The sequence below is a fragment of the Streptomyces sp. McG3 genome (assembly GCF_018619185.1).
Lineage (GTDB): Bacteria > Actinomycetota > Actinomycetes > Streptomycetales > Streptomycetaceae > Streptomyces.
This window is the reverse complement of the sequence record NZ_JAAXYC010000004.1, coordinates 1-57,671: the sequence shown is the minus strand read 5'-3', so window position 1 is coordinate 57,671 and position 57,671 is coordinate 1. Positions and strand designations below refer to the sequence as shown.

Genomic DNA, 57,671 nt, shown 5'->3' with positions numbered 1-57,671 from the left:
AGCCCGTCGACGGCGGAGAACTGCCCCGTGACACCGATCGCGGCCCGCACGGACTGCGGATCGGTGGCCAGATCGTGTCCGGCGACGCTCAGTTCACCGGAGTCGGCGGTGATGAGGGTGGAGAGGATCTTGACGGCGGTGGTCTTGCCAGCGCCGTTCGGGCCGAGCAGGGCGAAGACCGTGCCCGCCGGGACGGTCAGGTCGATACCGTCCAGGACGGTCTTGTCACCGTAGGACTTGCGGAGCCCGACGGCGGAGAGTGCGGTCGGCGCCGGGTGACCGTCGCCCTTTCTTGATGCGGGCATGACAGATGAAGGCATGTGGTTTCCTGATCGGTCAGGGGAATCGGCTACGTCGGCGCACAGGATTGCGGCACCACGCGGTGGGCTCGGACCACGTCTGATCGCGTTGTTCCGAGGCTGAGGAATCACGTGCGGGGCAGGCCCGCCGGAGCGAGGCGGGGCCTACTTTTCAGTGGTGCCAGATGCCCTACTGGCGGACTCTTGATAGATGTCCGCGTAGGTACCAGAGTCCTTGATCAAGCCGTCACAGAAGGCGGCGACATCCGTGCCGATCAGTTGCAGGACCCCCTTGCCCGCAGCGACGCCCTCCTCGAAGAAATCGACGATCCCGGGGAGCAGAGGTCCGTCGGGCAGGTCGACCGGTCCGACTTTGAAGAAGTACTTCTGCATTTCCTGGTAGACGATCCGGTAGTCGGGCGGAAGTGTCATGACGCGAGCCGTGTGCGCGCGCCACTGCTTCTTGCCTTCGATGATGTCCTGGATGCCCACGTCAGCCTCCCAGCCGGTTCAGTTTCCTTGCGACGTTCCGGTTCAACTGCTCACGCCACCGGTCGCGGTAGGTTCGCGCGCCTTCGCCACCGACCAACGCCGCGCAGAATCCCTGGATATCGTCGCCGAGCACTTCCTTGGCGCTCTGCCCGTCCGCAGCTGTTTCTTCGAGGAGCCCCAGCGCGGAATCCAGGATCGGCATCACATTGCGGCCGGTGAAGTTGCCGTGGGGCAGGAGGTGGACCTTGATCTGCCCCCACGCCTCCCGGTGGTCGTCCGGCAGAGCCGCAGCCCTGACTTCGAACGCCTTCCACTCCCTCGTGAGATCGCTGCCGGTGATGGTCTCCCAGAAGTTCATCGCCCGCCCTCCTTGAGCTTGTCGATGCGTGTTGAGACGTACTGCCACTTCGCCCAGAACGTCGCGAGTTCCTCACGGCCGGCGTCGTTGAGCGCGTAGAACTTGCGCGGCGGACCGACCCCGGACGGCCGTTTCGTCACCTGGACGAGCTTGTTCCTCTCCAGCCGCAGCAGGATGGTGTACACCGTCCCCTCGATGACGTCACCGAAGCCGAGGTCGTTCAGTTGGCGAGTGATGGCGTACCCGTAGGTTTCCTCGCGGTCGATGATTTCGAGCACGCATCCTTCGAGCGTGCCCTTCAACATCTCCGTCAGGCCGTCCATGGCGGAGCCCTCCTCACCCGCTCGGTACTCCGTAGTACCGAGTACCACTACACAGTATCACCGAGTACCGGTGATACGAAGGACTCGTCTGCATCAGGGGTACTCCCGGGGGCCAAGCGGGCGGGGACGGTGCGCGGGCAGGACCGGGCCGACGCCGTGAAGATCGACGCCTGCTTCACCGCGGGCGTCATGGGCCTGTCGCTGCTGCCCCGCCTCGCCCGGGACTTCGAACATCGCGTCACCGATACCGAAGTGGAGAAATTGCGCGACGGTTCCTCCGTGACACCGCCAGCCGCACCATCCGGTTCGTCACCGACGAATCCGGCAGCAACGCCCAAACATCCAGTTCGAGTGGATCCGACGTGTCAAAGGCCACCGTGTACCGGTACATGAGGCTACTGGCTGACGGCAGCGCGCTGGAGGTCGAGGGCGAGCAGCGGGCGCCGGGAGGCTGTTGGGCGGCTCTATCGGCTGCGGCGCGAGCGGGCCGTGATCGGCGCCGACACAGCTGCCCCGGTTCCGGCCGAAGGGCACCGGCAGGTGTTCGCCGTGGCGATGGCGACCCTGCTGGCCGAGTTCATTGCCCACCTCGACCGACCTGGTGCCGATCCGGCCGCCGATCTGGTGGGCTGTCGCCGGCACCTGATGTGGCTCAGCCGGGACGAACTCACTTCGTTGATCGGCGAGATGCGTGACGTCTTGGTGCGCCGGATCACCAACGAGCCCTCGCCCGAGCGCAGCCGCTATCTGATCAGCCCGGCCCCTTTCCCCGCCGAGGAGTCCCCCGTCGCGAACAGCGAGGGACAAGGCAGGCCCTTCGGTTGCGAGCGGGCGGAATGAGAAGCGCTGCGACGGCAGATCCTAGAGGTCCGGGAGGTCCGCGGGCGCCTTCAGCAGCCGGTCCAGCTCCTGCCCGGCCCCGTCGTAACCGGCGTCCGAGATCCGCTGCAGTTCGCGCAGATCACCGCCGGCCACCGCTCGTCGGGTGAGCAGGAGACCGGCGCGCGGGGCCCCCTCGTCCAGGAGTTCGCTCAGCTCATCGAGGTCGTCGGCTGCGTCGGCGAGGTCGGCCAGACGGTCCAGGGCGATTTCGTTGCCCTCGTCGGCCAGCTCGCGCAGGGTGTCCCAGTCGAAGTTCGTGTTCGGCATGACGCCATGCTGCACCCCTGCCCCAAGGGAAGGGTCAAGTGGGACGATGGCCTGGTGATCACCATTGGACAGCTGGCCAGGTCCGTCGGGGTGTCGGTGAAGACCGTCCGCGTCTATCACGACAAGGGACTGCTCCCCGAGCCGGGGCGCGACGCGTCCGGCTACAGGCGGTACGGCGCGGACGACGCCATCGACCTGATCAAGATCCGTACGCTCGCCGAGGCCGGTGTCCCACTGGCCCGCATCCGGGACCTGCGAGCAGCGGACGATGCGTCCTTCCAGCAGGCTCTCGGGCAGATTGACGACGAGCTCACCGACCGCATCCGTGACCTGCGGGCCACTCGGGACCGTCTGCGCCGGCTCGCCGCCGGACGTCTGGCGCCGCTGCCGGAGGATGTCGGAAGTCATCTGGAGCAGCTGGCCCGCTGGGGGTTCACGCAGGCCTGGGTAGATCTGCAACGCGACCTGTGGATCCTCGCGTTCGCCACCCACCCGGACCATGCGTTCACGCTGTTCCGCGACCAGGCCGGGATGCTGGCGAACCCCGCGCTGCGGCAGCTCTTCCTTGCCTACGACCAGGCGCGCGGCCTCGACGCCGACGACCCTCGCGTCGACGACCTCGCCGACCGCATCGTCGGGGCGACCCTGGAGCGCTACGGGCCGGACGGACTGCCCGAGCTGGACGACGGGACCTCCGAGATCCCCGCCCTCATCCAGGGCACGGTCAACGCGTCGTCCCCGGCGTGGCGACGACTCGACACTCTCATCCGGGCACGACTGGGCCGATGACCCGGCGACGGGGCCGGGGCGAGTGAAGATGCCCGGACGGCGTCGAGACCCGGTCAGGCTTCGAGCCGGGCCGCCAGTCCGTCGAGGACCCGTTCGAGCCCGTACGTGAAGTCGTCGTCGCGGATCTGCCGCGGGTGCGCGTCCTGTCGGGCGGAGCTCGCTTCCCGCAGCGGGGGGGTAAGTCCGCGAGGCCTCGTCGAGCCGGGCGCACCTCCGCCACCCACTCCTACACGGACATCGGCCGTTTCCTACGGATCGCTGATGCTCCCGGCCCCCGGCCCCCGGCTCCTCGGACACCAACACCGAGCCCGGAAGCGACGAGCTTCTCACGGCATCGGAGCGCCGAGGCAGGGAGTGGCCGGCCTGGTCGGCTGCCGGCAGCATGCCGTCCGGCTCAGCCCCGGGAAACTGCGCGGAGTGAGCGGCAGAAGGCGGGAAGGACCGCCCAACGCCTGGCTCTCAAGGCCGGTAGACGAGCTCGGTGAGGAACGCGGCGATCATGGCCCAGACACCGACGCCGACCATCCACATGGTGCTCGACAGCGCACCGGCTGTGATGGCTGCCAGGCCGACGAGACCCGACACCCGCACGGCTACGAGCACGCCGCGATCCGGACCCCAGGTATCTCTCATGGGACCACCTTGTCGGCCGCCCACGGCAAACACCACGGAGCACGCGAATCACTGTCGGAATTCTGACGGCGGTGCCGTGCCCGCCTACCCGGAGGCACCGCGGCCCCCGCTCGGTCGAGTCTGGGGTGCGTGCTGGGGGTGCTACCGGGGCGATCGTCCCCCTGGACCGGCCAGGCTCGCCGACAGGGCGCGGCGCGTCCGCCGCTCCCTCCCTCCACCGTCAGTCTCACTCGGGAGTCCGCATGAATGATGCGTCACGCCATCGCGGCGCCGGCTCACGCCTCCGCGTCCACCTGGCGGAGCGCCGAACCCGCTACGGCGTCTACCTGGCCGGGTGCTTCTCCTTCTCCCTCGGCGCGGCGTTCTTCATCAACGCGGATCTGGGTACCGACCCTCTGGACGTGTTCGCGCTCGGGCTGCTGGAGCACGTTCCGCTGACCATCGGAATCGCCCAGGCCCTCGTGGCGGTGGTCTGCCTCGTGATCTGGGCCTGCTGGAACCGCAGACGGCCTCCGCTGTCGCCCTTCTTCACCTTCTTCCTCTGCGGCAGCATGATCGACGTGCTGCGCGCCACCGGACTCGCCGGCCACATACCCGTCACGGACGTCGCCCTCATGCTGGCCGGGGTCCTTCTGTGCACCTACGGATCGGCCCTGATCATCATGAGCGGGGTGGGCATCCGCGCGATGGACCTGGTGGCCATCAGCATGGTCCACCGGTGGGGCTGGCCCTTCTGGGTGGCCAAGGGAAGCCTGGAGCTGATTCTTCTGGGATCGGGATACCTCATGGGCGGGCCGACCGGGGTGGGCACGGTCTGCTTCCTGGTCCTCGTCGACACCCTCATCCAGCCCTGCATGTGGCTCAACGCCCGGCTGTTCTCGATGCAGAACCACGGGCTCGCCAAGTCCAGCGCGGTTTCCCCGGTCCACGCCTCCACCTAACGCAAAGGTTCCCGTCATGCTCTTCGACAACCTCTACCTCGCCGGGATGGGCGCCTACCTGCCCGAACGGGTCACCACCGCACAGGCCGTCGCGGACGGCCGGTACGACGCCGATGAGGCGGCCGCCCTGGGCTGGGCCTCCGTCGCGGTCGCCGGCGACGTCCCCGCGCCGGACATGGCCGTCAGGGCGGCCAAGGACGCCTTGGCGGTCTCCGGGCACGACACGCGGGACGTGGCCGTGCTGATGCACGCCACGTGCAACCACCAGGGCCCGGACATGTGGTCCCCGCAGCACTACATCCTCCGCAACACCGTGGGCGGCCATGTCCCGGCCGTGGAGATCCGCCAGGGCTGCAACGGGTTCCTGGCGGCCATGGAGCTCGCCGGGTGCTGGCTCGGGGCGTGCGGCGACCGCGTCGCGGCACTGGTCACGTCCGCGGACAACTGGGGCGACCCGCTGGTGGACCGCTGGCGCGCCACTCCGGGAGGGCTGTTCGGCGACGCCGCGACCGCCGTGGTCCTGTCACGGGAGCAGGGGTTCGCCCGGCTGCTGAATGTGCGCGCCACGTCTCTTCCGGACCTGGAGGAGCTGAACCGCGGCGGCGAACCGCTCTTCCCGCCCGGATGTACGACCGGCCGCCGGGTCGATCTGCGGGAGAGGGCTGCCACGTACCAGGGAGGACAGGACGTGGTCCGGGCCGGAGCCCTGATGGGCGAGACGCAGCGGACGCTGATCCTGGAGACGCTGGAGGAAGCGGGGCTGGGAGTCGGGGACATCACCCGGGTCGCCCACCAGTTCGTGGGGGATCGCGGTGTGTTGCAGCGGCTCCTGGAACCGTTCGGCGAGAACGCCGCCGACCTCGGGGTGTGGGACTTCGGGCGGTCCATGGGCCACACCGGGGCCAACGACCAGACGAGCGGGCTGTTCCACCTCCTCACCACCGGCCAGTTGGCGGGGGGAGACCGCGTGCTCCTGCTCGGCGCCGGCGCCGGAATCGCCTTCTCCTGTGCGATTGTCGAGATCATCGACATCCCCGCCTGGGCCGGTGGCCCCGAGCCCCACCACGCGGCATGAACGGTCCGGCGGACGGCCTCGCCGTCCGGCCGGACCGGTGGATCGTCCGGCCGGCGGTCCCGCGGAAGAATGACCGGGACCTCCGGACCGGCCCCCTGCTCCGCCTGGTCTGCGTGCCCTACGCGGGTGGTGGCGCGTCGGTCTACCGACGCTGGGGGCATGCCCTGCTCCCGGCGGTCGAGCCCTGGGCGCTGCGTCTGCCCGGCCACGACGCGCGGATGGCGGAACCTCTCGCCACCGACCTGGTGTCCGTGGCGGCCGACGCCGCTGCGGCACTGGTCGCACTCGGTCCGGGCCCGTACGCGCTCTTCGGCCACAGTCTCGGGGCGTTCCTCGCCTTCGAGATCGCCCGGGCGCTCCGGGACCGGTGGGACACGGAGCCCACGTTTCTCGCTGTCGGCGGACGCAACGCTCCACACCTCGGGGCATCCGGCGTGGCGATGAGTCATCTCCCGGACGACGAGTACCTGGACCTGCTGGACCAGAGGTTCGGTGCGATTCCGAAGGTCATCCGCGAGGACGCCCAGATGCGAGACCTGTATCTCCCGATCCTGCGGGCCGACGTCACCATGCTGGAGACGTACGCCCACCGCCCGGGAAGACCGTTGTGCTGCCCGATCCTCGCCCTCGGCGGGGAGGACGACCCCGAGACGTCCGTCGGCTCCCTGGCCGCCTGGGGCGCGCACACCACCGCCGGCTGCACCACCGTCATGCTGCCCGGGGGCCACTTCTTCCTGGAGACCCAGCGTGAACAGCTGCTCCAGCTGCTGTCCGCGGAGCTGCTGGCCACGCTCGTGCCCTGACGGCCCGGACAGCGCTCGTGTGCGGGGTGTCACTGCCACCCCGCACACGAGCGGAGCCTCAGCGGCGTTCCGCGGTGATCAGGACGTAGCCGAGGCCGGGTGTGTAGAAGGTGTTCACCTCGGGGTCGAGCAGCGCCTCGACCACGCTCTCCCCCGCTATACGCACCCACTCGTCCCGGTGAGCGAGCATTTGCGTGCGGAGCGCCGTCCGGACCTCCTCGGGCACATGGATGTGTTCGGTCACGTCCTGGACGTCCACCACGTCGAACCCCTCCGCCTCCAGGAGAGGCGTGTAGGCGTCGAGTTCGATCGCTGTGACCAGCGGGTGTATGCCGGACCAGTCGTTTCCCGGTTCGTGGAACATGTCGGCGACGGCCAGTCGGCCTCCGGGACGCAGCACCCTGGCGGTCTCCCTGAGCGCACGCGCCTTGTCGGGCATGTGGATCAGTGACTCGAAGAGCCAGGCGCCGTCGAAGGAGGCGTCCTTGTACGGCAGCTTCTGGGCGTCGGCTCGCTCGAACCGGACACGATCGTCCATTTTCCGTTCGCGCGCCGTGGCGGTGGCCCGCTCGATCTGACGGGGACTCACCGTGACACCCAGGATCTCCACGTCGAAGGCCTCGGCGAGGGTGAACGCCGGCTGGCCGATACCGCAGCCGATGTCCAGGATGCGCTGGCCCGGCGCGGGGTCGAGCCGGGCCATCATGAGTTCGGTGAGCCTCGCGGTGGCCTCCTGGAACGAACGGCGGTCGTTCTGGTCCTCCCAGTAGCCAAGGTGCAGGTTGCTGTCGTTGATACGGGCGTGGAACTCGCTGAACTCGTCGTAGAGTTCGGCGACACCGTCGATGTTGGACTCGGGATCGTTCGGCATTCGGCTCTCCGTGGTTCGGTGGTGGCGGCTCTCGCTGTCAGCCTCGGTCGTAGTACCAGCTGACGTCCCGGCGACCGCTGGCCGCCCGAGGGCCGAGGCCGGGGACTGTGGGGCGCACCTCGTGCGCCGTTCTCGCCGAGCAACGCCGGCGAAGTTCGTCCAGAGCGGGCAGGGCGTCGAGCACCGTCGGGAAGGGGAGTCCGAAGTCCACCAGGCAGGCGACCTCGTCGACTCCCGCGGCACCGAGCCGGTCGACGGTGGCGGCGCACTTGTCGACGCTGCCGAGCAGGGACCTTCGGCTGTAGTAGTCCTCGGCAATCAGCTCGGCGAGCTTGTCCTGCTCGGCGGTGTCGGTCCCCCGTGAGGTGCCGCTGACCTTGTCGTCCTGCCTCTGCTGGCTCATGAAAGAGCTGAGGTACTGCTTGACGGGACGGCGGACGAGCTCCCAGACGTCCTCGTCGCCGCTGCCCACGTAGGTGTGCATGCCGACGGTGACGACCCCGGCGGCGGGGTCGTGTCCCGCCTCCGCCCGCGCCGCCCGGTACGCGGTGACGTTCTCTTCGAGCTTCTCCCAACTCGTCAGCAGAGTCAGGATGTTGAGCCCGCGCCGACCGGCTTCCAGCCAGGTCCGGGGGTTCGACGTGTGGACGAGCCACAGCGGGAGTTCCGGCTGTCGGGGCCGGGGGAAGGTCCGCACTTCCAGTTCCCGGCCACCCGGGCCAGGGAAGGCCACCGAATCGCCCCGCCACAACCTCTTCAGGGTGTCGATGTGGCCCAGGGTGTCCTCCCGACGCGTCTCGTAACCGTCGGGGTAGAACACGAAGTCGCCCTGGTGCCAGCCGGTCGCCACGCAGACGCCGGCCCGGCCACCGGAGAGCTGGTCGACGAGGGACCACTCCTCGACCACGCGCACTGGGTGGTGGTGCGGCAGCACCACGCTGCCCGCCCGGATGTCGATGTTCTCCGTCGCCACGGCCAGGGCCGCGGACAGTACGGCCGGGTTCGGGAAGCTGCCCCCGAACTCCTGGAAGTGCCGCTCTGGCGTCCAGATCGCGGCGAAGCCCCGGGCGTCGATGAATCGGGCGACGTCAAGGATGAAGCGGTAGCGCTCCCCGAAGTCATAGCGGTCGTTGGCGGAGAAGAAGTAGACGCTCAGCTCCATGGGGTCCTCACTTCTTGCCGGGTCGCTGGGCCGGGTACAGCGAGGCCGGGAACATCCCGACCGGAGCGCCGGCCACGTCCAGAAGGGGCGAGAGCGTGCGCGCGATCCGGGCGAGGTTGTCGTTGTGGGCGATGGTGTGGTGGTCGGCCGTCATCTCGTGGATGGTCATGCGGTCGCCCACGAAGGCGGCGAACCCGTTGGACGTGTCCTTGCTCGTCCGGGGCACGGCGGGAAGGTGGTTGTCGTTGCCCGGGGCCAGAAATCCCTCCGTGGCGTGGAAGAGCGTGGTGGGGACCGAGGTGGTCAGCGGCTCGGGCCGGTACTCCTGCAACAGGTCGCCGTTGCGGAGCATCACCTCGTGCCGGACCAGGATCTGGCGTTTGATCAGCTCCTGGTCCGGCCCGGAAGCGGCGCGCAGGTGGATGTGCCGGGCCACGAAGGAGAGCTGGGCGTCCAGGTCGAGGCCGTGGAGATCGGACAGGGTGACCTGCTCCGTGACTCCGTACCTCTGGCACATCGCGTTCCCGAGCATGACCAGGGAGAACGACTCGGCCTCGACCTCGGTGACCGTTCCCCAGTCGACGCTGTCCCACGACTCCGTGCCCGGCATGATCGGGTCGATGACGATCAGGTGCGACACCGCTTCGCCGGCCTTCTGCAACTGGGCGGCCATCTCGTAGGCGAGCACGCCCCCGAACGAGCAGCCTCCCAGCAGATAGGGCTCCCCGGGGAACTGCTCCCGCAGTTCGGAGACGTAGTGGGCGGCCATCTCCTTCACCGAGGAGTAGTTCCCCGACCCCGCGGAGCCGTGGGGCCCGACGCCCAGTTGCTCCAGCCCGATCAAGGGAGTGTGCGAGCCGAGGTGGCGGGAGAGGTAGATGGCGTAGCTCACCTCGCCGTACAGGTTGTGGGCCCAGAAGGAGCGCCTGCCGTTGCCGTAGCGGTTGATGGACACGAGCGGTGACGGCTGTTCGCCGTCGCCGGACCGTGGGGCGGGGCGGGTTTCGGCGATCTCACGGGCGACGTCCTCGGAGACGAGGTCCCAGGGGGCGCGGTCGAGTTCGCGCAGGGCCGGAGGCGGCGCGATCCACCGGTCGAAGTCGCCGAGTTCCCCTTCGACTCCCTGGACACCGCGGATCACCTGCGCCCTGCCGACGCCCGAGAGCGGGCTCGGCCGGTACCGGGCGGCCGTGTCGGCCAGGGCACGGCGCCACCGGACCGCGTTCGGCAGCCATCGGTGCAACGCCTTCGCGGGCATGGGCGCGTACGGCTCCAGCAGCCGTGCCGCCGCCTCCGTGCGGGCGTCGAGGTCCGCAGCGGGGACCGTCGCGTCGAGGGCCGGGCGGGCACCCGCACCCCAGACGGCGGCGAGGGTCTCCGCGACGGCGGCGACGGAGGCGGCGGGCGACTCCGCCGCAGGCACGAGTCCGGGCTCCGGAGTGCCCAGAAGGAAGAGTTCGGCGACGTCCACACCGGCGTCCAGGAGCAGCCTCGCCGTCTCGGCGGCGACGAAGCCGCACAGGCCGTGCCCGACCACGCGGCAGGGCCCCTCACCATGGCGTGCCAGAACGGCTTCGGCACAGAATCGCGCCAGGTCGGCGATGTCTCCTACCGGTTCGGCGTGGTCGCCGAAGCCGGGGGCTTCGAGGCCCAGGACCGGTCCCGCCGCGGCGAGTCCTTCGGACAGATGGAGCAGCCAGGTCAGTTCTCCGGTGTCGCCGAACAGGCAGTAGGCGGGGACGCCCGTCTCCGTCTCCGTGAAGGGGATCCAGACGGGCTGGGCGGTGAGGCGAGGCGCCGCGCCGCTGACCGGGGCGGCCGTGTCCGGCAGCATCGGCGCGGCCGTGTCGGGTATCTCGTCGGGCAGCACATAACTGCGTCCGAGGTGGGCTGCGAGCCGGTCGACGCTGGGGTGTTCGAGGATCGCCGCCATCGGGATGTGATCGCCGTAGCGCGCCTGGATGGTCTGCATGATGCGCATGGCGCCGATCGAATCGACACCGTACGAGGCGAACTCCCGTGCCGGGTCCACGTCGGTGGGGCGTATCCCGATGCCGTCGGCGATGGCCTCGCGGACGTACGCCCACAGCGGAGCGGGCCTGCCGGACGAGTCCGGGGCCGCCGACGGCGGCGAAAGGAGCGGGGCTGCGGCGACGGGTGTGCGGGCCGCGGAGGGTACCGGGACGTCCCGGTATCCATCCGCCGAGGCGGCAGGCGTGGAGCTGGGCTGCCGGGGGCCCGGTGAGGGCGCGGGCAGCCAGTGGCTGGTGGGCGCGAACGGATAGGCCGGCAGGGTCACCCGCCCGCGCCCCCCGGCCGGATGCAGTGCACGCCAGTCGACGGCGGCACCGCCCGCCCACAGGGCGGCAAGCCTCCGCGCGTCGCCCCGGCGGGCTCGGTCGAGTGCGGCGGCGATGTCGTCGGCGTCCCACCCAGGGCCGGACTCCGCCCCGGCCGGGGTGGAGGCGTGCAGCCTCTGGTCGGGAGTTCCCGCCACGTGGTTCCGCAGCACGTCCGCCAGCTCGTCAAGTGAGGTGGCCGTCACCGCGAGGCGGGCGGCGAAGGGGCGACGCCCGACCTGCAGGGTGTACGCGATCTCGGCGGCGGTCGGCCTGTGCGGTCCGCCGCTCGTGACAAGGCGGTCCAGATGTGCCATCAGCCCCCGAGCGTGGGCATCGAGCCGTTCGGGGGTGCGCGCGCTGAGTACGAAGAGGTGCGGCGCAGCTGTGTCCGGGGTGGTGTCCGGCTCGGTCGCGGGAGGCTCCTCGACGACGATGTGCGCGTTCATCCCGCCGAATCCGAAAGAGCTGACACCGGCTCGCCGGGGCGCCGGCGAGCCGGTGGCCCGGTCGATCGGCCGCTGCCACGGCCGTACGGAAGTGACGAGGTGGAAGGAGGAACCGGACAGCCGCACACCGGGGTTGACCCGCTCCACGTGGAGCGTCGGCGGAAGTACGCCGTGCCGGAGGGCGAGCAGCACTTTGATGAGTCCCGCGATGCCGGCGGCGGTCTCCAGATGCCCCACGTTGGTCTTGACCGTGCCGAGCCCGCAGTGCTGGAGACCAGCGCCCTCCGGAGCTCCCTCGCGCTCGAACGCGGTCCGGAGTCCGGTGACCTCGATCGGATCGCCCAGCGCCGTCCCCGTACCGTGCGCCTCAACGTAGCTGATCTGCTCCGGGCCGACCCCGGCGTCCTCCTGGGCACGGGTGATCACCGCTGCCTGGGCAGCGGGGTTCGGGGCGGTCAGCGAGGCGGCGCGTCCTCCGTGGTTGGTGGCGCTCCCGGTGATGAGGCCGTGGATGTGGTCCCCGTCGGCCCGTGCGCGGCTGAGCGGCTTGAGGAGAACGGCCCCGACTCCCTCGCCCCGTACGTATCCGTCCGCCCGGTGGTCGAAGGCCTTGCAGCGGCCGTCGGCGGCGAGCATGCCCGACGTGGTGAAGGCGTCGAATCCGGTGGTGGACAGGATGATGTTGACTCCACCGGCGATCGCGAGGTCGCACTCGCCGCTCCGGATGGCGCTGACGGCCCGGTGGATCGCGACCAGGGAGCTGGAGCAGGCGGTGTCGACGGGCTCGCTGGGACCGCGCAGGTCGAGCAGGAACGAGATCCGGTTGGCCAGCACGCTGTGGTCGTTGCCGGTGATGAGCTGGCCGTCCACGCTCGCGCCGCGTTCGCGGGCCAGTTCTCCGTACTCGGAGGAGGCCACACCAACGTAAAGCCCGCACCGGGTGCCCGCGAGGTCCGCCGGGTCGTGTCCCGCCTCCTCGATCGCGGCCCACACCGTCTGCAGGAACAGGCGGTGCTGGGGGTCCATGACCCGGGCCTCGCGTGGCGATATCTGGAAGAACTCGGCGTCGAAACGGTCGACGCCGTCGAGGAATCCGCCCTGGGGGCGCCGGGCCGCGTCGATTCCGGGGAAGCGGTCGGACGGTGCGTCACCGACGAGGTCGCGGCCTGCCGCCAGATGGTTCCAGAAGCTGTCCAGATCCGGTGAGCCCGGGAAGGCGCCCGCCATGCCGACGACGGCCACGGGTTCGTTCACCCACGGGTGGGGGTCGTCAGCGGCCTCGGCCCGGCTCGGCGCCTCCCGCACCGGCGGCTCCGTGGGGCCGCTCGCCAAATCGGGGCTCCCGGCCGGCGGGGCGGTCAGGAGATCCACCACCGCGGCGACGTCACGGCACCCGTAGAGGATCGCGGGGCTGACGTCGAGGTCGAACTCGGCACCCAGCCGGTCGGCCAGTCTCACCATGGTCACCGAGTCGAAGCCGAAGTCGCTGAGGTGGTCGGCCAGGTCGATGTCGGAGCGTGAGACGCCCAGGAGTTCGCAGATCAGCCCGACCAGGGTCTCCTGAGCGGCGTCCGGGCCCGGCCGGTCGGCCGCCCTGGTGGATTCCTCGGTGTCGGGGGTCGACGGGTACTGGGTCACGGGAAGCTCCTCGGACGGGAACGCGGGCCCGTCGTCGACGGCGGGGCTCCGGTCCGGCAGATCCAGCCAGTACCGGTTGCCCGCGAAGGGATAGGAAGGCAACGAGACGATCCGGCCGCGACCGCCGTCCTCGTTCGGGTGGGCTACGCCGGCGAGGCCGTCCACCCACGCGCGCGCAGCCGGGTATCCGCCCGCGGGCCACGCGCCCGCTGCGGGACTCCCGGCCGTGTCGGCGGAGCCGCCCGCCCGCGCGTTCGTCAGCAGATGCGGCGACGACCGTCCGTTCGCGTACGCGTCGAGCACGTCCACCGCGTCGGCCAGGCTGCGCACGGGTGCGGCCAGGCGAGCGGGCAGGGGTTCCCGCCCGAGGCGCAGGGTGTGGGCGACATCGGCGAGTCTCAGTTCGGCGCCGGTTTCCCGCAGATGGTCACCGATGCGGATCGCGTGCGCGCGGAGTTGTCCGGCGGTGCGCGCCGACAGGAACAGCACCTCGCCGACCGGCCCGGCGGGGTCGGGTTCCGGCAGTCGGCGGGGAGGCGCCTCCTCCAGGATGACGTGGGCGTTGGCACCTCCCGCCCCGAAGCTGCTGACGGCGGCCCGGCGTGGGGCGCCGGCCGGCCGGGTCGGCCAGGGCGTGGGTTCCCGGGGCACCTGGAATCCGTCCGCGGTGAGCGGCCCGTCCGCTCCGAGGGTGGGAGCCAGGACTCCGTGGCGGAGCTGCATCAGAGCCTTCGTCAGCTGCGCCATTCCCGATGCCGCTTCCAGATGGCCGATGTTGGGCTTGAGGGAGCCCACGGCCAGGGACGTCCGACCGCCGGCGGTCAGGTACGTGCGGCGCAGCGCTTCCAGCTCGACCGGATCGCCCACGGGTGATCCGGTGGCCTGGGCCTCCACGTACTGCACGGAGGCGGCGTCGATTCCCGCCGCACGCAGCGCGTCCTCGATCAGCTCGACCTGTGCGTCGGCGCTGGGCACCCCGTAGCGGTCCGCCGTCCCGTCGGAGTTGGCGGCCGAACCGAGGACGCAGGCGTCTATGCGGTCGCCGTCCCTGACGGCGTCCGACAGTCTCTTCACGACGACCGCTCCGACGCCTTCGCCGGTGACCATGCCGTCGGCCTCGCTGTCGAAGACCCGACTCCGGCCGTCGCGGGAGAGCATTCCGGCCGTCGCGAGGTCGAGATGGTGGCTCGGATGCAGGATGAGGTTGACTCCGCCCACCAGCGCGGTGGTGCACTCCCCCGCCCGTACGCTCGCCGACGCCAGGTGCAGGGCGGTCAGGGAGGAGGAGCAGGCGGTGTCGACGGTCATGCTGGGACCGGCGAATCCGAAGGTGTGGGAGACGCGGTTGGCGAGGGACCAGGACGACGCAGGCGCCTGGAGCCGGTTGCCCCGCCCCCATTCCTCGGTGGCGAGGAGCTGGTACTGCCCGTGATGCATCATCCCGACGAAGACGCCGACCCGGGCGCGTCCGGTCTCTCCGGCCCGCGATCGCAGCCGCGAGGGCGGCCACCCGGCGTCCTCCAGCGCCTCCCACGCGGTCTGCAGGAACAGGCGTTCCGCCGGGTCCATCCGCTCCGCCTCCCGCGGCGAGATCCGGAAGAGCAGCGGGTCGAACCGGTCGATGTCCTCCAGGAACGCTCCCCAGCGGTGGTAGGAGCGTCCCGCTGCCCTGCCCGTGGGGTCGTCGTGGTCGGTCAGCGGCCACCGTGTCCCGGGGATCTCCCCGATGGCGTCGTCACCGTGCAGCAGCAAGCTCCAGAGGGTCTCGGGATCGCGGGCTCCGGGGTAGCGTCCCGCCAGACCGACGATGGCGACGGGCTCCACGGCCTCGTGGCGGGGGGTGCGGGCGGAGACGGCGGAATTCCGCGCGCGAGGGGCCGGATCGCGGTGAGCCGGCGTCGCGCCTCCGTCGTGCCCGTCGGCAGCGGGTGATTCCGGGGTAGCCGCGACGTCGTCCACGGGATCGGGGGATCCACCGGCCACAGCTGCCGCCAGCCGTGGCCCGCAGGCGTCGATGAGCCATCGGGCGATGTCCGTCACGGACTCCCCCGTGGTGAGGACTTCCCGGGGCAGCGGCCCGAGGCTGCGCTCCAGGATCTCGCGTGCCTCCATGGTGGTCAGCGAGTCCGTCCCATAGGCGATCAGAGGTGTTCCGGCCTCCAGTTCGCCCTTCTCCATGCGCAGCAGTCCGGTGTATGTCTCCGTGAGCAGGGCGACGGTCCGTTCGAGGAGGTCGTCGCTCCCGGGCGAATGCGCAGGGGTCTCGCTGTCGGTGACCGTCGGAGGGGGTGTCGTCGCCCGCTCCGCGCGCGGGGAGACGGAGGGGTCCGGGACCCACGGGCCGCGCTCGGCGATGAAGAGCCGCTGACCGCACTGCTCCGGCGTCCAGCCCTCGACGCCGAAATGCCGGACGCCTCTCATTCCCGCCTCGGTCATCAGGCCGCGCCAGGCGCCGGGGGCGAGCAGGGGCGAGTGCGGCAGCCGCAGTTCCTCGTCCCGGGCATGCCACCAGCCGTCCGTGAGGCCGAAGACCGGGGTGACGCTGTCGAGTACGCGGGTCGCCTCGTTCACCACGAGCAGCGCACCCGGCCTCATCAGACGGGCCACATGCCCCAGGGCCGCGCGCACGTCAGGGACCGCGTGCAGGACGTTCGTGGCGACGACGAGGTCGTAGCGGTCCTCGGCAAAACCCTGTCCGGCCGGGTTCGCGGCGATGTCGAGCGGGCGGAACACGGCGTAAGGGCGGCCGGCGCCGAACCTCCGCTCCGCTCCGAGCAGCAGGCTCGGCGCGATGTCGGTGATGTCGTAGCGGACCCGGTCGGCGAACCGGTCGAGGACGTCCAGCACCTGCCGGGTGGTGCCGCCGGTGCCCGCCCCAATCTCCAGGACGCGCAGCGGAGCCGTTGCGGTGGCCGTGCCCAGAAGAGCCGACCGGGTACGGACCGCCTCCGCGACCGCCGCCGCGCACAGAGCGTTGAAGTGCCGGGTACGGGGATCGTCGTGGTAGAGGGCGGCCAGACGGCGGTCGTCGCCTCCGGGAAAGAGCACGTCGAGGCCGCGCCGGGCACCCGTGAGGATCTCGGGGAGCGCGGCGACGCACTCCTCCATCAGGTCCAGGGTCGGGCCGAGGTGGGGGAACCGCCGCAGGAGGGCTTCCCGCCGGTGGCTGTCGTCGGGCTTCCCCTGGGGACGTTGGAAAGGATGAGCGCTGTCCAGTGCGGCGCGGAGCGCGTCGAAGAGGCGGTGCTGCGCGGGTACGACTCCGAGGGCGGACCTGAGGCCGTCCGAGGACGGGCTGTCCCCGGCCGGATCCGGCAGCCCCATGGCGGTGAGCTTTTCCCGGACGAGCTGTCGTACGTACTCGTCCACGGTGTCCAGGTAGTCCGGAGCGAACGGCTCCCCCGCTGCGCGCACCGCCGCACGGGTCGCGGCGAGGACCGGGCCGAGCGTGGCGGGCGTGGCCGACGGTTCCAGGGTGTGGTGCTCGCTCGTGGCGACGGGCGTCACCTCCGCCAGGGCGTCGGAGACCTTGAACGGCACCACGTGGGAGGTGTCCGCGGTCAGTGCCTGCCGGAGGTAGCGCCAGCCTTCGTCGGACGAGATGGGCTGTACGCCCCACTCCGCGAGGCGGCTGCGGTGCTCATCGGTCGCGACGGCCCCCTGGTCCCCCCAGAAGCCCCAGTCGAGAACGGTCACCGGCCAGTGCAGCGCGTTCGCCAGGTGCAGCCCGTAGGCGTCCTGGAACGTGGAGCCGGCGGCGTAGTTGGACTGGCCCGGGTTGCCGGTGTGGGCGATGGCCGAGGAGAAGAAGGCGAGGAAGTCTAGGGGTTCCGCCGCCAGGGCGTCGCACAGGGCGACGGTCCCCCGCACCTTGGGGCCGAGAGCGTCGGTGAAGGAGACGTCGTCGGCACGGGCGATCGTCCGGTCCGACAGGACGAAGGCGGAGTGAATCACTCCGTCCACGCCGCCGAACCGTTCCCGCATCCGGCTCACGACGTTCCTCATCGCCGACGGATCGGTCACGTCCGCCGCCGCGTAGTCGACCGACGCGGCGCCCGCCAGGCGCAGCCCGGCCAGCAGCCCCTCGGGCAGGTCGGCTTCGGGGCGCCTGCCCACGATCAGCAGTCGGGCCCCGAAATCCCGGGCCAGCCGCTCGCTGATCGCCGCTCCGAGACCACCCGCACCCCCGACGACGAGATACCGGCCGCCCGCCCTGAACGGTGAACGGGTCCTCTCCCCTTCGGGCATCCGGACCGGCATCAGCCGCTTCGTCAGGCGGGCCCCGTCGCGCAGGACCACTTCCTCGTGGGGGAGCCCACCCGGCTCGGCGTCGATCCGCGCGAGCAAGGTGTCCCAGGTGTCCGCCGCGGAGCAGTGGGCGAGTTCCGCCCCCGCCACGTCGACGCCGACCACCGTCAGGAACGGCATCTCGCGGGCGAGGGTCCGGGTCAGGCCGTGCAGGGAGGCAGCGAACGGATTGGCGGTCGGAAGTGCGTCGTCGGTCTGCTGGCTGTCGTTGGTGACGACGGTCAGACGGGTGCCCTGGGGGCGGAGTTCGGCGATGCTCCGAGCGAGGTGGAAGAGCGCCAGGCAGCCGTGGCGCTGGGAGAGTTCCAGGTGGTCCAGGTCGGTCGGCGAGTAGCGCCGCCGCTCCACACCGCCCAGGAAGTAGACGTGCCCGAGCGTGGGCAGCTCGCGAAGAATCCGGCCGAACGCCTCCGCGGAGGCGAGGGCGGTGATGTCGACCAGCCGGGCGTCTGCTCCGGCTCGGCGGACGATCGCGGCACCGAGGCCGTGGTCCCGTTCCGTGGTGAACACGAGGGTCGTCCCGGAGCGGTCGCCGGGCGTTTCCCATACGGGCCCGGTCAGCCGCCACACCGGCCGGTAGGCGGGCAGGGAACCGGTCCGGGCCGGTCGGACAGCCGTCAGGCCGGCGAAGCGTACGAGCGGTCGGCCGTCCTCGTCGTACAGGTCCACGTCGCAGCGCACCGTGCCGCGTGCCGGATCGGCCTCCACCAGCCGCGCGTGGGCGTAGCGGGCCTGCCCCGAGGGAGCCACGAGGTCCACCCGTGCCACGGAGACCGGAAGGGTCGCCGGTTCGTCCCAGAAGGGCACCGCCCCGTGGAGCGTGTGCAGGGCCGCGTCGGTCGCGCCGGGCTCCAGCCACCAGTCGCTGCCCCCTCGCGGGGTGGCGGACAGTTCGGCAAAGGCTTCTCCGTCCCCGCGGTACATCCGGCGGACGAGACGGTAGGCGGGCCCGAACGCGAGCCCTTGTTCCGCCGCGCGTCCGTAGAAGGAGTTCGCGGACTCCTCCCGCGTACAGCGGGAGCGGAGCGCCGCCGGGTCAGCGCGTCCGGCCGGCTCCCCCGGTACTGTCGACGCGGTCATGGTCGCGTGGACGGTGGTGCCGTCCGGGCCGCGCGTGATGACCTGTCCGCGGACGGTGTCGCCCTCGGCGGTCAGCAGGACCGTCGGCGCACCCGTGTCCAGATCGAGAGGGGCACGCCAGCGTACGTCGGTCAGCGCGGCGACGCCGTGGCCGGTCAGCCGGGCCGCGGCGGCCCGGACGAGTTCCAGATGGGCCACGCCGGCCAGGACCGGTCGGCCGTCGACCACATGGTCCGCGATCACCGGATCGGTGGGAGGCAGGTCGAGTGCGAACTCGGCTGCTCCGTCGCTGTTCCCGACCTCCACGAGCGGTGCTCCCCCACGGGCGCCGACGGCCTCGTCGGAGACCGACCCCGGCCGGACCGCCGGGCGGACCGACGGCCAGTGGGACGGCCCGGCGAAGGGGTATCCGGGGAGCGGGACGATGCTCGGCCGCGGGGACGTCCCCGGTGCCGCGGTCCAGTCGATGTCGGCGCCACGGGCCCAGAGGTCGCCCAACTCGCGCCAACGCAGGGCGCGGAGCAGTTCGTCTGTGCTTCGGCGTGAGGTGCCGGCCGGTCCGTCCCCCGGTGCCGTGGCGATGTGCTGCGGCTCGTACGGCTCGTGCGGCTGCCGAAGACGCTCGACGAGTTCGTCGACCGAGGCGACCACCAGCGCCCGGCGGTACGCGAACGGCTCGCGGCCGACGCGCAGCGTGTGCGCGATGTCGCGAAGCGGCCGGGGAGCGTCGGGCCGGGTGAGCGCCCTCGCCAGGCGTTCGGCCATGGCCGTCAGCCGGTCCGGGGTCCGGGCCGAGAGCAGGATCAGATGTTCCTTGCCCTCCTCCCCAGCGCCGGGAAGGGACCCCTCGCGGTCCCCGAACTCCTCGACGATCAGGTGTGCGTTCGCACCGCCGGCCCCGAAGGAGCTGACCGCCGCCCGCCGGGGAGTGCCGCCCCGCGTCACGTGCCAGGGCTCCAGGGATCGCTGGAGCCGGAAGGGTGTCGCGGCGAAGTCGATCAGCGGATTGGGCGGGTCGCTGTGCAGAGTGGGGGCGAGCTTCCGGTGCCGGAGCTGGAGCAGTACTTTGGTCAGACCGGCGATGCCGGCGGCCGCTTCGGCGTGGCCGATGTTCCCCTTGACCGAGCCAATGGAGCAGAACCCGCGGTCGGGTGTGTACTCCCGGAAGGCGCGCTCCAGGCCGTCGATCTCGATGGGGTCGCCCAGTTCGGTCCCGGTGCCGTGCGCCTCGACGTAGCCGATCGTGCGGGGGTCAACCCCGGCCCTGCGCAGTGCCGACCGGATCACGGCGGCGTGCCCCTTCGGAGAGGGCACGGTGTAGCCGTTGGTCCGTCCGCCGTGGCTGATCGAGGTGGAGCGGATGACCGCGTGGACGTGGTCGCCGTCGGCGAGCGCGGCGGACAGGGGCTTGAGCACGACCGCGCCGACGCCCTCGCCCGGGACGAAGCCGTTGCCGCCCTCGCCGAACGGGCGGCACACGCCGTCGGGCGACATCATCCGCTGCTCCGAGAGCATCGCGTACTTGAGGGGGTGCAGGTTGAGGTAGGCGCCCCCGGCGACGGCCATCCGGGATTCGCCGCGCCGCAGGCTCTCGCAGGCCAGGTGCAGGGCCGTCAGGGAGGCCGAGCACGCCGTGTCGACGGACATGCTGGGTCCGTGGGCGTCGAGGAAGTAGGACAGCCGGTTGGCGAGCGAGAACTCCATGGAGTGGGCCGAGACGGGGTTGCCCTTGCCCCATTCCTCGGCGCCGACCAGTCCGTAGGCCAGTCCCGTGGTGCCGACGAACACGCCCAGGGCGTGGCCCTCCTCGGTCCGGGTGGCACGGTGCAGCCGGGCCCGTGTGTATCCGGCGTCCTCCAGGGCGGACCAGGCGACTTCGAGGAACAGCCGTTCGGCCGGGTCCATCCGCCGGGCCTCACGCGGCGCTATGGAGAAGAACAGGGAGTCGAAGCGGGTGACGCCGGAGAGGAAGCCGCCCCAACGTCCGTAGCTGGAGCCGGGCCTGCGGTCCCCGGTGTCGTGCCACAGGTCCTTGTCCCAGCGGTCCGCGGGGATCTCGCCCGTGCTGTCACGGCCGCCGCTGAGCAGTTCCCACAGGTCGCCGACGTCGTCGGCTCCGGGGTAGCGGCCGGCCAGTCCGACGATGGCGACGGCCTCGTCGGCGCTCGCGCCTTCCGGGGCAGGGGGCGCGGGCGCGGCATCCGGTGCGAAGGCCGTCGACGAGCCGGTCGTGAGCGGGTCCGGGCGGTGGAGCGCTGAACGCAGCGGCTCCTCGAAGGCCGTGGCGAGGTGTCGGGCCAGCTCGTTCACGGTGCGGTGCTCGAACAGGAGCGTCACCGGCATCGGGCATCCCAGGAAGTCCTCCAGCGACACGGAGAGACGCTTGATCATGACCGAGTCGATGCCGAGCGCCGAGAACTCCTGGTCGGGGACGAGTTGTCCCGGACGCATCCGGGCGAGACCTGACACGACTTCGACGAGGTGCGCGCTCGCCGCCCGGACAAGGTCGTCGTCCTCGGACCTCACGGCCGCGGGGGTGACGGACGGCGCGACGGCCCCGGAGGTGCGGCCGGAGGCGAGGCGGTCCGCCACGAAGCGGTCGATGCGCCGGCCGTCCCCGTACACCACGACGGTCTCCGGGCGGTCGGCCCGCAGCGCGGCGGACATGACCGCGAGACCGGTCTCGGCGGGCATCGCGGTCATGCCCTGCAGCGTCGCGACGGCCAGTTCGTCGCTCGCGCTCAGCCGCATCCCGCCGCCGTCCCACAGCGGCCAGCCGATGGCGACCGTGGTGCCGGACCGGTGGCCCCCGGCGACCTGGGCGGCCCGGCGCGCGGCGAAGCCGCCGAGCGCCCGTCCGGCCGCGGCGTAGTCGCTCTGCCCGGGATGGCCGAGGTAGGCGGCCATGGAGGAGAAGAGCACGAAGGACGTGAGAGGTTCGTCGCGGGTCGCCTCGTCGAGGTTTCGCGCCCCCATCACCTTGGGGTCCAGGACGCCGTGGTGCGCCGAGGGCGCCTTGTTGGCGATGTAGGAGTCGGCGTTGACGCCGGCGAGATGCAGCACTCCGGTGAGCGGGCCGAACTCCTCGCGGGCCACCGCGACCGCGGCCCGGACGTCGTCCAGCCTGGTCACGTCCCCGCTGACGTACCGTGCCCGGCCACCGACCCGCTGGATGCGTGCGAGAGCGGCAGGCGGGATGTCCGCTTCCCCCGTGCGGCCCATGAGGACGCATCGCGCCCGGAAGCGGCTCGCCAGCAGCTCCGCGAGAGCCAGTCCGATTCCGCCCGCGCCCCCCGTGACGAGGTAGACGCCCTCGTCGGCCAGTTCTGCCTCCTTGTCCCAGGCGAGCTCCACCGACGGCATCACCCGGACCCAGCGTCCCCCGCCGTCGTACCGCACCTGCGAGAGGGGCTGGTCCGTGCGTGCCAGCTCTCCCAGGGCCAGGGTCGCGAGGTCCGCCGACGGGTCGACCGACAGGGAGACCATGCGCAGCCGGCGGTCCTCCTGGGCGGCGATACCGCAGAAGCCGCCGAGCGCGTCGGCGGAGAGGTCCCGGTCGTCGCCCACGGCGACGCAGGCCACGGCGAGACGGTCATGGACCCGCTCGCGGACGAGTGTCGCGAGTGCGGGGTACACCGCGTCCAGACAGCGCTCGGGACCGGATGTTGTGATGATCACGATCCGTTCCGGGGCGGGGCCGTTCAGGCCGGTCTCCCGCCACAGGCGTGCCCATGCCGATTCGTCCCGCGCTCCGACCCAGTAGGTGGAGTCGTCCTCGCGGTGGAGGCCGGCGTCGTGCGTCGCGTGGACGAGGACGGCGCCCGTGGGCGGGACGAAGGTGGGAAGCCCGCCGCCGGTCCGGTCGAGGACGAACACGGTCCCGGCTCTGGTCCCGGCCACGGACACGGCGGATCGGTCGCCCTGCTCCCATCCCGGGGCGAAGCACCGCACCGTGGGAAGCGTCCCGTGGCCGGCGTCCTCCCGGGGCGCGGCGCCAACGGCGATGAGGGCGGCTGCCTCGGCCGCCGGAAGCTCACCGCTCCGGACCAGTTCGAGGATGCGCCGTCTCGACATCTGCTCTTTCACAACACACCTTCCATGAACTGTTCCACGTGCTCGACCGAGACACGGCCCTCGCTGAGTGCTTGCAGGACGTCGGGCAGCGTCTCCTCCCCGCCATCACCCGACGCGGCGGCGGGAGGCGGATTCCCGGACGCTGCCGTCTCCGTGGGACCGGCCCAGTGGCGTTGGGGCTCGAACGGGTAGGTGGGCAGCGGTGTCCGACGGCCCGGGGGCGGCGGCGGGAGCATCCCGCCGGTCACCCAGGTGACCGCGTCCGCGAGGACCGCGGACCGCGGAACGGAGCCGGGGCTCCTCCCGTCCGCTTCCCCGGTACCGGCGCTCGTCCCGGTGATCACCCGCGGGTCCGGCACTCCGTCCAGGTGCGCCCGGAGCGCGGCGGTCAACTCCTGCGCGGTGGTCGCGACGACGGCCAGACGACTGGCCATCGGGTCCCTTCCCACGGTCAGGGTGTAGGCGATGTCCGTCAGGGGCGGCAGGGCCGCTCCGTCCTCACGCAGGTCCTCAAGGAAGTCGTGGAGCTCGCCGGCGTAGGCCGTGAGGCGCTCGTCGGTACGGGCCGACAGCGGGACGACACAGGGGCGTACCGGCGCTGCGTCCACGGCAGGCGAGGATTGCGGGTAGTCCTCCAGCAGCACATGCGCGTTGGTGCCCCCGAGTCCGAAGGCACTCACGCCGGCACGTCGTGGAAGGCCGCTCGGCGGTTGCCACGGGGTGAGCCGGTCCACGACACGGAAGGGGCTGCCTTCCAGGTCGAGCAGCGGGTTGGCCTCGGTGAAGTGGAGCGTCGGCGGGAGCGCGCCGGCCCGCATGGCGAGGACGGTCTTGACCACTCCGGTGAGACCGGCCGCCGCCTCCGTGTGCCCCACGTTGGACTTGACGGTGCCGAGGGCGCACCAGGATTCCGTCCGTTCGTCCTCGGCCGTGCCGGTCCCCGCGGCGAACGCCTTGCGCAGACCGCGTACCTCGATCGGGTCGCCGACCTCGGTACCGGTGCCGTGGGCCTCGATGTAGGTGATGGTGCGCGGGTCCACCGCCGCGTCGCGGTGGACGGAGGCGATCAGCTCCGCCTGTGCCGTGGGGTTGGGCATCATCAGGGAGTCCCGCCGGTCTCCGCCGCCGTGGGAGACCCCGCTGCCCCGGATCAGCGCGTGGACGGTGTCGCCGTCCGCGAGCGCCCGGGAGAGGGGTTTGATCACGACGGCGACGGCGCCTTCGCCGCGCACCATCCCGTTGGCACGGCGGTCGAAGGCGGCGCACCGCCCGTCCGGCGAGATGATGCCCAACTGGCCGAGCGCGACGAAGAGATCGGGGGTGAGGAAGAGGTGCACGCCGCCGACGATCGCGCTGTCGCACTCTCCGCCGCGTACGGCACGCACCGCGCGATGGAGGGCGGTGAGGGAGCTGGAGCACGCCGTGTCGACGGCCTCGCTCGGTCCGCGCAGGTCGAGTTGGTGGGACACCCGGTTGGCGATGAGGCAGTGTCCGCTGCCGCTGACGACATGGCCCTCACGATGACGGCCCGCGCGGTGCAGGAGCCAGTCGTAGTCGCGCGAGGTCGCGCCGACGAACACACCCGTCCGGCTGCCGCGGATCTCCGACGGGCGGTGGCCGGAGTCCTCGACCGCCTTCCACGCCGTCTCCAGCATGATCCGCTGCTGCGGGTCCATGAGCTCCGCCTCCAGCGGGGTCATGGCGAAGAAGTCGGCGTCGAACCGGTCGACCCCCTCGATGAAGGACCCCCAGCGGCTGTTCACCTTCCCCTCGTCGCGGTGCGGATCGCCGAAGAACTCCCGCCAGTCGAAGCGTTCCGCCGGGATCTCCGACACCAGGTGCACGCCGTCCCGGAGATGACGCCACCATGTCGCCAGGTCAGGCGACCGGGCGAAGCGGCCGGCCATGCCGACGATGGCGAGGGGCTCGGCAGCCGGACGGCTCTCCGCCCGTGCCCCGGCCCTGGGCGCGGGCCCAGCGGTCAGCTCCTCATTGGCCGGCCGCTCCGCCGACTCCCGCGTCTCCTTGTCGGGCGTCGCTTCGGGACCGGTGGCGTGGCGGGCCAGGTGTTCGGCGAGGGAGTCGATCGTCGCGTGCTCGTACAGCAGGACTTTGGGGAGCTTGCCGAAATCGGGCTCCAGGGTGCGGACCAGTTGGATGGCGCTGAGCGAGTCCATGCCGAAGGCGTCGAACGAGGCCCCGGAGTCCACGTCCTCTTCCGCCATCCCGAAGAAGCGGGCGAAGACGGCGCGCAGCAGGGTGCGGACCGCGTCGACGTCCCGTTCGGGGGTGGCGGCCACCGCGTTGCCCTCGACGGTGGCGGGGGGCACGGGCTCCGATGCGTGTCGGGGCCTCAAGGGATCGGCCTCCGGTCGCGGGCTCTCAGCCACGGTCGGGACGGGGGCGGTGGCCGCGCGCGGATGCTGCGGCTCCGCCGGTACCTCACCGATCATGACCGCGTTGTCGAACTCGGCCTCTGCGAGATCCGGTGCGCCGAGGGCCCAGGTGGCCGAGAACCCCTGCTCCCGCATGGCCCGCCGCCACCCGGCCACATCCAGGAACGGGGAGTGCGGGAGCCGTACGTCCGCGTCGACGCTGGACCAGTAGCCGGGCAGGGCACCGATCATGGCGGTCATGCAGTCCCGGTTGCGGACCAGTTCCTCCAGGACGAGAAGTCCGCCCGGAGCGAGCAGCCGCCGGACGCGCGCCAGGCTGTCGGCGATGCTCCGGGTGGCGTGGACCGAGTTGGCCGCTATCACGATGTCCGCGGCCGCCTGGCCGAAGCCCTGTGCCTCCGGTTCGCTGTCGAGGTCCAGGACCCGGCACTCGAAGGCGACCGCCCCGCCGGCAAAGCGTCTGCGGGCAGCGGGCAGGAACCCGGGTGAGACGTCCGTGAAGACGAAGCTGACGTTCGTCCCGACGTCGCCGAGCGCGTCGAGCAGTCGTCGGGTGGTCCCGCCGGTGCCTCCTCCGATCTCCAGAAGGCGCACCGGGCGCCCGGGGCGTCGTGCGAGCAGTGCCCGCACCTGTCCGGCCACGGTCCGGGCCACTATCTCGTTGTGGTGGTCGGCCACCGCGTTGCCGTCGTAGACGCGCAGCAGCAGGTCGGGCTGGGCCTCGGCGAAGTAGACCTCCAAGGGGTCGGCCTCACCGGCCAGAATGTCCGGGAGCCGGGGCACGCATCCGGTCACCACGTCGACCCAGGGCCGGAGCTCCGGATGGTCGTCGGCGAGCGCGGCCGCCTCGGCGGAGAGCCAGGCAGACTCCTCGGGCGTACCGGGGCGGCTGTGCGGCGTGGCCGGGGCGCGGGCGATCATGAGAGCCAGCGCGTCCGCCAGTCGTCCGTACCGGGTCTCGTCGGCGAGGCGTGTGCGCAGACTCCGCGGCGTGGGCGCGCCGGAGTCGCCCGCGCCGCCGAGTAGATGGCGGCTCCAGCGGCGCAGCAGGGCGTCCAGGCGGTCCATGCCCCGGGACGCCTGTACGCCACGGAACCCGCTGCGGGAGACGAACGTGTCCACGGCGGCGATGACGGATGCGGTGGTCGTCTCGTCACGAGGCGGTGTGCGCGGGGCGGCCGTCGTGGCCTCGTCGAACCAGTACGTGTCCCCCGCGAAGGGGTAGGTCGGCAGGGAGAGCCGGGGCAGTGCCTCCACCGCGGGCGCCGTCGGCAGCGTCGCGTTGCCGCGAGCCCACTCGGCCGCTGCCCGCACGGTTTCCGGGTCGCTCGCCCGTACGCGTTCCTCTCCCAGGACCCGGTCGTGCGGGTGCGTCGCGTCCGCGTAGGCGCCCAGCCGGCGAAGCAGGTCGGACATCGAGTCCGCGAAGACCGCGAGGCGGCAGGGCAGGTGTTCCCTTCCTCGGCGCAGGGTCGCGGCGACGCGGTCGAGCCGAGTGTCGGGGCGTTCGGCGAGGAAGTCCCGGTGTCTGCGGACCAGTTCGCGCAGGGCGGTCTCGTCCTTCGCCGCGAAGGGCAGGAGGACCGGACCGGCCGTGGGCCGGGGCACGGACCGTGCGGGAGCCTCCTCGATCACCGCGTGCGCGTAGGCCCCGCCGAACCCGAAGGAGCTCACCCCGGCACGGCGCGGTGTTCCGGCTGCCTGCTTCCACTCCAGGGGCTCGCGGTTGACGAACAGCGGGCCGGCGTCGACGTGGCAGCCGGGGTTGGGGGTCTCGAAGGCGGGCATGGCGGGGATGAGTTCGTTGCGCAGCGAGAGGATGGTCTTCACCACTCCGACGAGGCCGGCGGCGGCCTCGGTGTGGCCCAGGTGGGCCTTGGCGGAGCCGACCGCGCAGACTGCTCTCTCGTCCGTGTGCGGCCTCAGCGCCGTCGAGGCCGCCTCGAACTCGACCGGGTCGCCGAGGGCGGTGCCGGTGCCGTGGGCCTCCAGGTAGCTCAGGGTGCCGGGGGCGATGCCCGCCTGCTGCCACGCAGCTGCCAACAGCTCGCTCTGCCTGGCCGGTTGGGGTGCTGTGACAGACGCGGCGTTGCCCCCGTGGCTGACGGCGACGGCCTTGATCACGGCGTGGACGGGGTCACCGTCCTCGATCGCCCGGTCGAGCGGCTTGAGCAGTACGGCGGTGACGGCCTCCCCGGGTACGTAACCGTCGGCACGGGCGTCGAAGGTGTGGCAGCGCCCGGACGGGGACAGGGCGCCCAGCGCCGAACTGCGCAGATAGTGCTGGGGGCTGAGGATCAGGTTCGTCCCGGCCGCGTACGCCATGGCGCACTGACCCGAGCGCAGCGCGTTGACGGCCAGGTGCAGGGCGTACAGCGACGACGAACAGGCGGTGTCGACGACCATGCTGGGGCCGGACAGGTCGAAGGCGTAGGACGCGCGGTTGGCCGCCATGGACACGGAGGTGCCGGTGACGTCGAAGGCGCCCGGCGCCCCGCCCCGGCGGGCCATCTCCTCTTCGTAGTCGCTGAAGCACCGGCCGACGAACATGCCGGTCGCCGTGCCTCTCAGCGTTCCGGCGACACCCGCGTCCTCGGCCGCCTCGTAGAGGACCTCCAGCAACAGACGGGACTGCGGGTCCATGCCCCGGGCCTCGGCGTCCCGGACGCCGAAGAAGGCGGCGTCGAACCGGGTGACGTCGTCGAGAAAGGCACCGTGGCCGCAGTCGGTACCGGAGGCGAGTGTCCCGGTGGGGTCGTGGTGCTCCCGGTGGTCCCAGCGGTCGGCGGGGACCTCGCTCACCAGGTCGTGCCCCTGGACGAGCCGGTCCCAGAGCTGGGACGGGTTCGCGGCGCCGGGGAAGCGCCCTGCCATGCCGATGACGGCGATGGGCTGCTCCGTGGGCCGGAGGTCGTCGGAGGCAGTGGCGCGGGGCCGGGCCCCGGCTCGCTCGGGTACCGCCGTCGCGCCGCGATCCGCGCCACCGGCCGTCTCCCCCCGGGCCGGGCGAAGTTCACGTACCGCGTCGGGGTGCGTGTCGGTCAGGTACCGGGCGAGGCTGGAGACGTTGCTGTGCCGGAACAGCAGGGTCGGCTGGAGGTCGACGCCGAGCCGCTCGGAGAGCCGGCGCACCAGGTCGACGACCTGGACGGAGGACAGGCCCAGTTCCATGAACCCGGTGTCACCGAGGGACCGGTGCCCGGGGCCGGCCCCGGTGGGGACCAGGCCGAGGACCAGTTCCTCCAGCGACGACTCCGCGGTCACGAGCAGTTCCTCCCACGTGACGTCGCGCCCCGGTTGGGTCCTCGACGCGGTGACACCGAGTCGGCGCTCCAGCAGCTCCCGGTCGCCGCAGAGGACCACGACCCGGCTCTCGTCGGCGGCGAGAGCCCTTTCCAGCGCGACCAGGCCTTCCAACGTCTCCAAGGGACGTGCTCCGATGCGGGCCAGCACCTTGTCCTGCATCGACGGGTCGACGCGCATGCCACCGTCCCGCCAGAGCGGCCAGTTGACCGCCAGCGTCCGGCCCGCGCGTCGGCCGGAGCGCCGTAGGTCCTCCCGCCAGTCCGCGAACGCGTCCAGGTAGCGGTTGGCGGCCGCGTAGTCACTCGCGCCCGCGTTGCCCACGACCGACGCGACGGACGAGTAGAGGAGGAAGTAGTCGAGGTCCTGGTCCTCGGTGGCGGCGTCGAGCAGGACGGTGCCGGTGATCTTGGGAGCGAGAACTCTGCGGAAGGACTCGGCCGTCTTGTTGACCAGCAGGGCGTCCTCCACGACGCCCGCCGCGTGGATGACCCCGGTGAGCCGTCCGAAGCGTTCGGTGATCTCACGGACCAGGACCCTCGCCGCGTCCCGGTCCGTCAGGTCGCAGGAGAGATACGCGGCGCGAGCGCCGAGCCCCTCCAGTTCGGCGACCGCCGCCTCGGTTCCCGGGCCGGAGGGCGAGCGTCCCGTCAGAACGATCGCCACCCCGGGCGTCCGCGCCAGGAACCGCGCGGTGTGCAGGCCGAGCGCGCCCGCCCCGCCGCTGATCATGTAGGTGCCGCCGGTACGGGCGAGCACCGGGCGGTCCGTGCGCCGGTCGCCGGACGCGGTCGCGCTCACCGGCACGAACCCGGTGACGGTGCGCTCGCCCCCGGCGTACCGGACCTCGGCGTCGCTCTCCGTCTCACGCCCGGGCCGGTCCGCCAGGGCGTCGGCCGCCTCCCTCAAAAGGGTCTCCATGTCGACCCGTCCGCCGCCGAAGCCGACCGTCCGCAGGGCCAGCTTGGGCTGCTCCAGCCGTACGCTGCGGGCGAATCCGCCGACGGCCGCGTCCGGGGGGTTCTCCTGCGCGCAGGGGTAGGCGTAGATCAGGGCGAGCGGGGCCGTCCGGCCGAGGGCCCAGGCGCGGCACACCGGGAACAGGGAGAGGAGCCCGCCGACGTCCTGGGCGCGGGGTGCCTCGCCCCTCCCCCATGCCCACAGGTGGAGGAGCGCCGAGGGCTCGGCGCCCTCCGCCCTCAGGTCGGCGGCGAGGGCGAAGGCGTGCTCCTCGTCGCCCGGCCGGACCTCGAAACTGTCCGGTCCCGTGCGCGCGTACGCCATGCCGGGCTGTACCCGCACCACGCGCCGGCATCGGGTGCGCAGTTCCGCCACCCGCGCGTCGTCGGTGTCGAGGGCGATGACGACCGCGTCGGCGAAGGCGCCGGAGCCGGATTCCGCGGGCAGCGGCTCGGGCAGCCGGCGCGGCGCGTACAGCAGGGGGGTGTCGGTGGCCGACGGGACCGCGTCGGCGGAGGGGGCGGGTGCGACAGGGGCCGTCGACGTGTCCCGGGGGGCGAGCCAGTAGCGGCGGAGCGTGAAGGGATAGGTGGGCAGGGGCACCCGGCCGGCTCCTTCGATCACGGGCCACGCTGCGAGCTCTCCGCCGACCCAGAGTCCGGCCAGAGCGGCCTCGTCGGGTGCGGCGACGCCGTGGCCGCTCCGGCCGGGGCGCACCCGGCCGGTGTGGAGCGGCGACCCGGGCGCCCGCCCGTCGGCGAAGTCCTGGAGGCTCGCGGCGAGTTCGTCGAGGTCTCGCACCACGACCGCCAGTCGGTGCTCCATCGGCCGGCGGCCGGCCCGGAGAGTGTGCGCCACGTCGTCGAGGCACGGTCCGGCAGCGGCCCGGAGGTGCACCGCCAGTCGGTGCGCCTGTCGACGCAGCTCGTCCTCGGTCCGCGCGGACAGCGGTACGGTGCGGGGTTGACCGGCCCCGTGGGCCGGTGGCGGGGGCGCGGCCTGGGTGAACTCCTCGACGACGAGGTGGACATTGGCTCCGCCCGCGCCGAAGGTGCTGAGCGCGGCCCGCCTGGGGCCCACGGCGCCGGTCGCCGGGTCGACCGGGGCGGCCCATGGCTCCTCGTGCGCGGGCAGGCGGAACGGAGTTCCGTCGAAGGAGATCCCGGGGTTGGGGCGGCCGATGCCGGGCCCCGCCGGGATCGTCCGGTGCCGCAGGGCCAGAAGTACCTTGGCCAGCGCGGCCATCCCCGAGGCGGCCTCCAGGTGCCCGATGGTGCCTTTGGCCGATCCGATGGCGCAGGCGCCGGGGGTGACGGCACCGTGCTGCCGGTAGGCGGAGGTGAGCGCCTCCACCTCGATCCGGTCGCCCAGCGTCGTGCTGCTCGCATGCGCCTCCACGTAGCCGACGGTGTCGGCCGTGGCGTCCGCGTCGGTGAGGGCAGCGGAGATCACCTTGGCCTGTGCGTCGGGGCTGGGCACGGTGTAGCCACCGGTCCGCCCGCTGTGCCGGAGCGCGGAGCCCCGGACGATCCCGAGGACGCGATCCCCGGAGGCGAGTGCGTCGGCGAGCGGCCGGAGGACGACGACGCCGACCCCTTCTCCGGGGACGTAGCCGTCGGCTTCAGCGTCGAAGGGACGGCACCGACCGCTCTCGGAGAGCAGCCCGAGTTCCCCGAGCCGCAGGTACTTGTACGGGTGCAGCGAGAGGTTCACGCCTCCCGCCAAAGCGGCCCGGCACTCGCCGCGCCGGATGCTCTGGACCGCGAGGTGCAGTGCGGCGAGCGACGCGGAACACGCGGTGTCCACGGTCACGCTGGGCCCTTCGAAGTCGAAGGCGTAGGAGATCCGGTTGGTGAGGGCGGAGGACCACGATCCGACGATCTCGCCCCCTCCACCACGCCACCGGTCGAGCCCCGTCAGCTGGTAGTCGTTCCACATCGCCCCGGCGAACACCCCGACCGCTCCGCCGGTCTGTTCCGCCAGTCCCTCGGGGGTGTGTCCGGCGTTCTCCAGCGCTTCCCACGCGGTCTGGAGGAGGAGGCGTTCGTGCGGATCCATCGTCAGCGCCTGCTCGGCGGACAGATGGAAGAAGGATGCGTCGAAGTCGGCCACGCCCGCACAGAAGGCCCCGGTCTGGGCGGTGTCATCCCAGCGCTCACGGGGGACGCCGGTGACCTGGTCGACGCCGTCGCGCAGCACCTCCCAGAGGTCCTCGGCCGTCGCGGCCCCCGGGTAGCGGCCCGCCATGCCCACGATCGCGACGGGTTCGCGGTGCCCTTCCTCCCCGGCCGGCGAAGCCGCCGACGGCCGGCGTGCGGGCGGGGGCGCCGTCACCGGGGCAGTCGGCGCGGTCTCCTCCTGGACCGGCGCTCCGAGGCCGATCCCGCCGAGGTGGTCGACGAGGGAGCGCACGGTCGGGTACTCGAAGAGCAGCGTCGGGTAGAGCTCCGTGCTCAGCCCGTCCTCCAGAGCGTCGGCGATGCCCAGCAGGTCGAGGGAGTTCAGTCCGAGGTCGTAGAAGCCGCGGTCGGGGTCGATCTCGTCCGGGTCGAGCCCGAGCTTGGCCGCCACCAGCGCTTCCACGGTCTCGCGAAGACCCCCGGCACGGGGGCGGGGCGTGTCGGCGGCGGCGTGCGAGGGAGTGGTCGCCCCATCGCGCTGCTTCCCGGTCTGCGGGGGCCGGTGGGTGATCAGATCCGCGGAGCGTACCCGCTTGGCCCGGAAGCCACCGAGTCGTGCGACGACGGTTCCGTCGAGTGAGCACACCTCCAGGTCCGCCTCGAACAGTTCGCCGTCCAGCCGCCCTGTCACCGGCCCCGGCACGTGGACGAGGTTCTCCGCCCCGACGCCGCTGGTGGCGTGGAAGGAATCGACGTAGATGGGAATGAAGGCGTGATCGGCGTCGGCGCGCCGGTCCTGTCGGAGGAGCAGCATCGGCACCAGGGTGGCGAAGTCGAGCACCGCCGGGTGGGCGTGGAACCGCTCCAGATAGGGCTCGGCCTCGGCAGCGACACGCATACGGGCCAGGGCGTGGTCCCGGCCCACGTGCACCAGACCGGTCGCCTTCATGAATCCGCGGTGCCGGATCTCGATCCGCCGTGCGAGACCGTAGAGGTCCTCGACATCGACGACCTCGGTGCCCGCGGCTTCCAGCACGACGTGATCGACGCGCCCCGGCCGGGGTTCGCGGGCTGCGGGGTGGATCTCGGCGCGGCAGTTGGTCTCCCAGGCCCCGTCGGAGCCGGCGGGCCTGCTGCGCACGGTGACGGGCAGCCGCCCCGTGCCGCCGGGACCGATCTCCACGTCGATCCGGCGTCCTTCGGCGGTGCCAAGGACGGGAGCGAGGAAGGTGACGCGCCGCAGTTGCACGGCCGCGGGGTCGACTCCGGCCCGGCCCACCAGGCGGAGCACGAGGTCGAGGAGGAAGACGCCGGGCAGCACGGGAACGTCGTGCACCAAGTGATCGCGCACGGCCGCGTCCTCGGCGTCGATCGTCGTCGTCGCGCGTCGGCCCGCCAGGGTGCTCAGGAGGTCCTCGGTGTACTCGGGACTCAGGTTGTCCGCCATGGCTAGATCAGTTCCTCCAGCTGGAGCAAAGGACGGGGGTCGTCCACGGGCAGGGGAGCGGGCGTCGCGGACCGTTCGATCCAGTGCCGCGTCCGGCGGAACACCGGAGTAGGCAGCGGACTGCGCGGGGTGGTGCGGGCGGCGCGTTCGGAATCGGTCAGCCCCCGCAGGACCACATGGCAGTTGGTGCCGCCGAATCCGAAGGCGCTGATGCCCGCCCGCCGGATTCCGTTCCGGGGGGTCCACGGCTGCAGCTCGCGCTGGAGCCGGAACGGGGACGCTTCGAAGGCGAACCGCGGATTGGGGTGCTCGCAGTGCAGGGTGGGCGGAAGGGCCTCGTTCCGGAGGGAGAGGAGCACCTTGTGCAGGCCGGCCATTCCGGCCGCCATCAGCAGGTGCCCGACGTTGGACTTCACACTGCCCACGGCGCAGAATCCGCGCTCGGCCGTGGCCTCGTCGAACACCCCGGTCAGCGCCTTCAGCTCGATCGGATCGCCGATCATGGTGCCGGTGCCGTGCGCTTCCACGTACGACAGCGTCGAGGCGTCCGTGCCCGCCTGCCGCAGGGCGTCCCGCACCACAGCCTGCTGTGCTTGCGGGTTCGGCGTGGTCAGACCCATGGTGCGGCCGTCGTTGTTCATGGCCGTGGCCTCGATGACGCCGTAGATCCGGTCGCCGTCGGCCAGAGCCCTGTCCAGGGGCTTGAGGAGGACGGCTCCCACGCCCTCTCCCGGCACGAACCCGTCCGCTCGGGCGTCGAAGACCCGGCAGACGCCGTTCGGCGACAGGGCGCGTGCCGCGCTGAGCGAGAGGTAGGGACTTTCGTCCAGGATCAGGTCGGCGCCGCCGACCAGAGCCGTCTCGCACTCCCCGAGCTGCAGCGCCTGGCGGGCCAGGTGCAGGCTGGTGAGCGAGGACGAACACGCTGTGTCGACCACCAGGTTGGGGCCGCGCAGATCGCGGAAGTGCGCCAGGTGGGCTCCGATGAAGTTCGGGTTGAGTCCCGTGGCGGTGGCCCGGTGCGGGACGGTGATCCTGCCGCCGTAGCTGCTCGTGCCCGAGCCGACGAAGACGCCGACGCGTCCGGCGGCCAGTTCCTCTCCTCGGTATCCGGCGTCCGCGAACGTCTGCTCGGCGACCTCCAGGAACAGGCGTGTCAGCGGGTCCATGTGGGCGGCGTGCTCCCGCGCCACCCCGAAGTAGTCGGCGTCGAACTCCTCGATCCCGTCGAGGAACCCGCCCCACTTGCTGATGCTCCGGCCTTCGGCGTGTTCCGGGGCGTACAGCGTCGCCACGTCCCAGCGGGACCGGGGCACTTCCGTCACCCCTGAACCGCCTCGGCGCAGCAGGTCCCAGAACCGTTCCGTGTCGGGGGCGCCCGGGAAGCGGCCCGCCATGCCGATGACCGCGAGCGGCATCGCGGTGGCCGTGCTCGGCGGCGTGGCCGGTACGGGCGGGACCGGGTCCGAAGCGGACTGGGTGCGGTCGCGTCCGGCCCAGCGGGCGACTCCCTCGGGGTGGCTGAGGCAGAGGTGTTCGGCGAGCCGGGAAACGCTGGGGTGTTCGAGGACGACCGAGGGCTCCAGGGGAGCGCCCGCCAGCGGTTCGAGGGCCCTCACGATGCCGGCGATCAGGATCGAATCGACACCCAGGTCCGCGAATCCGCTGTCCGGCCGGACACGGTCCCGGTCGAGGAGCAGCGTCGCGGCGAGGGTCTCGGTGATATGGGCCGAGCACCGCGCCTTCAGCTCGTCGAAGTCGTCCCGGCCGCTGGTGTCCATCGGCGTGCCCGGCACCGGCAGGTCCGGTTTCGTGGTCGTGGTCCCGGGCGACCGGCGCGCGGCGTCGACGGGTTCGGGCCGGTGGAGCGTCCTGGCCGCGTCGGGTTCGCCCACCACCGCCAGCAGTTGGGGATGTCCCGTCACGGACAGCGCGGCGTCGAGCAGCCCGAGACCCTGTTCCGGTGTCATCGCCGAGAGCCCGAGGCCGCGGTAGCGGGGGCCGGTGACTTCGCCCATTCCCGTTCCCGACCAGCTCCCCCAGCCGATGGAGACCCAGTGGGTGCGCGACCCGCGAGCGGCTGCGCGTCGCGCGGCGTACCCGGCGTACGCGTCGAGCGCGGCGTTGGCTCCCGCGTAGTCACTGAGTCCCGCGCCCAGCGCGGGCACGGCGGCGGAGAGTGACGAGTACAGGACGACGAAGTCCGGCTCGTCCTCGGTGAGCGCCCGGTCCAGTTCGGCCAGCCCGCTCCCCTTCGGTTCCCAGCACGACAGGATCTCGTCCAACGGCTTGCGGACGAACGCCGGCGTCGGGGCGACTGATCCGGCGCAGTGGAGCACACCGGCGGGTCGGCCCATCCGCTGTCGTACGTCGGCCAGCAGGCGTGCCGTCTCCGTGCCGCCGCGGAGCGGGCCGCTATGCAGCAGGATGTCGGCGCCCGCGGCTTCCAGGCGGCGCAGGGCCGCGACCCGGTCCGCCCACCAGGCGTTCTCCGGCGTCTCGGACCAGAGCTGACGCGGAGGCAGTTCCCGGCGTCCGGTGAGGACCAGCTTCCTGGCTCCGCGCGCCACCAGCAGCTCAGCCGCCGCCAGCCCCAGACCGCCGGTACCGCCGGTGATGAGGTAGGGCCTTTCCGCGCTCAGGGTGAACGCGCCGAGGGCACCGGGCCGCGCGGCGGCTTCGGGGGCCACCCGCGAGAACCGGGCCACCTCCCGTACCCCGCCGCGCCGGCGGACCTCGGGCTCCTGCCCCGCGGTGCCCAACTCCCGCAGCGCTCGGTCCAGTCCGGCGGCCAGGTCGCCCCCGTCAGTCTCGACCGTGACGGCTCGAACGGCGGAGTGCTCGGCCCCGACCGCACGCACCAGACCGGCCAGCCTGGCTCCGCCCACCCCGGTGTCCGGCTGCCCCTCGCTCGTCACCGAACCGGCCGTCCGGCGCAGGTGCACCAGGCGCAGCTCAGCCGTGCGACCGTCGTCCAGCAAGCCCTTCAGCAGCCCCAGACGGGCGTTCTCCCGGTCGGGGACCATCCCGCCCGTGGCGTCGACCAGGTCGACCAGACAGAAAGGCCCCGGGTGGGAGGCAAGGATGTCAGCCGCCGCCCGCTGTCCGGCCCCGTGGTCGTCGAACTCCATCTCGTACTGGTCGGCCGAGAGGGCCGGAAGCCTGGACGGTTCGCGTACGACGATCCAGTGCATCGCGTCGTATCCGGCGAGGGCCTCGGCGAAGGACGCCTCCGCTTCCCGGCCGATCACCAGAACACAGGAAGGGCGGCGAGGGTCGGTCTCCGGGGCCGGGGCGGGCTGCGGAATCCAGCGCCGTGCCAGCAACTGCGGTACGGGGGCGGCGAGCGGGTTGTCGGTGTGCTCGCTCGGTGCGGCCGGTCGTCCGTCCGGGTCGGCTTCCGCCATCGGTCCGTGCTCCGTGGTGTGGTCGAAGGGGTAGAGCGGGAACGGCACACGGCGACGGGCCGGATCGGGTGTGCGGTCGATGTCCGCCCCGGTCACCCAGGCGACGGCCTCACGGCGGACGCCCTGGGACGGTGCTGCCTCCGGCGCGCTGTCACCGGTGAACAGCCCGTCGGCGTCCTCGCCGGCGAGGTAGGCGTCCAGCAGCGTGAGCAGGTGGTCGTGGTCGACGGCCGCGGCCGCCAGCCGTACCGGCAGCGCGTCCCGGGCGACCCGGGAGGTGTAGGCGAGATCCGCCAGCGGGACTGTCGCCCGCGCGACGCTGTCCCGCAGCAGCCGGGCATACTCCCCCAGCCGCACGGTGTCCGTCGCGGAGAGCACAACCAGGTGGCCGTCCCGGTCCCGAGTCGTCCGGTCCGCCTCGGGTGCGCGGCGTGTCGGCGGCTCCTCGACCACCACATGGGCGTTGGCTCCTCCGAACCCGAAGGCGCTCACGCCGGCCCGGAGCGGGAGCGGCGTGCCGGAGTCGTCCGCGGGACGCCAGGCCCGCGGTTCGGTGAGCACCTCGAACGGCCCGTCCGCGAGGCGCAGATGAGGGTTGGGGCGATCGCCGACCGCGTTGGGCGCAAGGGTGCGGTGTCGCAGCGCCAGGAGAACCTTCAGCAGACCGGCCATGCCGGCCGCCGACTCCAGATGGCCGAGGTTTCCCTTCACCGCCCCGAGGTGACACCACGGTGCGGGCGCGGGGCCGCCGAACGCCTTGGTGAGCCCGGCGGCCTCGATCGGATCGCCGAGCTTCGTCCCCGTTCCGTGGGTCTCGACGTACGAAACGGAACGGGGCGCGAGGCCGGCCCGCTTCAGCGCGGTGGCGACGACGTCCGCCTGGGCCTCCGGGTTGGGGGCGGTGAGGGAGTGAGCCCTGCCTCCGTGGTTGACCGCGCTTCCCCTGATGACCGCCCGGATCTCGTCCCCGTCCCTGAGGGCCGCGTCCAGGGGTTTGAGAACGACGACCCCGACGCCTTCGCCCCGGACGAATCCGTCGGCCCGCTCGTCGAAGGCCCAGCACCGTCCGCTGGCCGACAGCATGCCCGCCGCGTCCAGGGAGGTGAACCACTGCGGGGAGAACAGGACGTTGACACCGCCGGCCACGGCCAGGTCGCACTCGCCCGCCGCCAGGGCGTTGAGGGCCCGGTGCAGAGCGGTCAGCGAGCTGGAGCAGGCTGTGTCGACCACCTCGCTCGGGCCACGCAGGTCGAGCAGGTACGACAGCCGGTTGGCGATGATGCTCTGGACGTGTCCGGTGACGCTGTGGGCGGCCACCTCCTCGGCGGACCGGTGGAGAAGCTCGGCGTAGTCGGACAGAGTCGCGCCGACGAACACGCCGGTCCGGCTCCCGGCCAGGGAGCGGGGAGCCGTGCCCGCGTCCTCGATGGCGTGCCAGGCTTCCTCCAGGAACAGCCGCTGCTGGGGGTCCATCAGCCGTGCCTCACGCGGGGAGACCCCGAAGAACCCGGCGTCGAAGGCCAGTACCCGGTCCAGGAATCCGCCGACGGGCCGCAGTTCGCCGAACCGGCCGGCCGCGGCACGCCCGACGAGGTTCCGGCCCGCCAGGAGATGGGACCAGTACGCGTCCAGGTCCGACGCGCCCGGAAAGCGTCCGGCCATCCCGATCACCGCGACCGCGGGTGAGGAGGGCCGCTCGTCCTTCAGTGACGGCGTCCGGGAGCCCGTGTGCGGCGAGGCGACGTCGGATGTGGCCCGCGATGCGGGCTGCTCGTGGTCGGCGGTGAACGACGCGCCATGACGGCACGTCAGTTCTCCGGCCAGCGCGTCGATCGTCGGGGCCTCGTAGAACACGACAGGGGTCAGGGCCAGCCGGAACCTTGCGTTGATGCGGTTGGTGAAGTCGGTGAACAGGAGGGAGTTGAATCCGTACGCGCCGAAATCGGCTGCCGTGTCGACCTGTTCGGCGGGGACACCGGCCAAAGCCGCGGCCTCGCTCCGGAGCCACCCACGGAGCACGTCCCGGTCCGACGCGTCGCTCTCTCGCGCCGGGGCCGCCGGACCCACCACGGCATCGGGCGCCGGCTCCAGGGCGGTGAGGGCCGCGGTGACCCTGTCGGGCGTGCCCCGGCCGATGAGCACCACGGGCGCTCCCAGCGTTACGACGTCTTCGAAGGCGGCCAGCGCCGTGGGGGTGTCGATCGGTTCCAGACCCACGGTCACGGCGGTCAACTGCCGCACGGCGGGCGGCATCTCCATGCCGCCCTGCTCCCACAGCGGCCAGATCGCCGATATCGACCGGCCGTGCCGCTCGCCTCGGACCGCCCTGGCCGCGCGGTGTTCGGCGAACGCGTCGAGATAGCGGTTGCCCGCGCAGTAGGCGGCCTGTCCCCTGTTGCCGAACGTGCCGACGAACGAGGACATGACGAGGAAGAAGTCGAGCTCGTCCCCGGAGGTCGCCTCGTCGAGCAGCCGTGTGCCCCGGACCTTCGGGGCCAGGACCGCCGAGGTCTCCTCGTCGGTCGTGTCCCTCACCGCTCCGTCACGCAGGACACCGGCCGCGTGGATGACGCCCCGGACGGGCCCGTGCTGCTCACGCGCGGCCCGCAGGGCCCGCTCCAGCGAACGGGCGTCGCAGACGTCGGCCCGCAGCCGCAGAACGCTGCCTCCTACGGCCGGCTCCGCGGGGCGGGGCCCGTCGGTACCGGGCTGTGCCTCCGTGCGCGCGAGCAGGGTCACCGATGCCCCGAACCGGGTCGTGAGGTGCTCGGTCAGGAGCCGCGCGATACCGCCGTCTCCCCCCGTGATCAGGTAGTGGCCTCCCGCTGCGAAGGGAGCCTCGGCGGTGACGGCCCGGGCGACCCGCTGCCATCTGCGGACCCGGCGCTCCCCGTCGTACAGCACCTCGGCGGTGCCGCGAGCCACCTCGTCGAGAACGGCCGGGAGAGTCGGCGGCTGCGCTGTCCCGGACACTTCGACGCGCAGGGTCCGGATGTGCGGACTCTCCTGTGCGAGCGCACGGCCGAAGCCGGGGACCAGCGCGCTGCCGGGGTCACGCCGGCCGGTTCGGTCCACGCAGACGTAGGTCACCTGACGCCCGTCGTCGGCCATCCGGGCCAGGAGCCGGAGGGTCTCGATCTCACGGGGCAGCTCAGCCGGGGTGTCGCCGCCCGCTGCGTCGAGTCCACGTCGGTCGACGACGACCAGGGGGGTTCCGGGCTCGGTCGTGTGCCCGAGCAGGTCGGAGGCGTCGGCGACCCGTCCGTCGGCCTCCCGTGTCCAGGGGCCGTCGGCTCCGAGGACGATCACGTGCCGTCCGGTGCGGGCGGGAGTCGGCCCGTCGGACTCGGGGGCCCAGTGCGGGGCGTAGTACGTCACTGCTGCGGCCTCGCCGGAAGGTTCCGCCGGGCGTCGGCCGGGCGTCGGCTCGGCCCGCGGCAGCCAGTGGCGGGTGCGCCGGAACGGGAACCCGGGCAGCGAGACCCGGCGGCGGTCCTCCGCCCCGAGGAGCGCCTGCCAGTCGACAGCCGCCCCCTGGCACCAGAGTCGGCCGAGGGCGGCGAGGTCGCCGCGCTCTGCCAGGCCGCGCAGCACCTCGGTCATGTCGGGGCTGCCGTCGAAGACATCGGCCAGGCTCTGCCCGGGGGTCACCCGGCCGAGGCTTCCGCCGGCCTCGCCCACCGCTTCGGCGAGATCCGCGGCCGGGTCGGCCAGCCGGTCGAGGCACTCCACGAACGCCTGGTGACCGCTGACCGGGACGGCCAGACGAGCATCGAATTCGGCTCGGCCCACACGCAGTGTGTGCGTGATGTCAGCCAGGGATGTGCGCCGGCCCGCGGCCCGCGCCCAGGAGCCGAGCCGCCCGGCCATCAGCCGCAGCCGCTCCTCGTCCGGTGCGGAGAGGAGGAGCAGGTCGCTTCCCGGGTGGGCCGCTGCGTCGGCCCGCCGGGGGCTGGGCGCCTCCTCCAGGATCATGTGGACGTTGACTCCGCCGGCGCCGAAGGAGCTGAGCGCCGCGCGCCGCGGCGCATCGTGCCTGCCGGTGCTCCAGTCGGCGACGGTCTGCTGGACGTGGAAGGGCGTCGCCGCGAAGTCGATGACCGGATTCGGCGCGGCCGCGTGCAACGAGGGCACCAGGGTGCGGTGCTCGAACTGGAGCAGGGTCTTGGTGAGCCCGGCGACAGCGGCCGTCGCCTCGGTGTGGCCGATGTTCCCCTTGACGCTCCCGATCGGTATGGACGCCCGGGGCAGCTCCGTACCGAAGGCCGTGGTGAGTCCCCGGATCTCGATGGGGTCGCCCAGCGGTGTCCCGGTGCCGTGCGCCTCCACGTAGCCGATCGTCGCGGGGTCGACGTCCGCGCGGCGGAGCGCACTGGCGATGAGCGCCGCCTGCGCGTCGGGGCTGGGTACGGTGAATCCGCCCGTCCGGCCACCGCTGTTGGTCTCCACCGACCTGATGACGCCGTAGATGTGATCGCCGTCGGCCAACGCGGCGCTCAACGGCCGGAGCAGGACGGCGCCGACGCCTTCGCTGGTGACCATGCCGTCGGCGCCCTCGCCGAACGGCCGGCACCGGCCGGTCGGGGAGATCATGCCCAGTTCCGTGTACTGGAGGCGGCGTGCCGGGTGCAGGATGAGGTTGACGCCGCCGGCGATGGCGGCCGACGCGCTGCCCGACCGCAGCGTGTCGCAGGCGAGCTTGAGCGCGACGCCGGAGCCGGAGCAGGCGGTGTCAACGGCAATGCTCGGACCGGTGAAGTCGAAGAAGTAGGAGACACGGTTGGCGAGTTGGTACAGATCGCTGTTCGGATACCTGCTGCCGCCGCGCAGTGCGGCATCGGCATTGAGCACGGCGTAGTCGGGCCCCATGGAGGCCACATGGACGGAGACGTTCCGCCCCAGGGTGCGTGGGGTGTGCCCGGCGTCCTCCATGGCGTGGTAGGCCGTCTGGAGGAAGAGCCGCTGCTGCGGATCCATGGTCGCCGCTTCGCTCGGTGCGATGGAGAAGAACAGGGAGTCGAACGCGTCGACCCCGTCGATGAGTCCGCCGGACGTGCGGCGGTCGGCGGCGACGCGCGCGGCGGCCGTACCGAGCCGGTCCCAGCGCTCGGCGATGTCGCCGAGCGAGTCGGTGCCCTGGACCAGGTTGTCCCAGAGCTGGGTGATGTCCTCGGCTCCCGGATAGCGGCCGGCGATGCCGACGACGGCAATGGCGTCGGTGTCCGGCGGCAGCGTGGTCGCAGCCGGTACGCGGACGCCGGAGGGGCCGGCGCCGGCCGGGGTCCGGTGGGCGGCGCGGGCCGGAGCGATGGCATCCGCCAGGGCCCCCAGGGTGCGGTGTTCGAAGAAGAGGGTTCCCGGCAGGCGTCCGAACCGCTTCTCCAGGGCCACGGTGGCATCGACGATCTGGAGGGATTCCAGCCGCAGGGATTCCATCGTGCTGTCCCGGCGCAGCTGGGATCGCGGGACGTGCAGCAACGCGCTGAGGACGTCCCGCACCGCGTCGAGCGCGACGTGGGCCGACTTCCGGGAACGGAGCGGGGCCGGGCCGGTGATCACGTCCGGGTCACCCGTCACCGATCGGTGAAGCGCCGCGGAATCCGTGAGGTCGACCGCGAGTGCGGTCAGGGCCGCGATGCGCTGCGCGTCCGCCGTCCCGTGCGGGGCGTCCGCCGGTGAGGCGTCCGGTACGGGAGACGCGACACCGGTGTCCGCTCCGTCGTCGGGCCGGAAGGTGAGTCCGGTGAGCACGCCGAGATCCGCCCGGTGGACGATCTCCCCGTCGACGGCCCCGGGCCGGGATGTTCCCGCTCCCATCGCCTGGTCGAAGAACATCCGGGCCGGACGATTCTTCGCCGTCGGCCGCTGCACGGCCTCCAGCGTGGTCGCCTTCCCCTCCCCCGCTTCCTCGGCGGCGACCGCGGCCAGAAACGCGTGTTCGACGCCGCGTCCCAGGACACGGCAGCTGAGCAGGAAGGTGTCCAGGTTCACCACCTGCGCGCCCGGCCGTGTGATGGCCGCGCCGACGAGCCCGTACTCTCCGAAGCGGTCGCTGACCTCGACCACGCGGCAGCGTGCCCCGGCGTCCAGCAGTTCGCGCAGAGCGGGCTCGGACCGACGCACCGTACTGAGGTTGAACTGGTTCGTGCGCTGGGTGAGCTGGGCGACGCGGGCAAGCTCGTCCGGACGGGCTTCGTGTACGTCGATCCGCAGCTCCAGTCCGGCCACGAACTCCGCGAGGGTCGTGGTGGAGGCGCGCAACGTCTCCCTGGACCTCCCCTCGCGGTACATCGCGCCGCGCCGGCGGTCCTCGTCGGTGACCCGGCCCCGGTCGAAGGCCCACAACCGGTCGAGAAAGCCGGGAAGGTCCTGCTCGTCCGCCGGCAGGGTCAGGGCGAGCACGCCGGGGCAGGCCGCCCGGACGGCGGCGGTCTCGACGGGGTTGTCGTCCAGGAAGACCATGCTGTCGAGGCCGAGCCCGAGTTCGCGTGCGAGCTCCCGGAGGTTGTCCGGCTTCGGGTCCCAGTTCACACGGCGCGCGGTGATGTGTTCCGGCCTCAGGAGCAGGTCGTCACGCTGCCGGAAGACGGCGTCGACGTCCTCCTCCTCGTTCTTGCTGGCCAGGCAGATGAGCACACCGTTGTCGTGCTGGGTCAGCGCCCATTCCTGGAGCCGTCGTCGCGCGGGCCCGATGGTGATCCCGCGCGCCCCGTCCTCCCCGCAGACTCCGCTCCAGAGGGTGTTGTCGCAGTCCAGGACCAGCACTTTGTACGGCGGGGAGACAAGCGCGTGGACCGTGCGGACGACCGACGTGCCGAGCGCTGTCCAGGCGGCCGGGGTGTAGGGAATGTGGGCGTGCTCCTCCCGTGCGGCGTCGTGGTGGTCCACCACCGGGTAGGCCCCGCTCCACTCGGCACTGGGGATGAGGTGGAGTCCCGCGCGGTCACCCAGCACAGCGGACAGCCGGTCCTCCCACTCCGCCAGTTCGGGACCGCGAAGCGCCCGAGCTCCCGGAGAGGGCGGGCACAGGGCGACGACCAGCGGAACGGCCCCCCGTGCGGCGGCCTCGGACGCCGCCTCACCGAACTCGTCGACGGTACGCCGCCCCGCCGCACCCGAAGGCCAGTCCTCCAGCCGGATCAACGCGACGTTGCACCCACGGCGGTTCGAGGCGAAGGAGCTCCGGGGATCGAGGAGCTCCTGGAAAACCTGGTTGTAGGACTCGAGATGCACATCGAGGTCGAGCCCCAGGCGCTCGACCCAGTGGGACAGCACCGGTCGCAGCGGATCCGTCGTGAACGTCGCGGCCACGACCAGGAGTCCGTCCGCCCGGGATACGGCGGAGGCGTCCGGCCCGGGGGCCCCGGCGGGCGACGGGCCGAGGCCGGCGAACTCCTCCAGCACCTCCACGGAGCCCGGTGCGCACCCGGCCACATGCCGCAGGATCGCGCCGGCGACGGGTTCGACGGACAGCGCCTCCTCCGCCCCGGTGACGCTGTCGGCGAAGGTGGTGGCCAGTCTGGGCGGCCTGACGATGGAGACCCCGAGGCCGGGGCACTCCACGGCGCTCGCCCGCACGAGCCCTTCCCAGGCGCTCTTCGCCGCCACGTAGTGACCGAAGCCGCGACGTGGGGAGGTGACGTAGGACGACGACACGGCGATCACCCGGCCCTGCCGGTGAGCCAGGCCCTCCGCGAAGGCGCTGAGCGGGGCCTGGGCGAGCTGCATGCCGTTGCTGACATGGTCGCGTGCACGGGCGGCCGTCGCCGGATGGAGGCCGAGCGAGTTCGCTGCCGGTCCCGCGTTCAGGAAGACGTAGTCGACGGGGCCGTACTCCGACTCGATGGCCCGCCCTGTCCGCAGGCACCAGTCGGCGTCGGCCGCGTCCCCCTGGTGCAGGCGGACCCTCTCACCGTCCCGCCCGAGAGCCGTGACGAGGGCCTCCGCCTCGGTCCTGCTCTCGCGGAACATCGCGTGGACCGTGCAGCCCGCGACGGCCAGAGCCTGGACCAGGGCGGCGCCGAGCCCTCGGCTTCCGCCCGTGACGAGGGCGGACCGGCCTGCCAGCTGCCGCCCGTCGACCAGATCCGCCACCTCTCGGCGTACGTCCTCGGCCGACGGCGCCGCAGCCTCACGCCGCACGACGACACGCACCTCGACCTCGGCCGCGGTCCGTCCGGCGTTCGCCTCCCCGGTCAGCCGGACCGTGCGGAAACGGTCGTCGAGGTCGGTGACCTCCGCCTGTCCCCTGAACCCCCGTGGTTTCGGAGCCTCCAGGAAGACCAGGTCCAGACCGCTGATCATGGCCGCGCGCCCTGGCACCTCCATGCCCGCGACGTGGCTGACCCAGCCCAGGACGGCGGTGTGTTCGACTCCGACACCGTGGTCCGGCAAGCGGAGACCGGACACCAGCGCCTCCAGCGCCTTCCAGTCCGGGCGGTAGTCGCCGCCCGCCAGATCTCCCGGGGAGATGTCCTCGAAAGCGGCCACCGTGGCCCGGGCCGCAGCTCTGGGGCGGGCGGCGCGCGCCGGAGCCGGCCGCACCTCGCCGCCGGTGAAGGTGGCTTCCCCTTCGATGACGGTCCTGTCGCCGTCGAGCACCTGGAAGTCGACTCGCACGTCGCCGTCGTCCGAGACGGTCTCCCGTGCTGTGCACCGGTAGTCCTGCCCGGGAAGCACCGGAGCCGCGAACCGGGAGCGCAGAGCGGCCAGCGTCCGGCCCTGTGGCACGCGAGCCCGCGTCAGCACTTTCAGCAGGCACAGCAGTCCGTGGGCCACGGGCTCACCGAAAGGCGTGCGCCGAGCGTATGCGGCGTCCAGGTGCAGCGGGCTGCGGTCGCCGGTGGCCTCGGCGAAGGCCAGGACCTCCTGGGGGGTGACATGCAGACTTCCGGTGGCGGACGAGGAGTCCATGATTCGCCGTTGTTCCTCTCCACGGAGGCGCGGGGCCCTTGCGGCCGGACGCGGCTATGCGGTGACGACCGATGCACGCAGTGACGCCTGGATGCGCCGGGTCAACCCGGTGAGCGTGTTGCCGGGCCCGATCTCACGGAACTCCGGGTCGGGCAGCCCGAGCAGGTGGACGACCGTGTCGCTCCAGCGGACAGGCAAGTGGAGCTGGCGGCACAGGGTGCCCGCGATGTCGTCGTCGTAAGGGCGCCCGGTGGTGTTCGCGATGACGGGAATCTTCAGCCGGGCCAGCACGTAGCCGTCGAGGAACGACGCGAACTCACGGGCGGCCGGTGCCATGGAGCGGGAGTGGAAGGCGCCGCTGACCCGGAGCGGAACGACGGTCTGGGCGTGCCCGGACATCAGGGCCGGCACCTCCCCTACGGCTTCACGCGGCCCCGAGACCACGATCTGGTCCGGAGCGTTGAGGTTGGCGATGTCGACGGGGAGCCCGGAGGAGTCCAGGAGGGCCCGGACGCGGTCCTCGCCCAGCCCGATGACGGCCGACATCGCGCCGGGGCCCGCGTCCGCCATCAACTCCGCGCGCTTGGCGACGATCTCGAGACCGGTACGGAAGTCGAAGACGCCGGCGGCGAAGAGTGCCGCGTACTCCCCGAGGCTGTGCCCGGCCAGCGCCTCCGGGATCCGGCCGCTGGTCCGCACGGAATCGATGTACGCCAAAGCGTCGACGACATACACCGCGCACTGTGTGTAGCGCGTGTCCGCGAGGCGCTCGGCGGGTCCATCGAGGCAGAGTTCGGCGACCGAGTACCCCAGGACGGAGTCCGCCTGCCGGACGAGGTTGGGATAGGCGGCGAGCAGATCCCTTCCCATGCCGACGCGTTGGGAGCCCTGACCGGCGAAGAGGTGGATGAGTGTCACGGGCGCTGCCCCCGATGGATGTTCGCGGACGTCAGAGCTTCGAACCGTTCGCTGAGTATCGAGGCGGCGCCCCGCATGATCATCTCTCCTAGGTCGTCCACGTGCCGGTCGCGCCAGTTCTCGCGGTCCGTGCCGCGCACGAGCTCGTTGAAGGCTCCGAGCGCCGGTCCGCAGTTGATCTGGTAGTCCACCTGGTGGGCTTCGGAGCCGCTCATGGCCAGCCGGATGGACTGCACGAAGTAGGCCTTGAAGACCAGGAGCATCTTGTGCTTCGGGTCGCTCTCCGCCAGGGCGAGGGCCTTGGGGTTGGCGCGCCGGTAGTAGGTGCGCGTCTCCTCCCAGACCTCGTCGAAACTCCTCCGGAAGTAACGGCGTTGCAGCTGCTCGGCGGTCCGCGGGTCCAGGTCCTCCAGGGAGTCGTGGCGCCGGTAGAGCTCGTACAGCTTGTTGGCCCGGGCCGGATAGAACAGACCGCGCCGGAGTACCTGGGCGCGCGCACCGGTCTCCAGCATGTCGCCGGCGGGCACGATCGCCATGTCGTGGGCCTCGGCCCGCTGGAGCATGTCCTTGACGCGATCGCTGGTGCCGCACTCCGCCGTGCACTGGTTGATGCTGCCGGTGAGCACGAAGTCGGCACCGAGCACGAACGCCGCGGCGGCCGCGCGGGGAACCCCGATACCTCCTGCCGCGCCGACCCGGATCCGGGCGGCGGCGGGAAACCTCCGGGCTGTCCGGTCCCGCAGGGCGATGAGTTCGGGGAGCAGGATGACCAGTTGGCGCTGGTCGGTGTGGCCTCCCGAATCGGCCTCGGCGACGATGTCGTCCGCGAGAGGCACCCGGTCGGCGAGTTCGGCCTCCGCCGCGGTGATGCGCCCTTCCGCCAGGAGCCCGTCGACCAGTTCCCTGGGCGCGGGTCCGAGGAAGCCGTCGGCGACCTCGGGCCTGGACACCTTCGCCATGACCCGGCTGGGGACGCACACCCTGCCGTCGCGCCCCTGGCTCACCCCGGAGAGCCGGTACCGGACCAGATCGGCGGTCGGACGCAGGAAGGAGGCGGCCTCCACCCGGCGAACCCGGTGGCGGAGGAGCAGGTCGACCTGCTCCTCCTCCTTCGCCGGGTTCTCCAGGCTCGCGAGCAGGTTCAGTCCCCAGGGGCCGTCACCCAGTTCCCGCTGGAAGCGCCGTACCGCGGCGGCGGTCCGCTCCTGGTTCAGCCCTCCCGCGCCGAAGTACGACAGGAGTCCGGCCCTGCCCATGCGGACGACCATGTCCTCCGACGCGACGGCCTTGTACATGGAGCCGGCCACGTAGGCGTAGCGCACCTGGTGGTCCGCTCGGAACTCCTCGCTTCCCAGAGCCTCCGGGGGGATGTCCACGGCTGCTCTGCGGCGCTGACTCACGGGCCCGATCTCCGTCACCGACACCGTCGTCTCCTTTCCGCTCCTCGGCGTGCCCCTGTCGCGGATCAGGCGTTCCCGGACGACCGGTTCTTCTCGTAGCGTTCGAGGATCACGGGCATCTCCGAGCTGACGAATCCGAGGAAGCGCTCCATGTTGGCCAGCCGCCGCAGCCGCTCGTCGGACGCGCCCTCCGCGCGCAGCTCTCGCAGGCCGGTGGCCGCGATCCGGTGGAAGTCGGGGAACTCCGAGAAGATGCCCCGTACCTTCGGCGCCCAGCTGTTCTCGCGCAGGCGCAGCGTGTAGTTCTCGCTGAGAGCGCCGGTTCGTTCGAAGACGCTCACCGGGTCGTTCTCGGGGGTGAGCTGGTCGACGATACGGTCGATCGCCGCACGCTCCACGCCGAGCATCAGGGCGATCTCGTCCGCGGTCTGTGCCGCCGGATCACAGATCATCATGTAGCCGACGACACGGCCTCGTTCATGGGGCATGCCGTCGTTCTCGTAGTAGTACTGCGCGACCTTCTCCACGAAGATCTTCTCGCTCTCCGTGAGAGCGGTGGGGGCGGTTTCCGTGGCCATGGCGGGGTCTCCTCGTTGCGCGGGTCGGGGGTCAGACGGAGGCGTTCTCGCGGTGCTGCTCCCAGCGCCGCGACATGTCGGCGAGGTCGCCGACGATGTGCCCGAAGAGCTCCTCGATCTCCGCTATGCGCCTGCGGCGTTCCGCGCTGGCATCCTTCAGCGCCTCCAGTCCGTACTGGAAGATGCCCCGGTACTCCGGCCAGCTCGCGAAGGTGTCGGACACCGCCTTCGGGTATCCGTCGTCGACGAGCCGGTAGCGCGTCTCCGCTCCCTGAGTCTCGATGCGCTGATACAGGCCTGCCAGAACGAGTTGCTCGATGAGCTGCTCGATCTGGTCGGGGGTGGCGTCGACGGCCGCGCAGATCTGGGGCAGGGTCTGCTCGACCGGATCACTGATGATCATCCAGGCCATGACGCGGCCTTTCTCCCACGTCACCCCGTGTGCCTCGTGGTAATGCCGCGCGACCGCGTCGACGAAGGAACGCTCGGCGTCGGACAGTTCCTCGTGCCGCTTCTCGCCAGTGCTGTGCACTGATCCCGCCTTTCCGTCGAGGGAAGAGGTTCCGGGGGCGAGCGGTGTTCGCTCACCCCCGGTGAACTGTCGGCAAGCCTCGCCGAGCAGCGCCGTCTCCGCCCCAGGTACAGCCCCAGCAGAGACCCCAGTCCGCGGAGTCCATGAGAGCCGGGGGACGGAATCAGGCGGACCTGGCGGTGTTTTCGGCGTCGGAGGCCGGGTCCAGCACGTCCGGCAGCTCGGACCGTCTGCCGATGCCGAGCTTGGCGTAGGTCTGGCTCAGGTGCCATTCGACGGTCTTGACGGTGACGAAGAGCGCCTGGGCGATTTCGCGGTTGCTCAGCCCCTTGGCCGCCTGCCAGGCGACGCGTTCCTCTGCCGGAGTCAGGGGAACAGGGGCAGACACCTCACCGCGAACGGATCGTGATCCCGCGAGCCGCAGCTCCTGTCGGGCCTCGTTCTCGAGATCCACGGCCCCGATGCTCCCGGCCAGGTTCATGCCAGCGGTGAGCCGTCGGCGGGCCTCGCTGCGCTGTCCGGCGCGACGCCTCGCGGCTCCCAGCGCTATCAACGTGCGGGCGTGTTCGAGGGTGTCGGGGAGCCCGGCCAGCATGCTCTGGGCCTGTTCGATGAGGGCGAGGCCTCCCGCTCCGCCCTGCAGCTCCCCATAGGTACGCAGGGTCACAGCCAGAGGCCTGGCGGCACCGAAGGCCCGTGCTCGGGCCAGTTCGTCGGTGACCAGGTCGATCGCCTGCTCCGATCCGTCGGAGCGGACCACGGCGCGAACGCCGTCAGACAGGTAGTCGCAGACGGCGGAGGGGTGCCACCACCCATGCCGGGCGGCGAGTTCACGATAACTGCGAATGTCGGCGAGACCGTCGTCGAAGCGGTCGAGTCTGATCCGCAACCGGCCCCGGGCGGCGCGCAGGGGAAGGAACATGGCGGCTTCGGGCAGCTCCCCGCTCAACCCCGTCTTCCCCAGGAAGGCCTCGGCCTCATCGGGCCGGCAGGTGTCGACCAGGCAGTGCACAAGGACGGCGGCCGCCAGGGGCACGGACAGGGGGCGCAGGGAAGTCGCGCGCTGATGCCGGAGTACGGAACGTGCGGCGGCTTCGGCCTCGGCAAGTCGTCCGCTGCTGTAGAGGACCCGGGCCCGCAAACTCCTGACCGTGTCCACGGTCAGGAGCTGTCCCGCCCGCGTCGCCCGGCGCAGCTGATCGTCCAGCGCCCTTTCCGCGCCGTCCAGTTCGTCGCATTCGGAGAGCGCCCACGCGGCGATGGAGCCCGGGGTGAGGCCGGTGTCGTGCAAGGCCTCTCGCTCACCGGCCGACAGCGCGGCGGAGGCCAGTCGGCGGACGCGCCGCAGCGGCGCGCACCGCAGGAGAGCCTCGACAGCGGCGCGAGACCGCGTTCCCCCGCTGGGCACGAAGGAGGGGTGCGTACGCTCGGACATCGACGGGGCAAGCCGGGACAGCACCGCCGCGAACGCGCGTGTGTCCTCGGGCATCTGCTCCCGGTCCTGGCCGAGAAGGATCAGAGCCTCCTCGTACCGGGCCGAAGCGGCGAGTGCAACGCCCAGTTCGGTACGGACTAATCTCCGCCCCTCCGGCTCCCCCCCGCGTGTCTTCACCTCCCGCAGACGCTCTATGGCCGACGGGTCGTGGGCACGCAGTTCCGCAGAACCGAGCCGCGCCAGCGTGGCCAGTTCACGCTCCTCGGAGAGAGGCTCCGCGAGGGCGTGCCGGAGATAGCGGATCGCCGCGTTCGGGTCGCCCTCCTTCATCGCCCCGGAGGAAGCGGAGTGCAGCACGGACACGCTCCACGTGTCACCGAGCGGATCGGTGCGGACCAGATGCTCCGCGACCTCACGCGCCGAGGCTCCTGCGGCTTGGAGCGTTCGAGCCGATCTGCGGTGGACGCTGCCGCGATCCCGCGGAGACATCTGTGTGTAGGTGACCTGCCTGACCACAGGGTGCCGGAATCTGTACGGTGTTCCCGGTCTGAGCACGTCGGCGTCTCTGAGGCATCCTGCCGCGTCGAGCAGCTCCGCCTCGCCCAGCCCGGTCACTCCGACGCAGTGCCGCGGCTCGGCCTGGTCGTCGAGCACGGCGATGGCCTCCGCCAACACGGTCGCGTTGGCGGGAAGTTTCCGGAGCCGGCTCCCGACATTCCACGAGATGCGTACGGGAGTGATCAGGGAGATCTCCGCAACCGCCGCCTCATCGGGCTCCAGCCCCTGCCCGACAATCTCGTCGAGGAGCTCGGCCAGGTGGAGCGGGTTGCCCTCCGTGAGTTCGAAGCAGGTTCGCAGGACACTCTCGGGCACCTCGCGGCCGACCCGTTCCACGATCTGTCGCCGTGCGCCTTCCCTGGTCAGCGGCGACAGCCGGTGGTAGGACGCCGACGCCGAGGCGCTCGCCGTCATAAGCAGATCCGAAATCGGTCCGCGTTTCGCACAGGTCGCCGTGAGAACGATCAGTATGCCGTAGTCCTCGATGCGGTTCGCCAGGTATGCAAGGAAACGCATGGATTCGACGTCACCCCACTGGGCCTCGTCGATGATGAGTAGCAACGGCTCAGCGGCAGATATCTCGCGACATGTACCGAACATGCTCCGAAAAGCGGGGTGGAGATCTGTCGCGACGGGCCCCGTCGCACCCTCTCCCGCCCCGCAGCCGGAGAGAACCTTCTCGATCGAGGCCGCCCCGAAATTCCGGTATGCCCCTTCTGACCGCTCCCCATCAGCCGCATCACAGAAGAGCTGCCTCAGAACAGCCCAGGAAAAATCGCTCTCGAACTCACTTCCGCATGCGCGAAGCACGCGAAATCCTCTTTCCTCCGCCGCAGTGCGCAGAGCGTGCAAGAGACTTGTCTTGCCAGAACCTTGTTCACCCTCTATAAGGACCAGACGGCCCTTGCCGTCCCGCGCTCGACGCAAGGAGTCATCCAGCAGATCGATCTCACGTTCGCGCTCCAGAAGCCCGCAGTCACGCCACATTCGCCACACCCCCTGAAGAGGAACCCGGTAAGGCTCCAGAACCTGCCGACGAACGAACAGGGGGAAGCTATGGGCGATTGACGCCGGAAGAAAAGGAACGCAGCCAAAATTAACGCAGGCTTGTCGCTGTCGGCTGCACCCCGCGCCTCCCCGACTCACCACCCGACAGCATGGGGGTGCTCGGAGCTGTCATGCCTCCGAGCACCCTCATGCGAGCCTGTCAGGCTCTGCGCAGCGTGACCGGCAGCTTCTCGAAGCCGACCATCTGCGGCGGGATGGCCCAGACGAGGTCGCCGTCACGTTCGACCGTGATTTCTTTGAAACGATCGAAGAGCACGCCGAGGACCAGCCTCGCCTCAAGCCTACCCAGAGCATTGCCAATGCAATGGTGCGTCCCGAAGCCGAACCCGAAGTGGCGCCCCTCGCTGTTCCGGTGGATGTCGTACGTTTCCGGATCGGGGAATTGTCGTTCGTCCCGGTTGGCGGAGCAGAAGCTGGCAGCGACATGCTGGTGTGCCGGGATCGTGACGCCGGCAACCTCGACATCCTTGGTCGATGCACGCAGCCCGGTCGTGATCGGAGGCCGATGTCGGAGCACCTCCTCGACCGCCGGACCTATCAGCTTCCGGTCAGCCCGCACGTCGGCCTGCGCCTGCGGGTTCAGATCAAGAAGATCCACCGAGTTGGCGATGGTCATCGTCGTACTGATGTGGCCGCCGGCGAACATCACGTTCGCGAAGTTGACCGTTTCGTCCTCGGTGAGTCGATCACCGTCGAGTTCGGCGTTGGCGAGCCGCGTCAGCATGTCGTCGCCGGTCTTGTTCTTGCGTGAGCGGACCTTCTCCCGAAGGTAGGTGATCGCTTCCTGCTGCAGCTCGCCCAGGGCCTCCAGGTATCCCTCCTGCGCCATCTCCTCGGGCGTTACGCTCATGACCTTGCGAGCCCAGTTGTAGAAGAGATGGCGGTCCTCGGCCGGCAGGCCGAGGATCTCCAGAATGACCGCGATGGGCACGGTGTACGCCAGATCAGCGACGAGGTCGATTTCATCCCGGTCGGAGAGGTCGTCGAGTATCTCGTTGGTGATCCGAACGATCTGGGGCTCGTACGCCGCGATGGAACTGGGCGTGAAAGTGGTACCAAGAATCCTCCGGACGCGCGTGTGCCGGGGCGGATCCATCTGCGGAAGACTCTCCAGCCCCGACTCGGGGAACCCCATCCGATGCATTTCGGAAGAGAACGTGCCCGGATTGGTCAGGACATTGCGCGCGTCGGCGTAACGGTAGACCACCCACCATCCGGTACCCGGATCCTGGTGCACCGGATGGTTGTCCCGCATCATGCGATACCAGTCGTAGATCGCCGGATCGTTCACGTTGGGTTGCGGCGCAATCCCGCTGTCGACGGTGGACACCCCATCACCTTCCCACTCCGATAAGTCGGGTCGTTGCCGGAAAGTCTGGCTCCCACCCATCGATCAGTGCATCAGGGTGCCCCCCAGAGTCGACCCCAGCAATGGTGGGAGTGCCCTTGCGGCGGAGCCTCAGCTGTTGATGTCTCGACGGTTGAAACGAGCGAGACCGGCCGCGACGAAGATCGCCGAGGCGATGACGAGCACAGCGGCATCACCCCATTGGAAACCGTTCCGCAGCGGCTCTCCACCGATGTAGTAGTGGAAGGGTGACAGGTGGGCGATCCAGTCGGCGCCGATCTGCGTGGCGAAGGTGCTGGCGGTGTACGAGAGCACCCCCACGATGGCCACGACGACCAGGGCCACCGCGCGTCGGCCCACAGCGGCTCCGACCCCGACGGCGAGAGCACCGAAGGTGATCGCAAGGAGAGCCAGGTTGAAGCACTGGGCCAGGAACTGGAGGGGGCTGACGCTGGTCAGCTCGGCGCTGCCGCGCACGGCTAGGACCGCGAGCCAGACTAGGGCGGAGATGCCCAGCGCTCCGGCCACCAGAGCGCCGAACCGCTGAAGGACCAGCTGGGTCCGTGTGATGGGGTGCGCGAGCAGCAGATCGAGCTGCCCTGATTCCTCATCTCCGGCGATGGCCCTCGCCCCCATGGTCACGCCGTAGATCATCGCGAGGAGCGGGACAATGATGCCGAACACGGAGGCCTGCAGATAGCCGGCAGCCGTGCCGTCGACGTTGAGGCTCTGACGAAGGGCCTCGGGGATGCTGTCCACGTTCTCGCGCTGGGAGGGGTAGGTGCTGGCGTACACCATCCCCACCAGTGCTGTGCCGACAGACCAGCCGATCAGACCTCGACGGCTGTCCGACAGCGTCTTGGTGAGGATTGCGGCGGCGCTCATGGGGGTGGATCCTTTCCGTACCGGTGTGGTGGAGCTGCGAGAGTGCCGAGTCAGGCGAGAGTGGTCGAGTCGGTGCGCGGCGCCGCTTCGGCCCCGTCGTAGTACGCGTGGAAGACCTCGTCGAGAGCGGGCTCGGTGGCGCGCAGGCCGGTGACGGAGAAGTGGGCCAGAGCCTTGATGAAGGCGTCCGGCGGCCCCGAGATCTGACCGGTGAGCCGCGTGCCCGCCTCGTCGAGGTGGAGTCGGCCCACACCGGGCAGCCCCTCGAAGGCGCTCACCGGGACGCTTGCCTCGAAGGTGATCTCGACATCACAGATCGCTCCGGTGCGGAGGTTCGCCACGGTGTCCAGGGCGACCAGGCTCCCGTCGCGGATGATGCCGACCCGGTCGGCGACGGCCTCCACCTCGCTCATGATGTGACTGGACATGAACACCGTCTGGCCGCCCGCGGCGGCCTCCGTCACCATGTCGAGGAACGCCTGCTGGACCAGTGGGTCAAGTCCGGAGCTCGGCTCGTCGAGGATGAGCAGTTCCGGGGTGTGCATGAACGCCTGCACGAGTCCGACCTTCTGCCGGTTGCCCTTCGACAGCTTCTTGATCTTCGTCGACTGGTCCAGGCCGAGCCGGTCGGCCAGAGCGTCGATACGGGTCTGCGGGACACCTCCCCGCAACTCCGCCAGGAACCGCAGGTAGGCCCGGACGTTCTGGCGCCCGTCGCACACGAAGTCACCGGCCAGATATCCGACACGACGGCGCAACTGGACGCCGTCGCCCCGCGGGTCGAGCCCGAGGACGGTAGCCCGGCCGGCCGTGGGCCGGATGAGGTCCAGCAGCAGCCGGATCGTGGTGGACTTCCCGGCGCCGTTCGGACCGAGGAAGCCGAACACCTCACCCTGGACCACATCGAGGGTGAGGCCGGTGAGACCGCGCCGCGTGCCGTACGTCTTGGTGAGGTCGCGGAGCTCAATCACGTTTTCCATACCCGAAACATAGCCTAGTTTCAGAGATCTTTGAACGCTCAGAGCGTTAAGGTTTGTATGTATCCTGGGGATCCGGCTCAGGAGGAGGCTCGGCATGCATGACACGGAGGACGTGGACCAGGAACTGCGCGAACACGCAGAGAAGCTGGCGCTGACCCTCTCCCAAGGCGGCATGCAGAAGACCACGGCACGGGTGATGACGGCACTGCTGTTCAGCCAGCACGAGACCATGACCGCCGGCGAACTCTGCGAGTCGCTGCGCATCAGTTCGGGTGCAGTGTCAGGGGCGGTGAACCAGCTGATTCCGACCGGCATGATCGAGCGCGTACCCGCCCCCGGGAGCCGTCGCGATCACTACCGCTTCCGCAAGCACGCCTGGTCGACCCTGATGGGCAACCAGAACACGCTGCTGGCCAGCATGTGGGACGCCGCTGCGGGCGGCATCAAGATCGCGGGCAGGGAAAGCGTCGTGGGTCTGCGCCTGGACGAGATGCAGGACTTCTACGGTTTCATGCAGCGGGAGATGGCGGCGCTGATCGATCGTTGGCGGGAACAGTACGACGGCGGCCAGGCCTGACCTCCGCAGTCACCCCACCCGCCCGTCTCACCCTCCGCCTGCCGTGGCGCCTTGCGCCAGGAACGCGGTGATCAGCTGTTCGATGCGGTTCCGATCGGGGCCGAACCACACGAAATGACCGGCCGCCTCGCTGTCCACCAGCTCGGCCCGGGGCAGGATCCGCGCGAGTTCGACCGCATGGCCGTAAGCAACGGAACCATCGCGCCTCGATGCGATGACGAGCGCCGGCTGCGCGACGCGCCCCTCCCAGGACTTCCGTCCCCCACCGAGCTGAGCCAGGTCGTTCACGAATCCTCGGCCGGAACGCATCGACGACAGCAGCGCGGTCACTTCGGCCCGGTGCTCCCCGGACAGCTGGTCGAGGACATCCTGGGGGCGCCCCGTGGTCAGCTCCGCGAGCAACATGCGCAACGCTGCCTCCGGGCGTCGCTCGAGCAAGCACCGGGTCAGCCGCCAGACCGCGCCTTCGGACCGGGGCGAGAACACGACACGTCCGAGCCTTCTCGTTCCCGCTCCCGGCCAGGAGAGCGGTCCGACAGCGGATTCCAGGACCAGCCGGCGGACCAGGTCGGGATGCCGGGCAGCCAGGGCCACGGCGGTCGGACCCCCCGCCGACACCCCGGCGCACGCCTTGACCTGATCGATCCCCAGAAGCCCGCAGAGGGCGGCCACGGCGTCGGCGAAGTCCTCAGGAGCCGCCCCGACCGACAGGTCCGTGGCGCCGTAGCCGGGCCGCGAGGGAACCAGCAGCGAGTATCCCGCCGCACGGTAGACCTTCTCCCCCAGTGACAGCCCGGCCCGCATATGGCCCCCGTGCAGCACGACGATCACCGGACCATCACGTGGCTCCCACCGGTATTCCAGGGAACCGGATGCGGTCCTGATGACGTTCGTCGGAAGATCCGCAGTCGTACCGTCGCCTCGTACAGCCACCGTGAGCCCCTAATCGATCCCGGACGACCGGAAGACCGACCGCGCCGCTTCCTCGTCCATCCGGCGGGCGAGCCGGTCGAGACAGGCCGTACCCCGTACGAGGCTGCCACACCGGCGTGACTCGCGGGCATCGGCCTCCAGTTGGAGCCAGAGAGACGGGTTGGCGCGCAGCAGGCAGAAGTCCAGTTGGGCCCGGGTGCCGCGGACATCGGTCAGGACCACGCGCTCGGACACGTCGGCAGGCCATTGGAGAGCGGACAGCCGGTCCGTGTGGACGACTCTCGTGGTGAACAGCCCCCGGACGAGCAGTCGTCCGGGGGCCAGACTGATCCTCGGCGGGAAGAGAACCAGGAGCAGCACCGCCGCCAGACAGCCCCAGCACGCCGTGCGGGCCAGGGTGACACCGGGGCCGACCGCGTCGATGAGCAGAGCGGCCACGAGGAACGCCGTTCCGATGACGGCGGCCGGGCGCGCTTCCGGACGCCACAGAACGTCCTCGTGCCCGTCGGCCCCTGCGGGCGCGGGAGTTGGATCGTGCATCCCGGTCACGTTAGGAAACACCGGGAAGGGCGCGGCACCCCCATACGTAAGTCATACGCGCTCACGCCGGATTCTGACGGATGCCTGATGGCAGGCCCACGCCGTACTCGACGAACTCACGCTCCAGACGGAGTCCAGCGTTCCATGCCAGCAGGCTCCTGGGCGGTCGTGCGATGCGCAGGACAGGATGGCTCGGTGCCCGCGGGCGCCGACATCAGCCGTGTGGGCGATGAGACACGCGAGGGTCAAACGCCAGAGCCGCTCGTGGTTACGTGCTCAAGAACCGCTCCGCATGTCTTTACGGGCACCTTACCGAGAGCCGGTGGTGAAGTTTAGTGACCAACCAGATTGCACGGAGAGAGCTCAAGCAGGCCTGCGTGACAGGTTCGGGCACGGCCCGAGCATCCGGTTGGTGCGGCCGGACTTACCGCCTATCGTGCAACCAGATCGGCTCACCCGCCGAAGAAGCTCAACCGAACCTGACGGTTGGTATTGCTCGTGTTTGTGTCCACCAGGCAGACCGACTGCCAGGTGCCCAGCTCCAGCCTGCCGCCGATCACCGGCAGCGTGGCGTGGGGCGGGACCAGGGC

Annotated in this window: 28 protein-coding genes (1 of these 28 running past the window's edge); 6 read left to right on the top strand and 22 right to left on the bottom strand. The window is 71.2% G+C overall.

Annotation, left to right across the window (positions count from 1 at the left end; translation table 11 throughout):
* The 4 genes from HET64_RS01285 to HET64_RS01270 form a co-directional block, all read right to left on the bottom strand.
* A protein-coding gene (locus HET64_RS01285) for an ATP-binding cassette domain-containing protein (RefSeq protein ID WP_215101293.1) crosses the window boundary here: on the bottom strand, positions 1–320 show its 5' end (the start). The gene continues 688 nt to the left of window position 1, outside the view; 320 of the gene's 1,008 nt are visible here — the first part of the coding sequence; the start codon lies at positions 318–320; the stop codon falls past the left edge of the window.
* Positions 321–464: 144 nt separating this feature from the next.
* Positions 465–791, bottom strand: coding sequence for a DUF1048 domain-containing protein (locus HET64_RS01280; RefSeq protein ID WP_215101291.1), 327 nt, complete (start codon positions 789–791; stop codon positions 465–467).
* 1 nt (position 792) lies between these two features.
* On the bottom strand, positions 793–1,149 hold the full coding sequence (locus tag HET64_RS01275) for a DUF1048 domain-containing protein (RefSeq protein ID WP_215101289.1): 357 nt from the start codon (positions 1,147–1,149) through the stop codon (positions 793–795).
* The gene (locus tag HET64_RS01270) at positions 1,146–1,472 is read right to left on the bottom strand and encodes a PadR family transcriptional regulator (RefSeq protein WP_215101287.1); all 327 of its coding nucleotides are present in this window, start codon (positions 1,470–1,472) and stop codon (positions 1,146–1,148) included. Before HET64_RS01270 ends, HET64_RS01275 begins: the two co-directional genes overlap by 4 nt.
* A gap of 549 nt (positions 1,473–2,021) precedes the next feature.
* On the opposite strand from HET64_RS01270, the gene HET64_RS01265 reads away from it, so the two are divergent.
* Positions 2,022–2,312 (top strand): hypothetical protein, encoded by a 291-nt coding sequence (locus HET64_RS01265; protein WP_215101286.1) that lies wholly within the window; start codon positions 2,022–2,024, stop codon positions 2,310–2,312.
* A 21-nt stretch (positions 2,313–2,333) separates the two neighbouring features.
* Here the strand turns inward: HET64_RS01265 and HET64_RS01260 are convergent, their stop codons facing one another.
* Complete coding sequence (locus HET64_RS01260) at positions 2,334–2,621, bottom strand: hypothetical protein (protein WP_215101284.1); 288 nt, start codon at positions 2,619–2,621, stop codon at positions 2,334–2,336.
* A 54-nt stretch (positions 2,622–2,675) separates the two neighbouring features.
* Between HET64_RS01260 and HET64_RS01255 the strand changes: the two genes are divergently transcribed.
* Complete coding sequence (locus HET64_RS01255) at positions 2,676–3,410, top strand: MerR family transcriptional regulator (protein ID WP_215101282.1); 735 nt, start codon at positions 2,676–2,678, stop codon at positions 3,408–3,410.
* Positions 3,411–3,869: 459 nt separating this feature from the next.
* Here the strand turns inward: HET64_RS01255 and HET64_RS01250 are convergent, their stop codons facing one another.
* A complete protein-coding gene (locus HET64_RS01250) occupies positions 3,870–4,043 on the bottom strand; it encodes a hypothetical protein (RefSeq protein WP_190009817.1) in 174 nt (57 codons plus the stop codon).
* 242 nt (positions 4,044–4,285) lie between these two features.
* On the opposite strand from HET64_RS01250, the gene HET64_RS01245 reads away from it, so the two are divergent.
* From HET64_RS01245 to HET64_RS01235, 3 genes are read left to right on the top strand one after another with little or no spacing between them, the layout of a single operon-like run.
* The gene (locus HET64_RS01245) at positions 4,286–4,984 is read left to right on the top strand and encodes a YitT family protein (protein ID WP_215101280.1); all 699 of its coding nucleotides are present in this window, start codon (positions 4,286–4,288) and stop codon (positions 4,982–4,984) included.
* 16 nt (positions 4,985–5,000) lie between these two features.
* Positions 5,001–6,059, top strand: coding sequence for a ketoacyl-ACP synthase III family protein (locus HET64_RS01240; protein ID WP_190009753.1), 1,059 nt, complete (start codon positions 5,001–5,003; stop codon positions 6,057–6,059).
* Positions 6,056–6,862 carry a thioesterase II family protein gene (locus HET64_RS01235; protein WP_215101278.1) on the top strand — a complete coding sequence of 269 codons (807 nt, stop codon included), beginning with the start codon at positions 6,056–6,058 and terminating at the stop codon, positions 6,860–6,862. Before HET64_RS01240 ends, HET64_RS01235 begins: the two co-directional genes overlap by 4 nt.
* 58 nt (positions 6,863–6,920) lie before the next feature.
* Here the strand turns inward: HET64_RS01235 and HET64_RS01230 are convergent, their stop codons facing one another.
* The 13 genes from HET64_RS01230 to HET64_RS01170 all read right to left on the bottom strand — a co-directional run bounded on the left by HET64_RS01230 (position 6,921) and on the right by HET64_RS01170 (position 55,031).
* Entirely contained in the window at positions 6,921–7,733 is an 813-nt protein-coding gene (locus HET64_RS01230) for a cyclopropane-fatty-acyl-phospholipid synthase family protein (protein ID WP_190009749.1), read from the bottom strand.
* A 37-nt stretch (positions 7,734–7,770) separates the two neighbouring features.
* Entirely contained in the window at positions 7,771–8,895 is a 1,125-nt protein-coding gene (locus HET64_RS01225) for a MupA/Atu3671 family FMN-dependent luciferase-like monooxygenase (RefSeq protein WP_215101276.1), read from the bottom strand.
* Positions 8,896–8,902: 7 nt separating this feature from the next.
* Entirely contained in the window at positions 8,903–22,783 is a 13,881-nt protein-coding gene (locus HET64_RS01220) for an SDR family NAD(P)-dependent oxidoreductase (RefSeq protein ID WP_215101274.1), read from the bottom strand.
* 8 nt (positions 22,784–22,791) lie between these two features.
* A complete protein-coding gene (locus tag HET64_RS01215; RefSeq protein WP_215101272.1) occupies positions 22,792–33,009 on the bottom strand; it encodes an SDR family NAD(P)-dependent oxidoreductase in 10,218 nt (3,405 codons plus the stop codon).
* A 2-nt stretch (positions 33,010–33,011) separates the two neighbouring features.
* On the bottom strand, positions 33,012–45,329 hold the full coding sequence (locus HET64_RS01210; RefSeq protein ID WP_215101270.1) for an SDR family NAD(P)-dependent oxidoreductase: 12,318 nt from the start codon (positions 45,327–45,329) through the stop codon (positions 33,012–33,014).
* 54 nt (positions 45,330–45,383) lie between these two features.
* Positions 45,384–46,247 carry an ACP S-malonyltransferase gene (gene fabD, locus HET64_RS01205; RefSeq protein WP_215101268.1) on the bottom strand — a complete coding sequence of 288 codons (864 nt, stop codon included), beginning with the start codon at positions 46,245–46,247 and terminating at the stop codon, positions 45,384–45,386.
* Positions 46,244–47,671: a PfaD family polyunsaturated fatty acid/polyketide biosynthesis protein gene (locus HET64_RS01200; protein WP_215101266.1), complete on the bottom strand. Its 1,428-nt coding sequence runs from the start codon at positions 47,669–47,671 to the stop codon at positions 46,244–46,246. Before HET64_RS01200 ends, fabD begins: the two co-directional genes overlap by 4 nt.
* Positions 47,672–47,712: 41 nt before the next feature.
* Complete coding sequence (locus tag HET64_RS01195) at positions 47,713–48,225, bottom strand: hypothetical protein (RefSeq protein WP_190009738.1); 513 nt, start codon at positions 48,223–48,225, stop codon at positions 47,713–47,715.
* A gap of 31 nt (positions 48,226–48,256) precedes the next feature.
* Entirely contained in the window at positions 48,257–48,757 is a 501-nt protein-coding gene (locus HET64_RS01190) for a hypothetical protein (protein WP_190009736.1), read from the bottom strand.
* A gap of 163 nt (positions 48,758–48,920) precedes the next feature.
* Positions 48,921–51,737, bottom strand: coding sequence for a BREX system ATP-binding domain-containing protein (locus HET64_RS01185; RefSeq protein ID WP_215101263.1), 2,817 nt, complete (start codon positions 51,735–51,737; stop codon positions 48,921–48,923).
* Between the two features lie 220 nt (positions 51,738–51,957).
* A complete protein-coding gene (locus HET64_RS01180; protein WP_190009732.1) occupies positions 51,958–53,148 on the bottom strand; it encodes a cytochrome P450 in 1,191 nt (396 codons plus the stop codon).
* A 129-nt stretch (positions 53,149–53,277) separates the two neighbouring features.
* Positions 53,278–54,051, bottom strand: a complete 774-nt coding sequence (locus HET64_RS01175; RefSeq protein WP_190009730.1) for an ABC transporter permease subunit — start codon at positions 54,049–54,051, stop codon at positions 53,278–53,280.
* Between the two features lie 50 nt (positions 54,052–54,101).
* Positions 54,102–55,031, bottom strand: coding sequence for an ABC transporter ATP-binding protein (locus HET64_RS01170; RefSeq protein ID WP_190009728.1), 930 nt, complete (start codon positions 55,029–55,031; stop codon positions 54,102–54,104).
* Positions 55,032–55,125: 94 nt separating this feature from the next.
* Between HET64_RS01170 and HET64_RS01165 the strand changes: the two genes are divergently transcribed.
* A complete protein-coding gene (locus tag HET64_RS01165) occupies positions 55,126–55,608 on the top strand; it encodes a GbsR/MarR family transcriptional regulator (protein ID WP_215101261.1) in 483 nt (160 codons plus the stop codon).
* A 27-nt stretch (positions 55,609–55,635) separates the two neighbouring features.
* Here the strand turns inward: HET64_RS01165 and HET64_RS01160 are convergent, their stop codons facing one another.
* The 3 genes from HET64_RS01160 to HET64_RS01150 all read right to left on the bottom strand — a co-directional run.
* Positions 55,636–56,439 (bottom strand): alpha/beta hydrolase, encoded by an 804-nt coding sequence (locus HET64_RS01160; protein WP_308369709.1) that lies wholly within the window; start codon positions 56,437–56,439, stop codon positions 55,636–55,638.
* Between the two features lie 111 nt (positions 56,440–56,550).
* The gene (locus HET64_RS01155) at positions 56,551–57,081 is read right to left on the bottom strand and encodes a hypothetical protein (RefSeq protein ID WP_215101257.1); all 531 of its coding nucleotides are present in this window, start codon (positions 57,079–57,081) and stop codon (positions 56,551–56,553) included.
* 452 nt (positions 57,082–57,533) lie between these two features.
* Positions 57,534–57,671 (bottom strand): YjbQ family protein (locus HET64_RS01150; RefSeq protein ID WP_215101337.1); only part of this gene is annotated, 138 nt, incomplete at its 5' end.

Excerpts from the sequence above, each read along its gene's own strand:
- HET64_RS01275 (WP_215101289.1), bottom strand. The coding sequence starts at position 1,149 with ATGAACTTCTGGGAGACCATCACCGGCAGCGATCTCACGAGGGAGTGG.
- HET64_RS01270 (WP_215101287.1), bottom strand. The coding sequence starts at position 1,472 with ATGGACGGCCTGACGGAGATGTTGAAGGGCACGCTCGAAGGATGCGTG.
- HET64_RS01260 (WP_215101284.1), bottom strand. The coding sequence starts at position 2,621 with ATGCCGAACACGAACTTCGACTGGGACACCCTGCGCGAGCTGGCCGAC.
- HET64_RS01250 (WP_190009817.1), bottom strand. The coding sequence starts at position 4,043 with ATGAGAGATACCTGGGGTCCGGATCGCGGCGTGCTCGTAGCCGTGCGG.
- HET64_RS01245 (WP_215101280.1), top strand. The coding sequence starts at position 4,286 with ATGAATGATGCGTCACGCCATCGCGGCGCCGGCTCACGCCTCCGCGTC.
- HET64_RS01240 (WP_190009753.1), top strand. The coding sequence starts at position 5,001 with ATGCTCTTCGACAACCTCTACCTCGCCGGGATGGGCGCCTACCTGCCC.
- HET64_RS01235 (WP_215101278.1), top strand. The coding sequence starts at position 6,056 with ATGAACGGTCCGGCGGACGGCCTCGCCGTCCGGCCGGACCGGTGGATC.
- HET64_RS01230 (WP_190009749.1), bottom strand. The coding sequence starts at position 7,733 with ATGCCGAACGATCCCGAGTCCAACATCGACGGTGTCGCCGAACTCTAC.
- HET64_RS01225 (WP_215101276.1), bottom strand. The coding sequence starts at position 8,895 with ATGGAGCTGAGCGTCTACTTCTTCTCCGCCAACGACCGCTATGACTTC.
- HET64_RS01220 (WP_215101274.1), bottom strand. The coding sequence starts at position 22,783 with ATGTCGAGACGGCGCATCCTCGAACTGGTCCGGAGCGGTGAGCTTCCG.
- HET64_RS01215 (WP_215101272.1), bottom strand. The coding sequence starts at position 33,009 with ATGGCGGACAACCTGAGTCCCGAGTACACCGAGGACCTCCTGAGCACC.
- HET64_RS01210 (WP_215101270.1), bottom strand. The coding sequence starts at position 45,329 with ATGGACTCCTCGTCCGCCACCGGAAGTCTGCATGTCACCCCCCAGGAG.
- HET64_RS01195 (WP_190009738.1), bottom strand. The coding sequence starts at position 48,225 with ATGGCCACGGAAACCGCCCCCACCGCTCTCACGGAGAGCGAGAAGATC.
- HET64_RS01185 (WP_215101263.1), bottom strand. The coding sequence starts at position 51,737 with ATGTGGCGTGACTGCGGGCTTCTGGAGCGCGAACGTGAGATCGATCTG.
- HET64_RS01175 (WP_190009730.1), bottom strand. The coding sequence starts at position 54,051 with ATGAGCGCCGCCGCAATCCTCACCAAGACGCTGTCGGACAGCCGTCGA.
- HET64_RS01170 (WP_190009728.1), bottom strand. The coding sequence starts at position 55,031 with ATGGAAAACGTGATTGAGCTCCGCGACCTCACCAAGACGTACGGCACG.
- HET64_RS01165 (WP_215101261.1), top strand. The coding sequence starts at position 55,126 with ATGCATGACACGGAGGACGTGGACCAGGAACTGCGCGAACACGCAGAG.
- HET64_RS01155 (WP_215101257.1), bottom strand. The coding sequence starts at position 57,081 with ATGCACGATCCAACTCCCGCGCCCGCAGGGGCCGACGGGCACGAGGAC.